Source organism: Streptosporangium sp. NPDC000563 (assembly GCF_040299985.1).
Taxonomy (GTDB): domain Bacteria; phylum Actinomycetota; class Actinomycetes; order Streptosporangiales; family Streptosporangiaceae; genus Streptosporangium.
Map to the genome: position 1 here is coordinate 1 of NZ_JBEPDA010000032.1, position 57,671 is coordinate 57,671.

The 57,671-nt window shown below is 68.9% G+C and carries 51 protein-coding genes and 1 pseudogene (1 of these 52 running past the window's edge); 28 read left to right on the forward strand and 24 right to left on the reverse strand.

Annotated elements, in window-relative coordinates:
• The 4 genes from ABT352_RS37210 to ABT352_RS37225 all read right to left on the reverse strand — a co-directional run.
• The coding region (locus ABT352_RS37210; protein WP_350949741.1) for an ATP-binding cassette domain-containing protein at positions 1 to 348 on the reverse strand (348 nt) is incomplete at its 3' end.
• A 14-nt stretch (positions 349 to 362) separates the two neighbouring features.
• Complete coding sequence (locus tag ABT352_RS37215) at positions 363 to 1,547, reverse strand: ROK family protein (protein WP_350949742.1); 1,185 nt, start codon at positions 1,545 to 1,547, stop codon at positions 363 to 365.
• A 130-nt stretch (positions 1,548 to 1,677) separates the two neighbouring features.
• Positions 1,678 to 5,205, reverse strand: a complete 3,528-nt coding sequence (locus ABT352_RS37220) for a ThuA domain-containing protein (RefSeq protein ID WP_350949743.1) — start codon at positions 5,203 to 5,205, stop codon at positions 1,678 to 1,680.
• A 443-nt stretch (positions 5,206 to 5,648) separates the two neighbouring features.
• Positions 5,649 to 6,545, reverse strand: coding sequence for an SDR family oxidoreductase (locus ABT352_RS37225; RefSeq protein WP_350949744.1), 897 nt, complete (start codon positions 6,543 to 6,545; stop codon positions 5,649 to 5,651).
• A 354-nt stretch (positions 6,546 to 6,899) separates the two neighbouring features.
• Between ABT352_RS37225 and ABT352_RS37230 the strand changes: the two genes are divergently transcribed.
• On the forward strand, positions 6,900 to 8,003 hold the full coding sequence (locus ABT352_RS37230) for an NAD(P)H-dependent amine dehydrogenase family protein (RefSeq protein WP_350949745.1): 1,104 nt from the start codon (positions 6,900 to 6,902) through the stop codon (positions 8,001 to 8,003).
• 174 nt (positions 8,004 to 8,177) lie between these two features.
• Here ABT352_RS37230 and ABT352_RS37235 read toward each other — a convergent pair whose 3' ends face one another.
• The 3 genes from ABT352_RS37235 to ABT352_RS37245 all read right to left on the reverse strand — a co-directional run bounded on the left by ABT352_RS37235 (position 8,178) and on the right by ABT352_RS37245 (position 10,110).
• Positions 8,178 to 8,684, reverse strand: coding sequence for a flavin reductase family protein (locus ABT352_RS37235; protein ID WP_350949746.1), 507 nt, complete (start codon positions 8,682 to 8,684; stop codon positions 8,178 to 8,180).
• Positions 8,685 to 8,803: 119 nt separating this feature from the next.
• On the reverse strand, positions 8,804 to 9,325 hold the full coding sequence (locus tag ABT352_RS37240; protein ID WP_350949747.1) for an NADPH-dependent FMN reductase: 522 nt from the start codon (positions 9,323 to 9,325) through the stop codon (positions 8,804 to 8,806).
• Positions 9,322 to 10,110, reverse strand: coding sequence for an ABC transporter ATP-binding protein (locus tag ABT352_RS37245; protein WP_350949748.1), 789 nt, complete (start codon positions 10,108 to 10,110; stop codon positions 9,322 to 9,324). The genes ABT352_RS37240 and ABT352_RS37245 overlap by 4 nt, the downstream gene beginning before the upstream one ends.
• Before the next feature lie 297 nt (positions 10,111 to 10,407).
• Between ABT352_RS37245 and ABT352_RS37250 the strand changes: the two genes are divergently transcribed.
• The 8 genes from ABT352_RS37250 (at position 10,408) to ABT352_RS37285 (ending at position 20,996) form a co-directional block, all read left to right on the forward strand.
• A complete protein-coding gene (locus ABT352_RS37250; RefSeq protein WP_350949749.1) occupies positions 10,408 to 11,298 on the forward strand; it encodes a glutathione S-transferase family protein in 891 nt (296 codons plus the stop codon).
• Between the two features lie 216 nt (positions 11,299 to 11,514).
• Entirely contained in the window at positions 11,515 to 14,046 is a 2,532-nt protein-coding gene (locus tag ABT352_RS37255; protein WP_502992934.1) for a glycoside hydrolase family 9 protein, read from the forward strand.
• Positions 14,047 to 14,203: 157 nt separating this feature from the next.
• Positions 14,204 to 14,494: a helix-turn-helix domain-containing protein gene (locus tag ABT352_RS37260; RefSeq protein WP_350949750.1), complete on the forward strand. Its 291-nt coding sequence runs from the start codon at positions 14,204 to 14,206 to the stop codon at positions 14,492 to 14,494.
• A gap of 39 nt (positions 14,495 to 14,533) precedes the next feature.
• Positions 14,534 to 15,199 carry a B3/B4 domain-containing protein gene (locus tag ABT352_RS37265; RefSeq protein WP_350949751.1) on the forward strand — a complete coding sequence of 222 codons (666 nt, stop codon included), beginning with the start codon at positions 14,534 to 14,536 and terminating at the stop codon, positions 15,197 to 15,199.
• Between the two features lie 193 nt (positions 15,200 to 15,392).
• A complete protein-coding gene (locus ABT352_RS37270) occupies positions 15,393 to 19,124 on the forward strand; it encodes a multifunctional oxoglutarate decarboxylase/oxoglutarate dehydrogenase thiamine pyrophosphate-binding subunit/dihydrolipoyllysine-residue succinyltransferase subunit (protein ID WP_350949752.1) in 3,732 nt (1,243 codons plus the stop codon).
• 141 nt (positions 19,125 to 19,265) lie between these two features.
• Positions 19,266 to 19,442 carry a DUF6104 family protein gene (locus ABT352_RS37275; RefSeq protein WP_329094229.1) on the forward strand — a complete coding sequence of 59 codons (177 nt, stop codon included), beginning with the start codon at positions 19,266 to 19,268 and terminating at the stop codon, positions 19,440 to 19,442.
• A 70-nt stretch (positions 19,443 to 19,512) separates the two neighbouring features.
• Positions 19,513 to 20,310, forward strand: a complete 798-nt coding sequence (locus tag ABT352_RS37280; RefSeq protein ID WP_350949753.1) for a DUF4097 family beta strand repeat-containing protein — start codon at positions 19,513 to 19,515, stop codon at positions 20,308 to 20,310.
• A complete protein-coding gene (locus ABT352_RS37285; protein ID WP_350949754.1) occupies positions 20,307 to 20,996 on the forward strand; it encodes a PadR family transcriptional regulator in 690 nt (229 codons plus the stop codon). The genes ABT352_RS37280 and ABT352_RS37285 overlap by 4 nt, the downstream gene beginning before the upstream one ends.
• 220 nt (positions 20,997 to 21,216) lie before the next feature.
• On the opposite strand, the gene ABT352_RS37290 is transcribed toward ABT352_RS37285, so the two are convergent.
• On the reverse strand, positions 21,217 to 22,179 hold the full coding sequence (locus ABT352_RS37290; RefSeq protein WP_350949755.1) for a zinc-binding dehydrogenase: 963 nt from the start codon (positions 22,177 to 22,179) through the stop codon (positions 21,217 to 21,219).
• A gap of 142 nt (positions 22,180 to 22,321) precedes the next feature.
• Complete coding sequence (locus tag ABT352_RS37295; RefSeq protein WP_350949756.1) at positions 22,322 to 23,203, reverse strand: hypothetical protein; 882 nt, start codon at positions 23,201 to 23,203, stop codon at positions 22,322 to 22,324.
• Between the two features lie 477 nt (positions 23,204 to 23,680).
• Between ABT352_RS37295 and ABT352_RS37300 the strand changes: the two genes are divergently transcribed.
• Positions 23,681 to 24,796 (forward strand): trypsin-like serine peptidase, encoded by a 1,116-nt coding sequence (locus ABT352_RS37300; protein ID WP_350949757.1) that lies wholly within the window; start codon positions 23,681 to 23,683, stop codon positions 24,794 to 24,796.
• 140 nt (positions 24,797 to 24,936) lie between these two features.
• Here ABT352_RS37300 and ABT352_RS37305 read toward each other — a convergent pair whose 3' ends face one another.
• Entirely contained in the window at positions 24,937 to 25,290 is a 354-nt protein-coding gene (locus tag ABT352_RS37305) for an SSI family serine proteinase inhibitor (RefSeq protein WP_350949758.1), read from the reverse strand.
• A gap of 564 nt (positions 25,291 to 25,854) precedes the next feature.
• Between ABT352_RS37305 and ABT352_RS37310 the strand changes: the two genes are divergently transcribed.
• The 4 genes from ABT352_RS37310 (at position 25,855) to ABT352_RS37325 (ending at position 32,145) form a co-directional block, all read left to right on the forward strand.
• On the forward strand, positions 25,855 to 27,414 hold the full coding sequence (locus tag ABT352_RS37310) for a trypsin-like serine peptidase (RefSeq protein ID WP_350949759.1): 1,560 nt from the start codon (positions 25,855 to 25,857) through the stop codon (positions 27,412 to 27,414).
• 216 nt (positions 27,415 to 27,630) lie between these two features.
• Positions 27,631 to 28,821, forward strand: a complete 1,191-nt coding sequence (locus ABT352_RS37315; RefSeq protein ID WP_350949760.1) for a trypsin-like serine peptidase — start codon at positions 27,631 to 27,633, stop codon at positions 28,819 to 28,821.
• A 125-nt stretch (positions 28,822 to 28,946) separates the two neighbouring features.
• Positions 28,947 to 30,107 (forward strand): trypsin-like serine peptidase, encoded by a 1,161-nt coding sequence (locus ABT352_RS37320; protein WP_350949761.1) that lies wholly within the window; start codon positions 28,947 to 28,949, stop codon positions 30,105 to 30,107.
• A 490-nt stretch (positions 30,108 to 30,597) separates the two neighbouring features.
• Positions 30,598 to 32,145, forward strand: a complete 1,548-nt coding sequence (locus ABT352_RS37325; protein WP_350949762.1) for a trypsin-like serine peptidase — start codon at positions 30,598 to 30,600, stop codon at positions 32,143 to 32,145.
• Between the two features lie 261 nt (positions 32,146 to 32,406).
• On the opposite strand, the gene ABT352_RS37330 is transcribed toward ABT352_RS37325, so the two are convergent.
• Together ABT352_RS37330 and ABT352_RS37335 are read right to left on the reverse strand one after the other, a co-directional pair.
• A complete protein-coding gene (locus ABT352_RS37330; protein WP_350949763.1) occupies positions 32,407 to 33,765 on the reverse strand; it encodes an NsdA family TPR-like regulatory protein in 1,359 nt (452 codons plus the stop codon).
• 316 nt (positions 33,766 to 34,081) lie between these two features.
• Positions 34,082 to 35,284: an NAD(P)-dependent malic enzyme gene (locus tag ABT352_RS37335; RefSeq protein ID WP_350949764.1), complete on the reverse strand. Its 1,203-nt coding sequence runs from the start codon at positions 35,282 to 35,284 to the stop codon at positions 34,082 to 34,084.
• A 269-nt stretch (positions 35,285 to 35,553) separates the two neighbouring features.
• On the opposite strand from ABT352_RS37335, the gene ABT352_RS37340 reads away from it, so the two are divergent.
• Positions 35,554 to 36,084, forward strand: a complete 531-nt coding sequence (locus ABT352_RS37340) for a CGNR zinc finger domain-containing protein (protein WP_350949765.1) — start codon at positions 35,554 to 35,556, stop codon at positions 36,082 to 36,084.
• Between the two features lie 106 nt (positions 36,085 to 36,190).
• On the opposite strand, the gene ABT352_RS37345 is transcribed toward ABT352_RS37340, so the two are convergent.
• Entirely contained in the window at positions 36,191 to 36,493 is a 303-nt protein-coding gene (locus ABT352_RS37345; RefSeq protein ID WP_350949766.1) for a S24 family peptidase, read from the reverse strand.
• Positions 36,494 to 36,583: 90 nt separating this feature from the next.
• Between ABT352_RS37345 and sodN the strand changes: the two genes are divergently transcribed.
• From sodN to ABT352_RS37360, 3 genes are all read left to right on the forward strand, one after another.
• Positions 36,584 to 36,985: a superoxide dismutase, Ni gene (gene sodN, locus ABT352_RS37350; protein ID WP_350949767.1), complete on the forward strand. Its 402-nt coding sequence runs from the start codon at positions 36,584 to 36,586 to the stop codon at positions 36,983 to 36,985.
• 337 nt (positions 36,986 to 37,322) lie between these two features.
• Positions 37,323 to 37,748, forward strand: a complete 426-nt coding sequence (locus tag ABT352_RS37355) for an ATP-binding protein (protein WP_350949768.1) — start codon at positions 37,323 to 37,325, stop codon at positions 37,746 to 37,748.
• Between the two features lie 17 nt (positions 37,749 to 37,765).
• Entirely contained in the window at positions 37,766 to 38,545 is a 780-nt protein-coding gene (locus ABT352_RS37360) for an RNA polymerase sigma factor SigF (RefSeq protein WP_344893659.1), read from the forward strand.
• Here the strand turns inward: ABT352_RS37360 and ABT352_RS37365 are convergent.
• On the reverse strand, positions 38,542 to 38,937 hold the full coding sequence (locus ABT352_RS37365; RefSeq protein ID WP_350949769.1) for a hypothetical protein: 396 nt from the start codon (positions 38,935 to 38,937) through the stop codon (positions 38,542 to 38,544). The genes ABT352_RS37360 and ABT352_RS37365 overlap by 4 nt on opposite strands.
• A 178-nt stretch (positions 38,938 to 39,115) precedes the next feature.
• Between ABT352_RS37365 and ABT352_RS37370 the strand changes: the two genes are divergently transcribed.
• Together ABT352_RS37370 and ABT352_RS37375 are read left to right on the forward strand one after the other, a co-directional pair.
• Positions 39,116 to 40,075: a diacylglycerol/lipid kinase family protein gene (locus ABT352_RS37370; RefSeq protein ID WP_350949770.1), complete on the forward strand. Its 960-nt coding sequence runs from the start codon at positions 39,116 to 39,118 to the stop codon at positions 40,073 to 40,075.
• A 280-nt stretch (positions 40,076 to 40,355) separates the two neighbouring features.
• Positions 40,356 to 40,610 (forward strand): WhiB family transcriptional regulator, encoded by a 255-nt coding sequence (locus ABT352_RS37375; protein ID WP_350949771.1) that lies wholly within the window; start codon positions 40,356 to 40,358, stop codon positions 40,608 to 40,610.
• Between the two features lie 135 nt (positions 40,611 to 40,745).
• Here ABT352_RS37375 and ABT352_RS37380 read toward each other — a convergent pair whose 3' ends face one another.
• A complete protein-coding gene (locus ABT352_RS37380; RefSeq protein WP_350949772.1) occupies positions 40,746 to 42,209 on the reverse strand; it encodes a sensor histidine kinase in 1,464 nt (487 codons plus the stop codon).
• A 68-nt stretch (positions 42,210 to 42,277) separates the two neighbouring features.
• Between ABT352_RS37380 and ABT352_RS37385 the strand changes: the two genes are divergently transcribed.
• The 6 genes and pseudogenes from ABT352_RS37385 to ABT352_RS37410 all read left to right on the forward strand — a co-directional run.
• Positions 42,278 to 43,438, forward strand: a complete 1,161-nt coding sequence (locus ABT352_RS37385) for an 8-amino-7-oxononanoate synthase (RefSeq protein ID WP_350949773.1) — start codon at positions 42,278 to 42,280, stop codon at positions 43,436 to 43,438.
• Positions 43,435 to 44,154: a GntR family transcriptional regulator gene (locus ABT352_RS37390; RefSeq protein WP_350949774.1), complete on the forward strand. Its 720-nt coding sequence runs from the start codon at positions 43,435 to 43,437 to the stop codon at positions 44,152 to 44,154. Before ABT352_RS37385 ends, ABT352_RS37390 begins: the two co-directional genes overlap by 4 nt.
• Positions 44,155 to 44,186: 32 nt before the next feature.
• On the forward strand, positions 44,187 to 44,909 hold the full coding sequence (gene bioD, locus ABT352_RS37395; protein ID WP_350949775.1) for a dethiobiotin synthase: 723 nt from the start codon (positions 44,187 to 44,189) through the stop codon (positions 44,907 to 44,909).
• A gap of 37 nt (positions 44,910 to 44,946) precedes the next feature.
• Positions 44,947 to 45,942, forward strand: coding sequence for a biotin synthase BioB (bioB, locus tag ABT352_RS37400; RefSeq protein WP_350949776.1), 996 nt, complete (start codon positions 44,947 to 44,949; stop codon positions 45,940 to 45,942).
• 426 nt (positions 45,943 to 46,368) lie between these two features.
• Positions 46,369 to 48,021: an acetolactate synthase gene (locus ABT352_RS37405; RefSeq protein ID WP_350949777.1), complete on the forward strand. Its 1,653-nt coding sequence runs from the start codon at positions 46,369 to 46,371 to the stop codon at positions 48,019 to 48,021.
• A gap of 124 nt (positions 48,022 to 48,145) precedes the next feature.
• Positions 48,146 to 48,352, forward strand: a pseudogene (locus ABT352_RS37410) (IS481 family transposase); the annotation flags it as partial.
• Here ABT352_RS37410 and ABT352_RS37415 read toward each other — a convergent pair.
• Positions 48,349 to 50,049, reverse strand: a complete 1,701-nt coding sequence (locus tag ABT352_RS37415; RefSeq protein WP_350949778.1) for a serine/threonine protein kinase — start codon at positions 50,047 to 50,049, stop codon at positions 48,349 to 48,351. The pseudogene ABT352_RS37410 and the gene ABT352_RS37415 overlap by 4 nt on opposite strands.
• Positions 50,050 to 50,374: 325 nt before the next feature.
• Complete coding sequence (bsaP, locus tag ABT352_RS37420; protein WP_350949779.1) at positions 50,375 to 50,584, reverse strand: biotin synthase auxiliary protein BsaP; 210 nt, start codon at positions 50,582 to 50,584, stop codon at positions 50,375 to 50,377.
• Here bsaP and ABT352_RS37425 point away from each other — a divergent pair.
• Complete coding sequence (locus ABT352_RS37425) at positions 50,583 to 50,981, forward strand: thioesterase family protein (protein ID WP_350949780.1); 399 nt, start codon at positions 50,583 to 50,585, stop codon at positions 50,979 to 50,981. The two genes, bsaP and ABT352_RS37425, sit on opposite strands and share 2 nt — an antisense overlap.
• Here ABT352_RS37425 and ABT352_RS37430 read toward each other — a convergent pair.
• The 6 genes from ABT352_RS37430 to ABT352_RS37455 form a co-directional block, all read right to left on the reverse strand.
• Positions 50,971 to 51,183 (reverse strand): biotin/lipoyl-binding carrier protein, encoded by a 213-nt coding sequence (locus tag ABT352_RS37430; protein WP_350949781.1) that lies wholly within the window; start codon positions 51,181 to 51,183, stop codon positions 50,971 to 50,973. The two genes, ABT352_RS37425 and ABT352_RS37430, sit on opposite strands and share 11 nt — an antisense overlap.
• A gap of 275 nt (positions 51,184 to 51,458) precedes the next feature.
• Positions 51,459 to 52,739 carry an HD-GYP domain-containing protein gene (locus ABT352_RS37435; RefSeq protein WP_350949782.1) on the reverse strand — a complete coding sequence of 427 codons (1,281 nt, stop codon included), beginning with the start codon at positions 52,737 to 52,739 and terminating at the stop codon, positions 51,459 to 51,461.
• A complete protein-coding gene (locus ABT352_RS37440; RefSeq protein ID WP_350949783.1) occupies positions 52,736 to 54,091 on the reverse strand; it encodes an HD-GYP domain-containing protein in 1,356 nt (451 codons plus the stop codon). Before ABT352_RS37440 ends, ABT352_RS37435 begins: the two co-directional genes overlap by 4 nt.
• Before the next feature lie 472 nt (positions 54,092 to 54,563).
• Complete coding sequence (locus tag ABT352_RS37445) at positions 54,564 to 55,508, reverse strand: NAD-dependent epimerase/dehydratase family protein (RefSeq protein ID WP_350949784.1); 945 nt, start codon at positions 55,506 to 55,508, stop codon at positions 54,564 to 54,566.
• A gap of 51 nt (positions 55,509 to 55,559) precedes the next feature.
• Positions 55,560 to 55,826: a mycothiol system anti-sigma-R factor gene (gene rsrA, locus ABT352_RS37450; protein ID WP_350949785.1), complete on the reverse strand. Its 267-nt coding sequence runs from the start codon at positions 55,824 to 55,826 to the stop codon at positions 55,560 to 55,562.
• Between the two features lie 64 nt (positions 55,827 to 55,890).
• A complete protein-coding gene (locus ABT352_RS37455) occupies positions 55,891 to 56,427 on the reverse strand; it encodes a sigma-70 family RNA polymerase sigma factor (RefSeq protein WP_386206211.1) in 537 nt (178 codons plus the stop codon).
• Between the two features lie 356 nt (positions 56,428 to 56,783).
• On the opposite strand from ABT352_RS37455, the gene ABT352_RS37460 reads away from it, so the two are divergent.
• A complete protein-coding gene (locus ABT352_RS37460; protein WP_350949787.1) occupies positions 56,784 to 57,521 on the forward strand; it encodes a class I SAM-dependent methyltransferase in 738 nt (245 codons plus the stop codon).
• Between the two features lie 28 nt (positions 57,522 to 57,549).
• On the opposite strand, the gene ABT352_RS37465 is transcribed toward ABT352_RS37460, so the two are convergent.
• Positions 57,550 to 57,671 carry the 3' end of an SOS response-associated peptidase gene (locus ABT352_RS37465; RefSeq protein ID WP_350949788.1) on the reverse strand. It continues 616 nt past the right edge of the window, so the window shows 122 of its 738 coding nt (coding positions 617-738); its start codon lies beyond the right edge, outside the window — the gene reads right to left on this strand; its stop codon occupies positions 57,550 to 57,552.

A 57,671-nucleotide genomic window follows, 5' to 3' on the forward strand; every position in this document is an offset into this window, starting at 1 on the left:
GCTCACGAACCCCAGCCGGGCCGGCTCATGCCCCAAGAACACGTTCTCGGCCACACTCAGCCCGTCCACCAGGTCGAGCTCCTGATAGATCGTGGTGATCCCGAGCCTGATCGCGGCGGTCGGGCTCGACAGCCGCACCTCCTCGCCGTTCAGCGTGATCGTCCCCTCGTCGGGCTGGTGGGCACCGGCCAGGGTCTTGATCAGGGTGGACTTCCCGGCACCGTTCTGGCCGAGCAGACAGTGCACCTCGCCGGGCAGCACTTCCAGGTCGACGCCGTCCAGGGCGCGCACTCCGGGGAACTGCTTGACGATCCCTCGCATGAGGAGAAGGGGCGTGACTTCCGACATGGGGCCTCGCTGGTTCATCGTGGGGCCGAGAAGACGTGGTCGCTGCTGAGCCTGGCCGCACCGACCACGCCGGCGTCGGGTCCCAGCTCGGAGAGCACGATGGGCAGGTTGCCGGTCGCCAGGGGCAGCGACCGCCGGTAGACGACGCTCCTGATCTCCGCCAGGAGGAGGTGGCCCAGCTGGGCCACCCCTCCCGCGATGATCACGAGGCCGGGGTTGAAGAAGCTGACGAGCCCGGCCAGCACCGTGCCGACCCTGCGCCCGCCGTCGCGGATGAGCCGTACCGCGTGGGCGTCGCCCATCTCGGCGGCCGTGGCGACGTCCTCGGCGGTGAGGGTGCCCGTCTCGTCGAGACGGCGGCCCAGATAGACCGAGCGTCCGGCGATGGCCGTGGCCTCCCTGGCGAGGGCGGTCCCGCCGAAGTATGCCTCCAGGCAGCCGACGTTGCCGCAGGCGCAGACGGGTCCCTGGTCGTCGACGCGGATGTGGCCGATGTCGCCCGCGCTGCCGGAGACCCCCCGGTAGATCTTGCCGTCCACCACGATCCCGCAGCCGATGCCGGTGCCGATCTTGACGAGCAGGAAGTCGTCCACCTGCCTGGCCAGCCCGGCGTGGAGTTCGCCGAGGGCCATGATGTTGACGTCGTTGTCGACCACGGCGGGGCAGCCGAGAGCCTGGCCGACCGCCTCCCTGACGGGGTAGCGGTCCCAGCCGGGCATGATCGGGGGGGCGACCGGGACCCCTTCCCGGAAGCTGACCGGCCCGGGAAGGCCGACCCCCGCGCCGTGCAGCTGGATGAACAGTCCCTGTTCACCCAGCTTGGCGATCATCTCCATCGCCTGGTCGAGCACGGCCACGGGGCCGTCGCGCACGTCACACCGCTCGCTCAGGTGGCCGAGGATCTCCAGTTCGCCGTCGGTGACGACCACGTCGATCGAGGTGGCGCCGATGTCGACACCGGCGAAGCGAAGGTCTCCGGAGAGCCGTACCAGGCCGGACCTGCGCCCGCCGCGCGAGGCCGCGAGCCCCGCCTGCTCGGCCAGGCGCAGCTCGATGAGCCGGTCGAGTTCCAGGTTGAGCCGGGAGCGCGACAGGGCGGTCACGTCGCCGAGTTCGGCGCGCGACCGCGCCCTCTCGCGCAACAGCCGGAGAAGCGCGGCTTGGTACGCGTTCTCCGGCCGAGCGACGGTCCGCTTCACAACACCCTCCCTGTTCCGAGCAGGTGTGCAGAAGCTAACCCTCTTTAGACGGATTTGTGAATCACTTTTACCTAACGGTTCGCCGACTTTTGCAGCTATCAGCAAAAGTCGGCGAACTTGACCGCTCCCGTCAGCTCACCCGGGTGAGCCTCCACTGCTGGTTGTTACCGCTTCCGCAGGTGGCCTGGGTGAGTTGCGTGCCGTCCGCGGTCGAGGCGCCAGGCACCTCGAGACACAGGTTGCTCGCGGCCGAGGTGATCTTCCAGGCGCCGTTGGTCCCGGCGGCGAACTTCCACTGCTGGTTGGCGGCATTGTGGCAGGTCCACTGGATGATCGTCGCTCCCGACGCCGTGGAGGCGCCGTTCACGTCCAGGCACTTGCCACTCTGGACACCGGTGAGGGTGAAGGCGCCGCCCGTCGCGGCGGTGAACCTCCACTGCTGGTTCGTGCCGCTGCCGGCCGTCCACTGCAGCACCCTGGCTCCGTCGGCCGTGGACTGGCCCTCCACATCGGCCGCCTTGGAGCTGTGCACGGCGGTCAGCCTGTAGACGCCGCCTGCCACGGGTCCTTCTCCGGTCGAACCCCCCGTCGCGTTCAGGGTGAAGGAGTCGAGGTCGAACTGGTTCGCCGTCGGATGCTTGAACACCAGGTACAGCGTCTGGCTGCCTGTCAGCGCCGTCACCGAGGTGGCGGCCGTCTGCTGGTAGTTGTTCCAGCCGCCGGTGTTCGGCACGGACGTGGTGGCGAGCAGCTGCCCCGTGGGCGAGCCCGCGCGCAGCTCGATGGAGCCACCGGCCGAGGCGGAGGAGAGCCGGTAGCTCACCGACGCCACCCCCTGGACGCTCATCGGCGAGAAGGAGATCCAGTCGTTGTTGGAGATGTCACCGACACGCTTGCCGTTCTGCGCGCCGGCCTGGTCGACGATCCTCACCCCGGACGAGCCGGTGAAGTACTCGGCCTGCTTCTGCCTGGGCTGCAGGATCAGGTTCGCGGTGCTGGACAGGCCGCCCTTGTCGGTGTAGGTCGCGGTGAGGACGTAGAAGGTGTTGGCGTCCGCGTCGTGACCCGAGTTCGTGGTCACCACGGTCCCCGAGCAGCCGGTGAACTGGCCGGTGTCGTGGCTGTGGGTGTCGTGGCCGAGTGCCGTGACCACCGTGACCTTGGAACAGTCGATCGTGCCGTCCTCGGGGTCGGTGACGGTCACCGTGTACTGGACCGAGTCACCGAAGTTGATGGCCGTGCCGTCGGGCGGCGAGCCGAACCTCACCACCGGCGCGGTGTTGCCGACCGTGATCGGCACCGTCGCCGAGCCCTTCTTGCCCGACGGATCGGTGATCGTGAGCTTGGCGGTGTAGTTGCCGTTGGCGGTGTAGGTGAACGAGGGGTTCGCCGCGGTGGAGTCGGTCGTACCGTCGCTGGTGAAGTCCCACGCGTAGGTGAACGCGTCCCCGTCCGGGTCGGCCGAGCCCGCCGAGGAGAACTGGACGGTGAGCGGCGCCTGGCCGGAGGTGGGCGTCCCGCTCGCCTTCGCGACCGGGGCGCGAGAGCCGCCGTTGATGTAGTCGATGCGGTAGACGCCGTCGTCGGGGTTGGTGCCGCCGTAGCCGACCCCCCACTCGATGAGGTACATCGCGCCGTCGGGGCCGAACTTCATGTCGAGCGGCGACCTGAACCCGAGGTTGGACAGGAAGCGGTTGGTCTTCAGCATGTTGCCGCTGCCGTCCAGCCGCATCTCCATCAGGTAGTTGCGGCTCCACTCGTAGAAGAACGGGGTGTCGTCGAAGTAGGCGGGGAACTTCGTCTCCGAGGGGTTCGCCGCGTCGTAGTGGTAGAACGGCCCGCCCATCGGGGCCGCGCCGCCGCCGTTGCCCATCTCCGGCCACTCGGGCACGAGGTGGTAGTTGTACCAGACGGTGGCGGGCTTGACCGCGGGCAGGTTCGTCATACCCGTGTTGTTGGGCGAGGTGTTCACCGGCGCCGAGCAGTTGAACTTCGCCCCCGAGGTGGAGGTGGCGAAGTTGTAGTCGTTGAACGGGATGTTGTTGCCCACGCAGTACGGCCAGCCGTAGAAGCCGGGCGACTTGATCAGGTTCCACTCCACGGTGCCCTCGGGCCCGCGGTTGGCGTTGGCCGACCCCGCGTCGGGGCCGTAGTCGGCCGCCGAGATCCAGCCGGTCTCGGAGTCCACCGAGAACCTGAACGGGTTACGGAAGCCCATCGCGTAGATCTCCGGGCGGGTCTGCGCGGTGCCCGGCGCGAACATGTTGCCCGAAGGGATCGTGTAGGTGCCGTTGCTCTCCGGGTGGATCCGCAGGATCTTGCCGCGCAGGTCGTTGGTGTTGGCGCTGGTCTTCTGCGCGTCGAAGTTGGAGCGGCCGGAACGCTCGTCGATCGGCGCGTACCCGTCGGAGGAGAAGGGGTTGATGTCGTCGCCGACGCCGATGTAGAGGTTCCCGCCCGGCCCGAAGGTGAGATACCCGCCGGTGTGCCCCGGCTCGTCGACCCTGGTCGCGGGGATGGAGAGGAGCTTCTTCTCGCTGGACATGTCCAGGGTGTCGCCGTTCAGGGTGAACCGGGAGACCTGGTTGATCGCCGCGGAACCGGTCGGCGAGTAGTTGAGGTAGACCCAGCGGTTCGTCGCGAAGTTCGGGTCCAGGGCCAGGCCGATCAGCCCGTCCTCACCGCCGGTGTAGACGCTCAGCGTGCCGACGGTCACGATCTGGCCGTTGCTCTTGCGGATGAGCATGAGCTTGCCGGAACGGGCGATGTAGTAGACGTCCCCGTTGGGAGCGATGTCCAGGCCCATCGGCTGGTCGGGCGCGCTGTCGAGCGTCACCTTCTGGTACCGGTTCCACACGGTGCCGCCGCAGTCGCCCGCGGCGTTGCCCGCCGCCCACTTGACACCGCCGAGCACGTGCTGACGGAAGTTGGCCTCGTTGTAGGAGGCACTCTCGTGCCCCATCGCGGTCGCCCACACGCGGCCGCCCTCGGCGTTACGGCACCAGGAGATCGGGTGGTCGGGGCCCATCTTGTTTCCGCCGGCGTCGTAGGTGCTCTCGTCGGCGGCGACCAGGACGTGGACGTCGCCCCGCATGTTCTTGCTGAAGTTGTACCACTCCTCGGTACGCGTCCAGCGGTCGGGCAGGCCCACGGTGGAGGGGTGCTTCTTGTCGAGGACCTTCGCGGTGCCCTGCAGGATGTTGGAGTGCGCGGTCATGTGCGCGCCACCCATGATGAGCTGGTCCCACCAGGGGAACTGCGCCTCGATGTTCATGTCCGTGGTGTTGTGGATCGCGACGATCCCGCCGCCGTTGTTGACGTACCTCTGCATGGCCTGACGCTGGGCGTCGTTGTCCCAGACCATGCCGGAGTTCTGCAACATGATGATCGCGTTGAAGCCCGCCAGGCCCGCGTCGCTGAACACGCTCGAGTTCGCGGACTGGACGACCTCGAAGTCGTTGGCGGCGGCGAGTTGCTGAACCATCGTGACGCCGGACGGGATCGACGCGTGCACGTAGTCGGCGGTCTCGGTGAACAGCAGCACCCGGAAGGCGGCCGCCTTCGCGGCTCCCGCGTTCGCCGAGGCCATCGAGACCCCGGAGACCACGGATAACAGGAGCAGGATGGGGACCATTAAGGCGGTGAGCTGGCGGCGCATGGAATCTCCTGGGGGGTTAAGAAGGACATGCGAAACGAACCGGGCGGCCCTGACGGGCCGAACGGCGCGACGATGCCGGGAGAGAGCGGCAAAAAGTCGAAAAGCCTGGTGGTTTCTGGCTTATTTCCTCTCCATTTCAGGATGGTAAGGATGGGTTCTGACGACAGTCAAGCAAAAGATTGTCCAGTCAAGGCAGAAAGGCGCGCCCCGTACGGCGAAAGCGGCTCCGTCCAGGCAGTCCCTTCAGGCCCCATCGAACGACTCATTTGAATCCCGCATCGCCCGACCCTTTTTTGGTCATCCCAAACCAAACCCGCAACCACCCCGAAAACGTCCTGGGCAACAAAAAGGGCGCCCTCCCGCGGAGAGCGCCCTTCGGCGAACGTCGGCCGGCCACCCTGTACCCGCCCGGCCGTCCCGGTCAGGCGGTCAGCGTGCGGCGCTCAGAGCATCGCCTTCATCGAGGCGGTCGCCTGCTCGCCGAGCGTCGTCGGGGTGAGGTACGGCTGCTCGGCGAGGATCGCCTGCCAGTTGTCCCGGATGTCCTCCACGGTGTGGTCGTCCTGCCGCCAGCCGGGCCCCTCGGCCACGAACACCCGCGCGATCCGGCCGCCACCGACGCTGAAGACCTCGCCGCTGGTCTCGCAGGCCTCGTGCGCCAGGAAGGTCACCAGCGCGCTGACCCGCTCCGCGGTGAACTTGGCCTCGAACTCCGCGGGCAGGAGCTCCTCGGTCATCCGGGTCCAGGCGATCGGCGCGATCGCGTTGGCCTTGATCCCGGCCCTGGCACCCTCGATGCCGAGTGTCTTGGTGAGGCCGACCAGCCCCATCTTCGCGGTGGAGTAGTTGGCCTGGCCGAAGTTTCCGAACAGCCCGGCCGGCGAGCTGGTGTTGACGATGCGGCCGTATCCCCGCTCCTTGAGGTGCGGGAAGGCCGCCCGGCTGACCAGGAAGGAGCCCCGGACGTGGACGGCGAGGACCTGGTCGAACTCCTCGACGCTCATCTTGCCGAAGGACCTGTCCCGCAGGATGCCCGCGTTGTTGACGACGATGTCCAGCCGCCCGTAGGTGTCGATCGCGGTCCGCACGATCGCCTGGGCCCCCTCGGGGGTCGCGACGTTGTCGGTGCTGGCGGTCGCCTCCCCGCCGGCCTTCCTGATCAGCTCGACCACCTCGGCGGCCGGGCCCTCGGAGGCGCCGGTGCCGTCCAGCGCCCCGCCCAGGTCGTTGACGACCACCTTCGCGCCGCGCTCGGCGAGCGACAGCGCGTGCGAGCGGCCGAGTCCGTGCCCCGCGCCGGTGATGACCGCGACCCTGCCGTCAAACCGCAGCTCTGACATCCGCAATCCTCCCACGAGAACATAATTCTAGTCGTCTGAACAATAGCCCGCCCGACCCTCGCGATGCCATGGGTACCCCCGGGAGGTCACCTCACGACGGAGTCCGCGAAACCTTCCCGGACACCGCTCGCGAAACCGGGGCGAGCCGTCGGCGACCCCCTCGACACCGTCGCGGGGACCATTACCGAGAAAGGCGCGCGGCGGTAACCGAGAATGCCGGAGATCATTGCGCACAGTAAGCACCCGTGTTAATTTCTGCTAAAGTTTTTGCCTCACACGGGCGAGGGTCAACGACGACACCCCTCACTTTTTCCCAGTAAGGCCCCGCCCAATATTTTGGGCTGGAGGCCCTGTATGTCCTTATCGCCGCCCCTGCGCGTGGTCCAGTGGGCCACGGGCGCCGTCGGCAGATACTCCCTGCGCAGCCTGATCACCCGGCCGGAATTCGAACTCGCCGGGGTTCTGGTCTACGACCCGGACAAGGTGGGACAGGACGCGGGCACCCTCGTGGGGCTCCCCGAGGCCGGTGTCGTCTGCACCGACGACGTCGAGGAGATCCTCGCCGCGAAGGCCGACTGCGTGCTGCACATGCCCCTGCCGGCGTCCTACTTCGGCGGGGAGCATCCGAGCGACGTGGAGACCATCTGCGCGCTGCTCGCCACCGGCAAGAACGTCATCACCACCACCGGGTTCGTGTATCCCAAGTGCTACGGCCCCGGAGTGGTGGAGCGGCTGGAGGCCGCCTGCCGCACGGGGGGATCGTCCCTGCACGGCACCGGCGTCAACCCGGGCTTCATGAGCGACGTGCTGCCGCTCACGCTGACCGGCCTGTCCAGCCGCGTCGACCACATCTACGTCCGGGAGTCGTCCGACTTCCGGGGCCACCCGTCCCGGCAGATCGTGGTGGATCTGTTCGGCTTCACCCGTTCGGCCAAGGACTACGTCGCCGCGGTGCGCCCCTTCCGCGCCTTCCAGCGCTCGCTGTTCGCCGAGAGTGTCCAGTTCGTGGCCGACAACCTCGGCGTGGCCCTCGACGAGGTCGAGGAGAGCGACGAGTTCGAACTCGCCGCGGAGGAGTTCGAGATCGCCGCGGGACCGGTCAGGGCGGGCACCGTGTGCGCGTCCCGCTGGATGTTCAGCGGGCTGGTCCGCGGCCGTCCCTTCATGACCGTGGAGTGCGTCTACAAGGCCGACGCCACCCGGGTGCGACGCTGGGCCGACCCCGGCTTCAGCGTCCACATCGAGGGCGTTCCCCAGCTGATGCTCACGGTCGACGAGATCTCCCACGGCCTGGCCGGCGCCGCCGCCCACGCCGTCAACTCCGTCGCCGCCCTCTGCGCCGCCCCGCCGGGCATCCACACCGCGCTGGATCTCCCCCTCGCCACCGCCGGGGCACCGTCCGCCTCGCCTGAGGATCCTCCTCGGCCCCCTCCGAGGCGTCCCCAGAGCGACACTTAGCGCCTTTACCGAATAAGCGGATATAAGCGGATTTATGGATGCGTCGACCTGCTGATCACCGGCTCCGCACCGCGTTTTTCCCGTTCTGCCGTTCCCGGTTCCCCTGTCTCACCGCCCTCTCCGGCCAGACCCGTGAGACGTTCCCGCGAGCCCGGCCGGAGAATTCCCAAAAAATCAGGGGTGCGGGATGAAACGCCCGAAACGGCCCTGGTGATACAGGAGCGGGCGCCCGCCGGGTTCGAGGCCGGTCTCGATGACGAGCCCGACGACGAGGACGTGGTCGCCGATGTCGACGGTGGAGTGGGGGGCGCAGACCAGGTGGGCCGAGACACCGCCCAGCAGTGGGGTGCCCAGGTGCCCGGGGGTCCAGGAGGTGGGAGCGGCGAAGCGGTCGACGCCCTTCCTGGCGAAACGTGAGGCGACCTCGGCCTGGTCGCTGGCCAGGACGTTCACCGCGAAGTGATCGGCCTGCCTGAGCCGGGGCCAGGTCGTGGAGGATCGGTCCACGTAGAAGGAGACCAGCGGGGGTGTGAGGCTCACGGACGAGAACGAGGTGGCGGTGAGCCCGACCGGTACGCCGTTCACCTGCGCGGTGACGACGACGACCCCCGCCGCGTGGACGGCGAGCGCCCGCCGGAAGCTCTCCGCGTCGACCGCGCGGCCCGACAGTGTCTCGGTCATGAAACCTCGCTCATGACGATGTGGGGTACCACCAAGATGCTCCACTTGGTCACTTTTCCCCCTCCGAGGAACAAAGGACACCTTTCAAAACCCATTACGTCCGTCATCTCTTCCCGGTGTCACGTACGGACCCTTTCCCCGAACGCCGCGGCCACCTGCGGGCCGACCCGGTCGGCCCACGGCCCGAGGACGGCGTCGAGGTCGGGAATCCGCGACTCCAGCACCGCGAGGCCCGGTGTGGGAACGGTCGCACCGAGCTCCACCAGCAGCGGCCGGAGGTGGACCTCCACCGCGAGCGAGTGTTTGGCGTCACCCATCACCAGGAGCGGAAGTGCGACGGCGGAGGCGAGCGCGCCGCCCGGCAGCCGGTCGAGAAAGACCTTGAGCAGGCCGGTGTAGGTGGCCTTGTAGGTCGGGCTCGCCACCACCAGCACGTCGGCCCCGGCGACCAGCTCCAGCGCGGCCTTCACCTCCGGCGCCGTCTCGGGGGCGAACAGCAGCGGGGCGAGGACCGCGAGGTCGACGACCTCCGGAGCCTCCCCGTCCCCGATCCGCAGGGCGACGGCCTCCGCCGCCCGTACGGCCACCGCGAGGGTGCGCGATCCCGGTCGGGGGTTTCCCACCACGGTCACGATGCTCATGAGGCCACCGGTGCTTTCTGGTCATGGTCGATGTCGGAACGGAGAAGTCTCCACACCTCGTGGCGGTGCTCGCCGAAGCGGGAACCACCCCTCGGGTCACCTTCGCGGGCGCCGAGATCCACCTCGACGACCCCCCGGATCCGGCCGGGCCTGGCGGTCATCACCGCGACCCGCCGGCCGAGACAGACGGCCTCGTCGAGGCTCCGGGTGGCGAACAGGAGCGTCGTGCCGGTCTTCTGCCAGATTCGCAGCAGCTCCTCCTGGAGCGACTCCCGGGTCCCGGCGTCCAGCGCGGCGAACGGCTCGTCGAGCAGCAGCAGGGCCGGATCCGTCGCGAGGCTCCTGGCGATGGCGACACGCTGGGGCATGCCGTGGGCGAGCTCGTGGGGGTAGCGGTCGCCGAGCCCACCCAGCCCCACCAGGTCCAGATACTCCCTGGCCAGGTCGGCGCGCTCCCGCCTCGTGGCGGCCCTGCCCTCCAGCGCGAACTCGATGTTGGACAGCGCGGTGCGCCAGGGGAACAGCGCGTACTGCCGCAGGACGACCCCCCGGTCGAGGCCGGGCCCTTCGAGGGGGATCCCGTCCAGCAGGATCCGGCCGGCGGTCGGGGCGGCGAGCCCCGCGATCAGGTCGAGGAGGGTGGACTTACCGCAGCCGCTCGGCCCGACGAGGGTGAGCAGCTCCCCCTCCCGTACGTCGAGGTCGACGCCGGCGAGGGCGGCGAAGGAACGCCGGGTGTCACGGCCGGCGAACTCCTTGCCGACCCCCTGGATTCTGAGCTTCATCGGGCACCCCCGAGACGGGTGCCGCCGAGGGCGGGAACATGTCCGATCTTGAGCACGATATGCGTCCTGTGAGATATGGGAGGAGACTGCGGGTCGATTCGTGATCACGGACACTGCGCGCTGAACACGCGGCAGAGATCGACGTGCGTGCACCGAGTCAGATAGACGCCCATAACAGAGAAACTACGCACCACCCGGCGGCAAGTCAATATTTCCTACTGGTTGTACATGAAATACCTCACGGGGAACGTACGACCGGCCGGATCACGCCCCCCGAAGGTCACGTACCGTCGAAGGATGAAACTGGAAAAGGAGATCTCCGGCGGCCGCTTCGAGAGGCAGCCGAACCGGTTCACGGCGCGGATCGAGGAGGGCGGCGAGCACCCGCCCGAGCCGGGCCGCTACCAGATCTACGCCTCCTACGCCTGCCCCTGGGCGCACCGCTCGCTCATCGTCCGCGAGCTGCTGGGCCTGCGGGAGGTGGTCGGGGTGACGATCGTCGACCCGATCAGGGACGAGAAGGGCTGGCGGATCCCCGGGGGCGACCCGGTGACCGGGGTGGAGTACCTCTCCGAGCTCTATCTGGCGACCGACCCCGGCTACGAGGGCCGCTACACGGTGCCCTGCGTCTGGGACATCACCGCCGGACGCATGGTCACCAACGACTACCCGCAGATCACCCTCACCCTGGAGACGGCCTTCGCGCCCTGGCACGCCGAGGGTGCGCCCGACCTCTACCCGCGGGAGCTGCGCGAGGAGATCGACGCGCTCAACGAGGTGATCTTCCAGGGGCTCAACAACGGCGTCTACCGCGCCGGGTTCGCCCGCTCGCAGGAGGCGTACGACGAGGCGGTCACCGATGTGTTCGCCACGCTCGACCTGCTTGAGGAGCGGCTGTCCACCCGCCGCCGCCTGCACGGCGACGCGCTCACCGAAAGCGACGTGCGGCTCTACCCGACGCTCGCCAGGTTCGACGCCGTCTACAACTCGCACTTCAAGTGCTCGGTTCGGCGGCTGAGCGACTATCCGGTCCTGTGGGCCTACGCCCGCGAGCTGTACGCCATCCCCGCGTTCCGCGACACGACCGACTTCGATCAGATCAAGCGGCACTACTTCGTGACCCAGACGAACGTCAACCCCAGCGGGATCGTGCCACGGGGGCCGGAGATCGACTGGACCGCTCCCTGAGGGAATGCCCGGTGACGTGAAAGTTTCATCCGACAAATCGGTCATTCCCCGGGTCGGCGGGCGGGTCGGGAGGGGTAACGGTTGACGATCGGCGAAACGCGCTGGAAACATCGGGCACCCAGGTTGTGGGAGCGCTCCCACTTGGATCTCTCCGACCGGGATCCTCGGACCCGTGCTCCCACAACCTGGAACCTCCCCCCGCCCAAAGGATCCTCCGTGCGCAGACCTCCCGCCTGGCTCGCCCTCGCCACGGCCGTGACCATGATGACCCTGACCCCCCTGCCCGCAGTGGCCGACGGCCCAGAACAGATCGTCAACGGCACCTTCGACAGCGGCACCGCCCCCTGGTGGAGCACCGGCAACACCACGCTGGAGGTCGAAGACGGCCGCCTGTGCGCCGACGTCCCCGGCAACACCGTCAACCCGTGGGACGTCATCGTCGGCCAGAACGACATCCCCCTGGTCAAGGACGAGACGTACGAGTTCTCCTTCTTCGGGATCGCGACGCCCGGCCGGGTGGTCAAGGCCCTCGTCCAGCTGCCGGTGGACCCCTACACGCAGTACCTGGCGGCCAATCCCGAGCTGAGCGTGTCCGGTAACGACTACCGCTACACCTTCACCTCGCCCGTGGACCTGCCGAACGGGCAGGTGGCGTTCCAAATCGGGGGCAGCGCCACCCCCTGGAGGTTCTGCGTGGACAACGTCTCACTGAAGGGCGGTGCCGAGCCCGAGGTCTACGAGCCGGACACCGGACCCCGCGTCCGGGTGAACATGGTCGGCTACCTGCCCTCCGGGCCGAAGAACGCCACCCTCGTCACCGAGAAGACGGAATCGACCGGCTGGAAGCTCAAGCGCGGCGGGGAGACCGTCGCCGAGGGTGACACCCTCCCGCGCGGTGTCGACGAGAGCTCGGGCCAGAACGTGCACTCGATCGACTTCGGCACGGTCACCACGCCCGGCACCGGCTACACCCTGGAGGCAGACGGCGAGACCAGCCGGCCCTTCGACATCGGCGCGGACGTCTACAGCGACCTCAGGACCGACGCGCTGAAGTTCTACTACACCCAGCGCAGCGGCATCCCGATCCTCGACGAGCTCCGCCCCGGCTACGGAAGGCCCGCCGGGCACATCGGGGTCGCCCCCAACAAGGGTGACATCGAGGTGCCCTGCCAGCCGGGCGTCTGCGACTACACGCTGAACGTCAAGGGCGGCTGGTACGACGCGGGTGACCACGGCAAGTACGTCGTCAACGGCGGCGTCTCCGTCCACCAGCTGATGTCCGCCTTCGAGCGCGCCAAGACCGACGGCGTCCACAAGGACGGCGACCTCGACATCCCCGAGAGCGGCAACGGGGTGCCCGACATCCTCGACGAGGCCCGCTGGGAGCAGGAGTTCCTGCTCAGCATGCAGGTCCCCGACGGGAAGCCGTACGCGGGAATGGCCCACCACAAGATCCACGACGCCGCGTGGACCGGCCTGCCCCTCATGCCCCACCTGGACCCCCAGCCGCGCGAGCTGCACCCGGTCTCCACGGCCGCCACCCTCAACCTGGCCGCCACGGCGGCCCAGGCCGCCCGTCTCTTCGCCCCCTACGACGCCGCGTTCGCCGCGCGCAACCTCGCCGCGGCGAGGAAGGCGTGGGCGGCGGCGAAGGCGAACCCCACCCGGTACGCGGACCCCGCCGACGGGATAGGCGGCGGCGCCTACAACGACGACAACGTGACCGACGAGTTCTACTGGGCCGCCGCCGAGCTCTACATCGCCACCGGCGAGAAGGAGTTCAAGGACTACGTGCTCGCCTCGCCGCACCACACCGGCGACATCTGGCGTGACCGGGGCTTCGACTGGGGCAACACCGCCCAGCTCGGCCGCCTGCAGCTGGCGACCGTGCCCAACGCGCTCCCCGACCGGGCGCGGGTGCGCGAGTCGATCCTGGAAGGCGCGGACAAGTATCTCGCCGTCCAGAAGGCCCACCCGTACGGCGTTCCCTACAACCCGGCGGAGTACGACTGGGGTTCCAGCCACCAGGTGATCAACAACATGGTCGTGATGGCCGTCGCCCACGACCTGAGCGGCGAGGCGAAGTACCACGAGGGGGTGCTTGAGGGGCTGGACTACATCTTCGGCCGCAACGCGCTCAACCAGTCGTACGTGACCGGCTACGGCGAGGTCGCCTCCAAGAACCAGCACAGCCGCTGGTACGCCCACCAGCTCGACCCGTCCCTGCCCAACCCGCCGCGCGGCACCCTGGCCGGAGGCCCGAACTCCTCCATCCAGGACCCGGTCGCCCAGGCCAAGCTGCAGGGCTGCAAGCCCCAGTTCTGCTACATCGACGACATCGAGTCGTGGTCCACCAACGAGCTGACGATCAACTGGAACTCCCCGCTCGCCTGGATCGCCTCCTACCTCGAGACCCCCGCCGCCGCCCCCGGTACGTGCAAGGTCACCTACACCAACCACGGCCAGTGGCCCGACGGGTTCAACACCCAGGTCACCCTCACCAACAACGGGACCGAGACGATCGACGGCTGGACCCTCAGCTGGTCCTTCCTGGGCGGCCAGAGCGTACGGCAGCACTGGAGCACCGCGATCACCCAGGACGGCTCGACCGTGACCGCGAAGAACCTCGCCTGGAACAAGACCATCAAGCCCGGCGGATCGATCACCTTCGGCTTCCTCGGCGCCGACGCCCCCGGCCCCAACCCCCGACCGGACCGCTTCCTCCTCAACGGCAACCTCTGCACGTGACCCAGGTGATGTGAGCCCATACGTCCACAATCAGAAGCTCAAGCCCGTGACCTGCGCTTATCAATGTTGAGGTATCACGGATCATATGGTCGATGACATATAGCCTCACGGACCGTGAGGCTATATGTCATCGAGATCGAGCAGGACTGAGTGGGGCATGGCTCACAACACAGCTCACAACACGTGGGAGCGGACGGGCGCCGAGCGCCGAGCCGACGTCTACCAGGAGGCCCGTGAGGCGTTGCTTCTGGGTCAGCAGGTCTACAACCGCCGGACGGAGCTCGGCCTTTCCCAGGCCGAACTGGCCGAGCGGGCCGGAATGACCCAACCGCAGGTGGCCCGTCTGGAAACAGGGGGGGGCACCCCGACTTTGGCGCTGCTCCGGCGCCTCGCGAGAGCACTGGACGCCGAGTTGAACGTCACCTTCACCCCCCACGCGGCCGCCTGACGCCACTTCAAGGTGGCGGGGGCGCCCTAAACTGGGGCCGTGATCGAGGACATCCGGGTGGATCCCGCCGTCAGCGCGCTCAGGCCCGACTTCGGGGTGCTGGTGATGGGGGTGTACGGGCTGCGCAACGGGCCCACCGACGACAGGTCGCGGGCCTGGCTGGCGGAGGCGGCGGAGAAGGCCGTGGCGACCGACGACCCGAGGATCGAGTCGTGGCGGGAGGCCTACCGGGGGTTCGGGGCGAAGCCGCAGCGGACCAGGCCGTCGGTGGACGCCCTGGTCAGGCGGATGCCGCCGCCGGAGATCAACAAGGTGGTCGACGCCTACAACGCGATCAGCGTCAGGCACGGCCTGCCGATCGGCGGGGAGGACCTCGCCCGCTACGAGGGAACGGCGAGGCTGGTGCGCGCGAGCGGCGACGAGCCGTTCGAGGTCGTCGAGAAGGGCGAGCCCGCGATCGACCGTCCGGAGGCCGGCGAGGTCGTCTGGCGCGACGACAGGGGCGTCACCTGCCGCCGCTGGAACTGGCGGCAGTGCGTCCGCACCCGGATCACCGAGGAGACGACGGACGCGCTGTTCCTGCTGGAGCGGCTCGCGCCCCTGTCGGCGGAGGAGCTTCGCGCGGCCGGGGACGAGCTGGCCGGGCTTCTCGAAGATGTCACTCCGGGGATACGGGTGGAGTCCCGGCTGATCTGGCCGAGCTGATCATGCCCGCCGTACCGGGCTGACCAGCGGCTCAGCGAGTAAACGGTTACCCGGTGAGTGACCGTTTTAACCCGTACTGAGAGGATCGGCAAGGAAGCTGTCGTCAGACTGGCGCAGGTCCGAGCCAAGGCGAGTAGCCTTGGACAGGTTCTCTATCATCAACGCCGATCTGCGGAAGAGGGCGATTTCCGCCGTGTCGTCTGAGTCGTCGCGGACAAACCCGCTGGCAGCCTTTGGTCAGAACGAATGGCTTGTCGACGAGCTGTACCAGAAGTACCTCCAGGACCCCGAGTCGGTCGACCGGGCCTGGTGGAACTTCTTTGCCGACTACAGCCCTGATTCGGGGTCCGGCCGTGCCGCCGCGCCCCGTTCGGGGTCCGGCGATGCAGCCGCATCCCAGGGGGCGGCCGCCGCCGCGTCCGCTCCACCGACACCAGCTGCGCCCTCGGCCCCTCCGGCCGCGGCTCGGGCCACCCCGGCCCCCGCGGCGACGACCCCGGCACCGGCGGCGGCCAAGCCCGCCCCGGCCGCCCGACCCAAGCAGGAGACGCAGTTGCCCGCCCCCGCCGGTGCCGAGGAAGTCCGACTGCGCGGCGCCGCCGCGAGGACCGCGGCCAACATGGAGGCCAGTCTCGTTGTCCCGACGGCGACCAGCGTGCGCGCGGTCCCGGCGAAGCTCCTCATCGACAACCGGATTGTGATCAACAACCACCTGTCCCGCGGCCGCGGCGGCAAGGTGTCGTTCACGCACATCATCGGCTACGCGGTGATCAAGGCCCTCAAGGTCCTGCCGGAGATGAACCACTCCTACTCCGAGGTCGACGGCAAGCCGGTGCTGGTCAAGCCCGAGCACGTCAACCTGGGCCTCGCCATCGACGTCGCCAAGAGCGACGGCACCCGCCAGCTCCTGGTGCCGTCGATCAAGGCGACCGAGGGGATGGACTTCCGCCAGTTCTGGGTCGCCTACGAAGAGGTCGTGCGCAAGGCGAGGGCGGGCAAGCTGGGGGTCGACGACTTCAGTGGCACGACGATCTCGCTGACCAACCCGGGCACCATCGGCACCGTGCACTCGGTGCCGCGCCTGATGCCGGGGCAGGGCACGATCATCGGCGTCGGCGCGATGGAATACCCCGCCGAGTACCAGGGGGCCTCCCCCGACACGCTCTCCCGCCTCGCGGTGAGCAAGGTCATGACGATCACCAGCACGTACGACCACCGCATCATCCAGGGCGCCCAGTCGGGCGACTTCCTGCGGCAGGTCCACCGGCTGCTGCTCGGCGAGGACGGCTTCTACGACGAGATCTTCGAAGCCCTCCGGATCCCGTACGAGCCGATCCGCTGGGTGCAGGACATCTCGACCACCCACGACGACGACGTGGCGAAGTCGGCCCGGGTCATCGAGCTCATCCACGCCTTCCGGGTCCGCGGCCACCTCATGGCCGACACCGACCCGCTGGAGTACAAGCAGCGCAAGCACCCCGACCTCGACATCAAGTCGCACGGCCTGACCCTGTGGGACCTGGAGCGCGAGTTCGCCACCGGCGGCTTCGGCGGCCGGCCCCTGATGAAGCTGCGCGAGATCCTCGGCGTGCTGCGTGACTCCTACTGCCGCACCATCGGCGTCGAGTACATGCACATGCAGAACCCCGAGGAGCGTGCCTGGATCCAGGCCCGCATCGAGCGCCCGCACGCCAAGCCCGACCGCACCGAGCAGCTGCGCGTCCTGGAGCGGCTGAACACCGCCGAGGCGTTCGAGACGTTCCTGCAGACGAAGTTCGTCGGGCAGAAGCGCTTCTCGCTGGAGGGCGGCGAGTCGCTGATCCCGCTGCTCGACTCGGTGCTGAGCTCCGCGGCCGAGGAGCGGCTCGACGAGGCCGTGATCGGCATGGCCCACCGCGGGCGCCTCAACGTGCTCGCCAACATCGTCGGCAAGTCGTACGGGCAGATCTTCGGCGAGTTCGAGGGCAACATCGACCCGCGCAGCGCCCACGGCTCCGGTGACGTGAAGTACCACCTGGGCGCCGGCGGCGACTTCGTCTCGCCCGACGGCTCCAAGCTCAAGACCTCGGTCGTGGCCAACCCCTCCCACCTGGAGACGGTCGACCCGGTCCTGGAGGGCGTGGTCCGCGCCAAGCAGGACCTCCTGGAGCGCGGCGAGGAGGGCTTCACCGTCCTGCCGGTGCTCGTCCACGGCGACGCGGCCTTCGCGGGCCAGGGCGTGGTGGCCGAGACGCTCAACCTGTCGCAGCTGCGGGGCTACCGCACCGGCGGCACCGTGCACATCGTGGTCAACAACCAGGTCGGCTTCACCACCAGCCCGGCCAGCTCGCGTTCCAGCGTGTACGCCACCGACGTGGCCCGGATGATCCAGGCCCCGATCTTCCACGTCAACGGCGACGACCCCGAGGCCGTGGTCAGGGTCGGCAGGCTCGCGTTCGAGTACCGCCAGGCGTTCCGCAAGGACGTGGTGATCGACCTCATCTGCTACCGGCGCCGCGGCCACAACGAGTCCGACAACCCGGGCTTCACCCAGCCGCTGATGTACGACCTGATCGACGCCAAGCGCTCCACCCGCAAGCTCTACACCGAGGCGCTGATCGGCCGGGGCGACATCACGGTGGAGGAGGCCGAGGGCGCGCTCCGCGACTACCAGGCCAAGCTGGAGAACGCCTTCGCCGAGACCCGCGCGGCGGCCAAGGATCCGACGGGCGAGTTCTCCCGTCCGGTCGACATGGAGACCGTCCCCTGGTCGCACGAGGACGTCAAGACGGCCGTCTCCGAAGAGGTCGTCAAGCGGATCGTGGAGACCCAGCTCAACATGCCCGAGGGCTTCACCGTCCACCCGCGCCTGCTGCCGGTGCTGCAGCGTCGCGGGCAGATGGTCGCCGAGGACCGCATCGACTGGGGCATGGGCGAGACCCTCGCCTTCGGCTCGCTGCTGATCGACGGCCACCCGGTCCGCCTCGTCGGCCAGGACTCGCGGCGCGGCACGTTCACCCAGCGGCACGCCGTGCTGGTCGACCGTGTCACGGGCGAGGAGCACACCCCGCTCAAGACGTTCAACCAGGGCACCACGAAGTTCTACGTCTACGACTCCCTGCTGAGCGAGTACGCCGCGCTCGGCTTCGAGTACGGCTACAGCGTGGAGCGGCCCGAGGCGCTGGTCGCCTGGGAGGCGCAGTTCGGCGACTTCGTCAACGGCGCCCAGTCGATCATCGACGAGTACATCACCTCGGGTGAGCAGAAGTGGGGCCAGCGCTCCGGCGTCGTCCTGCTGCTGCCGCACGGCTACGAGGGTCAGGGCCCCGACCACTCCTCGGCCCGCATCGAGCGCTTCCTGCAGATGTGCGCCCAGGACAACATGACCGTGGCCCAGCCCACGCTCCCGGCCAACTACTTCCACCTGCTGCGCTGGCAGACGCTGTCGAACCGGCACCGCCCGCTGGTGGTGTTCACGCCCAAGTCGCTGCTGCGGCACAAGGCGGCGATCTCGGCGGTGAGCGACTTCACCTCGGGGTCGTTCCGGCCGGTGCTCGGCGACACCACGGCTCCCCCGGCCGAGGTGCGCAAGGTCGTGCTGGTCTCCGGCAAGCTCTACTACGACCTCGCGGCGGCCCGCGACAAGCAGGGCCGCAACGACGTGGCGATCGTCCGCCTTGAGCGGCTCTACCCGTTCCCCGGCGACCCGCTGGAGGCCGAGCTGAGCCGCTACTCCGCCGACATCGAGCTGGTGTGGGCGCAGGACGAGCCGCTCAACATGGGTCCGTGGCCGTTCCTGGGGCTGAAGATGGCCGAGAATCCGGGTGTCTTCGGCGGGCGTTCGATCAAGCGGGTCTCCCGCAAGGCCAACTCCTCCCCGGCGACCGGCTCGCACTCCACCCACGAGGTCGAGCTGCAGCAGATGCTCGGCGAGATCTTCGGCTAGGCGACCGGCAGGTCCAAGACAGGCGTCACCACGGAAGTCCCCCGCAGGAGCCCTTGCGGGGGACTTCCCCGTTGTCGCGGGCGTCACCGCGAGATCGCGACGATGACCACGGCGTCATCAGCGTCACTGAAGGAGAACGTGATGTATTTCACCGATCGGGGCATCGAGGAGCTGGTCGCGCGCCGGGGCGAGGAGGAGGTCACCGTGGTGTGGCTCGCCGAGCGCCTGCGCGAGTTCGTGGATCTGAACCCCGACTTCGAGACGCCGGTGGAACGGCTCGCCACCTGGCTGGCGCGGCTGGACGACGAGGACGACTGACAAAAACACGATATATCTTGACCTTCCGGTGGACGCGACATATCGTGTTCACCAGAAGGAGGTCACGCACATGCGGCAGTGGACGATCGAGAAACCAGAGCAGCTCACCTTCGACTCCGTGAGAAAACTCAACGTGCGGATCGTGGCGGGAAAGCTGGCGGTGCTGGCCAGCGACGGCCCTCCCACACTTGAGGTCACCGAGGTCGACAGCCCGCCGTTGCTCGTCACCCACGACGACGACGGCACGCTCACCGTCACCTACAAGGACCTCACCTGGGACGGTCTGCTGGGCTGGCTTCGCCCCGGACGCCGCAGGGCCACGCTGACCCTGACCGTGCCGAAGAACTGCCCGGTCAACGTGGGCGTGGTCTCCGCGTCCGCGGTCGTCGCCGGGTTCGAGGACCGCACCTCGGTCAAAAGCGTCTCCGGCGAGATCGTGCTCGACGGGGTGAGCGGCGAGATCAACGCCGACACCGTCTCCGGCGCCGTGGAGAGCCGCGGCCTGGTCGGAGACCTCTCGTTCAAGAGCGTCTCCGGCGAGCTGACCGTCGCCCAGGGCACACCCCGGCGGCTGAGCGTCACCACCATCTCCGGCAAAATCACCGCCGATCTGGAGCTCCCGCCGACCGGCCACGTCACGATGAACAGCGTCTCCGGCGACATCGTGCTCCGGCTCCCGTACACGGTCGAGACCGACGTCAAGCTCCGTTCCACCTCGGGCAGACTCGACACCGGCTTCACCGAGCTCGACCACTCCGTCCAGCCCGGCGCGAAGACACTGGGCGGCCGGATCGGCGGCGGCATGGCCTCGCTCACGGCCAACACCGTCTCCGCCGACGTCACCCTCCTGAAGGGATCACAGGCATGAGCCCGGTCTTCGGCCACGGAAGGCTCCGGCTCTACCTCCTGAAGCTGCTGGAGGAGAGCCCGCGTCACGGCTACGAGGTGATCCGGCTCCTCCAGGACCGCTTCCTCGGCGTCTACTCACCCTCCCCCGGCACGATCTACCCGCGCCTCGCCCGTCTGGAGGAGGAGGGCCTCGTCACCCACGAGGTCGTGGACGGCAAGAAGGTCTTCACCATCAGCGACCGGGGCCGCGCCGAGCTCAACGGGCGGCTCGACGAGCTCGCCGACCTGGAGCAGGAGATCTCCGACTCCGTCCGCGACATCGCCCGCGAGGTGAAGGAGGACGTGCGCGACACGGTCAAGTCGCTGCGCGAGGAGCTCACCCAGATGGCGCGCGACGTCCGCCAGGGCTCCGAGCAGGACTCGCGCAGGGTCTGGCGCGAGCAGAAGACGGAATGGCAGCGCCAGAAACAGGAGTGGCAGCGCCAGACCGACGCGTGGAAGGACGAGTGGAAGCGCGTCTGGGCCGACGGCTTCACCGGCGAGGGGTCGCGCGCGGGAGACGCCCGGCTCGGGCAGATGCTCGCCGAGTTCGTCGAGGAGATCCGCAGGGACGCGGCGTCCGCGCAGGTCAGCGAGGAGACCCTCGCGACCGCCCAGGACGCCCTGTACGACGCGGCCCGCCGCATCCGCGAAACGCTCCGATGATCTGCGGCGGTGCCCCGTACGGCACCCGCCGGTCGTGACGTACCGCGCCCGACGGTCTCCGTGAGATGGCGGCCCCGGAGCCGGTGAGCCTCCGGCCGCCTGACCCGCCGGCCCGTGGCCCGGCCGGCCAGGGGACAGGCCGCGCCCAGGGTTCCACTGGTCGCCCCACGGGGCCGGGCGACCCGTGCGCCGCCCGGACGACCCACGGGATCGGCCGGGCTCATCCCGGCAGGGTGAAGACGACCTTTCCGAAGAGTTCGCCCTCGTACATCGCCGCGAAGCCCTCGCGCGCCTCGGTCATCGGCAGGACGCGGTCGATCAGCGGGCGAGTGCCGGTCTGCTCCAGGAAGCGGGCCAGCCTGCCCAGCTGGTCGCGGGTGCCCATGGTGGAGCCGATCACGGAGAGCTGCAGGAAGAAGACGCGGTTCAGGTCGGCCGGCGGGACCGCGCCGCTGGTCGCGCCGGAGACCACGATCCGGCCGCCGGGACGCAACGCCTTCAGCGAGTGCCCCCAGGTGGCCTGGCCGACGGTCTCCATCACCGCGTCGACCCGCTCGGGCAGCCGGGCACCGCTCTCGAACGCCTGGTCGGCGCCCAACTCCAGAGCCCGCGCCCGCTTGCTCTCCGAACGGCTGGTCACCCAGACCCGGTATCCCCCGGCCCGGCCCAGCAGGATCAGCGCGGTGGCCACTCCGCCGCCCGCGCCCTGGACCAGCACGGTCGAGCCCGGCTCAAGGCCCGCCTTGTCGAACAGCATGCGGAAGGCGGTCAGCCAGGCGGTCGGCAGGCAGGCGGCCTCCTCGAAGCTGAGCCTGGCGGGCTTGGGCACGAGGTTGCGCCGGGGCACGGTGACCCGCTCGGCGAAGGTGCCGTCGTATTTCTCCGAGAGCAGGGAGCGTTTCGGGTCGAGTGTCTCGTCGGCCCCGCTGCCGATCACCGAGTGCACGATGACCTCGTTGCCGTCCTCGTCCAGCCCGGCGGCGTCGGCGCCGAGCACCATCGGGAGTTGCTCCTCGCGAAGCCCCACCCCCCGCAGACTGAACAGGTCGTGATGGTTGAGCGAGGCGGCTCTCACCGTGACGGTGGCCCACCCGTCGGGAACCTTGGGTTCCGGGCGCTCACCGAGCGTGAGGCCGTCGAGAGGATTGTCGGGATCGATCCGCGTGGCGGTTACAGCGAACATGGCCGCACCCTACGCCGTCCGCGTCGGGTCCACCGCGAACGGGGTGTCCCCCGCGCCGGTCACACGACGACACGCGATCCGCGAGCCCGTCCCCGCACGCCCGCGACGGCCACCGCGAACGCGGCCCGTGCGATCGGCCCCCCTACGTCGTCCGCCTGACGGTTATGCCCGCCATCGTCCGCTCGACGTGTCCTTGCTCCCCCGAGGCCGCGACGTACACGTCGTCCTGGCAGCTCTCGGCGGAGAAGCGGCGCCGCCGCTCGACGACGGAGAGTTCGATCGACGCGACGTCGCAGCCGGGGATCGGAGCCAGCACCAGCAGCGTCTCCCTGGCCCCGCCGAACCACAGCTGCGGCCCCAGCGGCTCACCGCGCAGGGTCTCTCCCCGCGCGGCCAGCCGCAGCGGGGGCCTGGCGTCGAGCACGAGGTAGCCGCCCTTGGTCACCCTGCCGCGCAGGTTGCGCGCCCAGAGCATCCGCTGCTCGAAGGGCATGCCGTTCTTGAGGTCGCGTAGCGCCACGAACCACGGGTCGAACGCGAACAGCAGCACCTCCCCCTCGGCCGCGCTCATGGGAGGCCAGAGCGTGACCCCCTTGACCAGTTGCCGGATCATCGGCCGTCCCTGGGAGACCCCCGCCGGGCCTCCCGACGGCACGTTCAGTTGCCGGTAAGGACCGGGGTCGCCGTCGAGCCGGCCCGACATCGCGGGCCGCACCCCCAGCTTGGCGAGTCCCACCTCCGCCGGATAGCTCACCTCCGCCGCCGAGCCGTCGGGGAAGACCACGTCGATGATCTCCCTGCCGCCCTCCTGGCGAAACCGCGGGTGAAGCACGTTCGGGACCTGCTCCGCGACGACGCCCGCCCGGGTGGGCACCGGCTGCGGCGGGGGCGGCGGAACCACGTCCGGCTCCCGGCCCGTCAGCAGGTTCCACGCCACGAGTGCGACCAGCGCCGCGCCGGCGATCCAGCGCCACGGTCCCCCCTGGGACCTCGCCTCGATGATGTCGTGCTGCCCACCGGCCACGTCTTCGGCCGCCTCCTGCGGAAGGTACGGTTCTCGGCCCCATCTTCGGGGCTCGGCGGTCTCGGCACCCGTGTCAGTACCGTCACGAATCAGATTCGATGCCCACGGTGAACCCCGCGACAACCCGGTACCGTCTTCTGGAAAATGACCATGAGAGGCCGAGACACAGCATCAAGAACGTCACTTCGCCCCACGGCCGGAAGGTGTCGGAGTTACTTGAGAAACTCTGGATAATCGCTGTTACCGATGGTGCCGGCGATGCCTCGGAGCTCGCCACGCAGCTATGGTGAGCTGCTGAAATGCCTATTCGTTAAGCTATAACAAATAGCTATTTAAATAACGAGACAGCATCGGATGGAACCGGCCGAGACTTTTTCCCGTCAATTCCCGCCGAGTGCTCGATCCAGTCAGTAACGTTCCGATCGTTTTCCCGGCGAGGAGAAGTCCCGTCTCCCCGCTGAGAACGAAAGGAGCTTCATGAATTCCCGAGCACGGCGCCTCACGATCCCCCTCACCGGCGTTCTCGTGATCGCCGGAGTGATCGGCGCCACCACCGGTGCCAACGCCGGTACGGCCCCCAAGGACGTGGTCAGTTCCGCCGCCTCCGAGACGGCAGGCGAGGCCACCGCCTTCTGGTCGCCCGAGCGCATGCGCAAGGCCACCGACGCCACCGGCGACGTCGACCTGAGCGTCAAGGGCGGCAAGTCCTCCAACGCCGCGGGCCCCGACGGCCCCGGCGGGTCGGTCCCGCCGATCGGCGCGGAGGGCACCAAGTCCGCCAAGAGCAAGCAGGTGAACCTGCCCAACACCGTCGGGCGCATCTTCTTCACCCTGCCCGGCGCCAACCCGGCGGACCCGAAGAGCTGGAAGTACTGCTCAGGCAGTTCGGTCCAGGGCAAGTACCGCAACGTGGTCGCCACCTCCGCGCACTGCGTCTACGACGTGAAGACCAACCAGTTCTACGACAACTGGATCTTCATCCCGTCCTACTGGGACGGCAACCAGGCGTGGGACGGCAAGAACCCCTACGGCATCTACGCGGCCAAGTGGTTCAACGCGCACGACGACTTCGTGGTGAAGGAGGACTACGACTACGACTACGCCTTCGTCAACGTCCACTCCGGGTTCAAGGTGAACTGGGAGAAGGACAAGGACGGCAAGTGGCAGCCGATCATCAAGAACGTCGGCCGTCTCGGCGACAACGTCGGCGGGCAGGGCTTCGCCTGGAACCAGAAGGTGAAGAACTCCGTCTTCTCCTTCGGCTACCCGGCCGGCCTGCACCCCGACGGCGACAAGCCCTTCTCCGGCCGCACGATGAAGTGGTGCTACGGCACGACCGGCGCCATGCCGGCCGCGCCGAAGTACAACGTCCAGGAGCACGTCGGCTTCAAGTGCGCCTTCACCTCGGGCGCGAGCGGCGGCCCCTGGATCTACAAGTACAAGAACTCCAGCCGGACCGGCTACCTGATCGGCGTGAACAGCATCGCCTGGGACACCGACAAGAACGACCGGTACGACAAGATCTCCTCGCCGTACTTCAACGGCGACACCTACAAGGTCTACAAGACCGCGGCCAACCGCTGGACCAGCTGACTCGCGCGCTCCGGCCGGCTGTAAGGCCATTCGGCCGGCCGGAGTGAACGAGGAGGACCCGCCCCGTACGGGTGGCGGCCGACCACGAACCCGGTCTCCGGATCGCTTCGGGGAAGGCCGCCACTTCGCCCGGGAACGTTCTATGCACCCACCGACCTCCCAAGGTCGTCCGTGAAGGCGAAGAGGGGGCCGGTGGCGACCCGCATCGAGCAGAGGCTGCCGTAGGTGCGTTCGAACCGGATGAAGCGACCGTTCCAGATCCCGGTGGCGGTCACCGTGACCGGGTCGTACTCCAATGTGCAGGCCACCCCCGGCCTCGGCTTGAGCTTGCCGGGATCGCCCAGCATGTTGGCGAGCACCGCGCACGCGTGGACCGCGTCGGGGTGGGTGCCGCCGGGCCGATCGCACAGCAGCAGGGCGTGGCCAAGCGCGGGCAGAGGTTTCTCTCCCCGCGCGAGGCTCAGCACGAGCACCTTGCCGCTACGCGAGGGCATTTCCCCGGGAAACGGTCTCACCGGTGCGGGCATGATCTGGGCGGGCTCGCCCGGATGGAGCGGGAACGGTCTCGTCACCTGCGGTCCCCGGTCATCGGGACGCGGAAACGGCCATGTCTCCCGCGGTCCGGGAACGGGGTCGCGGGGCGGCATGGACACTGCGGACACTGCGGACGCTGTGGCCGTGCCCGAGAACTGGAGGAGGCCGGCGAGAGCCAGGCAGAGAAGACGACGCCGCATGAGATCCCCCGATGACGTGTGACGCGGATGCCGCGACTCAGCCTGCCCTCTCCCGCACTCGTGAGACGGCTACCAGCCCCGGCGTTTCCCCAGTTCATACGGTCACATGACCTGCGGCGGAGGACCCGATCAAGGTGAAGTAGATCAGACGGTCCCTGAGGGTTCCCGGTTCCATGGATTCTGTAACAAAAACATAACGGTCCAACTGACTGCCCGTTTTATAGCTTTTTAACCCATCTTTACCGAGTACGGTCACCTCTTGTCTCTTTACGCATGCGTGGGTTGCCGTCCCGAGCGACGACCCATGACAAAGAAGGAGCTTCATTGAACTCCCGAGCCAAGCGCCTCATCCTCCCCGTGGGCGGTGCCCTCGCCGCCGCCACGATGATCGGCGCCACCCTCCCCGCCACCGCACAGGCGAGCACGGCCGACCCCGACATCAAGTCGTCGGCCCTCACCCCCTCCGGTAACGCGAAGGCCATCGCGGGCTACTGGACGGCATCGAAGCTCAAGTCGGCGTCGACCTACACCGCCGACTCCACCGTCTCCGCCAAGCTGACCAAGACGGGCGCCGCCAAGGCCGCCGCGGACGGCAAGCCCGGCGTCGTCGCCCCGACCGGTGAGGGCGGCAAGAGCGCCGGCAAGTCGCGGAACGTGAACCTCCCCATCACCGTCGGCAAGGTCTTCTTCGTCGACGACAAGGGCAAGGAGCGTTGGTGCTCCGGTAGCGCCGTGCAGTCGAAGTTCCGCAACCTGGTCGCCACCGCGGCCCACTGCGTCTACGACACCGACACGAACAAGCCGTACGGCAACTTCGTGTTCATCCCCGGCTACTACCAGGGCAAGGCTCCCTGGGGCATCTACGTCGGCGCCAAGGTCAACACCCACGACGACTTCACAGTCTACGAGGACTACGACTACGACTACGCCTTCGTCAACGTCTACAACGGCATCAAGCAGCAGCCGGAGAAGGAGGTCGACTACAAGACCTTCAAGGCGCACATGGACAAGGGCGGCGTCGGCCGTGAGTCGGCCACCACGGTCGACTTCGAGACCTACGACAGGTGGACCCAGAAGGGCGGCCTGGGCAAGGTCGAGGACGTCTCCTCCGAGGACGAGGTCGGCCCCCAGTACAAGGGCGCCCTCGCCGTCGCCACCGAGACGGACAAGTGGACCTGGGAGAAGGTCACCGGCGAGGTCTACGGCCTGAAGAACGACAAGGTCACCCTCAAGGGCAGGGACCTGCCGCAGTCCGACTGGCCCAAGTCCGGCTCCAAGCTCGAGACCCGCGTCGACTACGTCACCAAGACCGAGTACGACGCCTACAAGGGTCTTGGCTATCGGAAGGTCGACTCCAAGGGCAACTACACCATCACGTACTACTTCGTGGTGAAGTACATCAAGAAGACCGCGTCCGTGAAGTACGTGATCTACCGTCACTACATCTCGACGGTGGCCGACGCGGGCCGTCTCGGCGACAACGTCGGCGGCCAGGGCTTCAGCTGGAACCAGAAGCTGGGCAAGAAGGTCTTCACGTTCGGCTACCCGACCTCGGCCCACCTCGACGGCAACAAGCCGTACTCCGGTCACACCCAGAAGTGGTGCTACGGCACGACCACCGCCGCGCCCGTCGTGGCGGCCTACAAGGCCGAGGAGCACCAGGCGATCAAGTGCGCCTTCACCCCTGGCGCGAGCGGCGGACCCTTCCTGCTGCAGTACAAGAACGCCAAGCGGACCGGCTACCTCAACGGTGTCGTGAGCCTCACGATCGACAGCGACGGCAACAAGCGCTACGACCGCGTCACCACCCCGTACTTCAACGGTGAGACGTACGGCATCTACAAGCACGCCGCCAACCTCTGGACCGGGAAGCTTCCCGCCTAGGCACAGGCTTCGTGAACGAGAGGGGGCCCGGTGCACACCGGGCCCCTTTTTCCACCTTCACGGGGTGCTTATACACCGTCAGGCACACTGATCAGGTAACAGAGTAAGAGCGGATCGGTCCAACGAACTGCCCAAAACCAAGTTGATCTGGAAAAATCACCCCTTACGCCCCTGGTAGCCACCAGAAACTCCCCGATCCCCGGAAAGGATCCCCCGATGTCCTCCCGCGCTCGGCGGCTCACAGCCACACTCGGCGGGCTGGTCGCCGCCTGTGTGACCGTGACGTTCGCGTTCGCCGGGAGCGCGGCGGCCGCCCCGATGTACGGGGCTCCCAACGGGATCACCTCGATCACGCTGACCAAGAGCAGCGCCGACATGAAACGGATCGCGGAGTACTGGAGCCCGGCCAGGCTCAAGCAGGCGATGGACAACGTGCCGGCCACGCCCGGCAATCCCCCCTCCTCCGCGTCGCCCCCTTCCGCGTCCCCCTCCTCCAGTGGCCCCTCGGGGAGCGCCACACCGGGAAGCGCCACGGCCGCCGCGGCGTCCGGGAATGGGGAGAGCAGCGCGACCACCGGCGGGAAGAACTCCACCACGTCCGGGAAGGCCGCACCGGTCGTCAAGCCCACTCTCCCGAAGAAGCGGGTCCCGTCCTCCGGCGGCTCACCGGTGACCGTGGGCAAGGTGTTCTTCCGGATCGGCGCCAAGGACTACTGGTGCTCCGCCTCCTCCGTGGCGGCGGCCAACCGCAATCTGGTCGCGACGGCCGGGCACTGCGCCTACGACGCCAAGTCGGGCAGCCAGGCCGAATACTGGATCTTCATCCCCGGCTACGACAAGGGCAACACCCCGTACGGGATCTACGTCGGTCACTCGCTCAACCTGCACGAGGACTTCGTCGGCCAGGGCGACTACGACTACGACTACGCGTTCGTCACCGTGCACGACGGCTTCAGGTGGAAGGCCGGCAAGACCTCCGGCAGCTACGAGATGGAGAGCGTCGGGAGCCTGGAGGACAACGTCGGCGGGCAGGGCCTGGTGACCAACCGCGGCACCGGCCTGTCCACGGTCGCCTTCGGCTACCCCGCCGCCCCGCACCCCGACGGCTACCGGCCCTACGACGGTCAGCGGCTGAAGTGGTGCGACGGGCGCACCATCAAGGTGAAGGCCCCCACCCGCCTGGTCGAGCAGGGCATCGCGCTGACCTGCGGTTTCACCAACGGCGCGAGCGGTGGTCCCTGGCTGATCTCCTACAGCAACGGCCTCGGCTATCTCAACGGCGTCAACAGCTTCGCCTGGGACGTCAACACCGACCGCAGGTTCGACAGGATCTCCTCGCCGTACTTCATCGCGTCGACCTACGTCGTCTACCACTGGGCCGCGACCCAGCAGGCACCCCGAACATAACTCCGCCTTAAGAGAGACTTAAGAGACCCTTATCCGGGGTTTGCTCCGCCGATCGCTGCATAGGTTGCTTGTCGTCCCGCAGTTCCCGGATGTCCGGGAACGTTGCAGCGCAAGGAGCTCGTCTTTTGAAGCACTCTCTTCTCCCCCTCGGTGGCGTCGCAGCCGCCACCGCCCTGCTGAGCACCACCCTGGTCGGCACCGCCCAGGCGGCCCCCGACTGGGCGACCGACCCGATGGCGAGGAACAACGCCTCGGCGATCTCGGTCATCAACTTCTGGGCGGCCTCGAACTTCGCCGCCCTCAAGAGGGCGACGGTCTACAACCCCGATCCCGGGGCACCGAAGATGAAGGTCGGCGGCGGCTTCTCCCCCGACGGCAGGCCCGGCAGCGTCGGCCCGACCGGCTCGCAGAAGGGCACCCCGTCGACCGCCAAGAACGTCAACCTGCCCAGGACCATCGGCAAGGTGTTCTTCGTCGTCAACGGTCAGTACCGGTGGTGCTCGGCCACCTCCATCCAGGGCAGGTACCGCAACCTCGTCGCCACGGCCGGCCACTGCGTCTACGACCCGGGCAGCAACAGCGACACCCTCGACAAGTGGGTCTTCGTCCCCGGCTACTACCAGGGCAAGACCCCGTGGGGCATCTACGTCGGCAAGTCGGCGTGGACGCACTACGACTTCGCCAACTACGAGGACTACGACAAGGACTACGCCTTCGTCACGGTCTACAACGGCGTCGCCTTCAACGGGGTCAAGCAGGTCACCAAGCGTGAGTACAACGGGTTCAGCGGCCCCAAGTGGTCACGTGGCTCGCGCTACCACATCCTGCTGTCGAAGGACGTCGGCCGTCTCGGCGACAACGTCGGAGGCCAGGGCTTCACCTGGAACCAGAGGACCGGCAAGACCGTCTACGCCTTCGGCTACCCCACCGCCCCGCACCCCGACGGCAACAAGCCCTACACCGGCGTGACGCCCAAGTACGTGTACGGCAAGACGTCGGGCAAGGAGTACGTCTCCGCGGCGCACAAGGTCGAGGAGCACGTCGGCCTCAAGGGCGCCCTCACCCCGGGCGCCGACGGCGGACCGTGGATCTCGCAGTACAGCAGTTCCACCCGCCTGGGGCTCGTCAACGGCGTCACCAGCCTGTTCGGCGACCAGGACGGCAACGACCGCTACGACCTCATCACCTCGCCGTACTTCGACGGCGAGACCGCCGACATCTACAAGAAGGCCGCCAACGTGTGGTCCGGCAGGATCGTCGGCCCGAACGGCGAGCTCTACAGGTGACTCTCGTCTCCTGAGAGGCTTTCTCTCACCATTCGCGGGACCCGGCGCGCAGCGCCGGGTCCCGCACCCGTTTCCCGGGGGTGAAGAAGTGGATTTCCGGAGCCGAGAAAGCGTTTCACGGGGCGATCCGGAAGTCTCTTCGACCGGATGTGAACGCTTTAGACGTGCCCACCACGAAATCGGTGCCATCAACTCAATGTGATCTGCATCACATATCGATCATGACTCACTGTAACCAGCCGACCACACTTCATTGGCTACTTTCACCTCACACTTACCTCTAACTGCGGAAACAACCCGAGCCAACCTCAATCACAACACCAGCATCAAGGGTGCTTAAACATCACGAAACGGTCTCGGCCTGCCGGGCCCGCTTCTTCCCTCTCGAACCGGCTTCCGGTGTTCAAGATCGGCGCTGTATGTTTCTGGCAATCCCTTTACTGACGCATGGGACGCAAGAGGCGTTCCACATCAGACCAAGGAGTTTCCCTTGAAGCGCATCCTCCTCCCCGCCGGTGGCGCCGTTCTGGCCACCGGTCTGCTGGCCGCCGGTCTGGCCGGCACCGCCAACGCCGCCCCGGACTGGGCCTACGACACCCTGGCCAAGGACGCTCCGTCCGCGCTTGAGGTCGCCGAGTTCTGGACCAAGGCCAACGAGCACACGAACAACCTGGCCAAGGCCACCCCCTACACCTGGGAGACCAAGGCCACGCCGAAGCTGAACGCCAGCGGTGGTTACACCCCCGACGGCAAGCCCGGCGAGGTCAAGCCGACCGGTGAAGAGAAGAAGGCCGCCGCGAAGGTCAAGAACATCAACCTGCCGAAGTCCATCGGCAAGGTGTTCTTCGTTGACTCCAAGGGCGCGCTGAAGTGGTGCTCGGCCACCTCGATCCAGTCGCAGTACCGCAACCTGGTCGCCACGGCCGGTCACTGCGTCTACGACGACAAGGCCGACGCCAGCGTCATGGACAACTGGGTCTTCGTCCCCGGCTACTACCAGGGCAAGACCCCGTGGGGCATCTACGTCGGTAAGACGGCGTACACGCACTACGACTTCGCCAACTACGAGGACTTCGACCGCGACTACGCGTTCGTGACCGTGTACAACGGTGTCCAGATCGGTGGCGGCGCCAAGGAAGTCACCTACAAGGAGTTCCAGGCCTACGACGGCCAGAAGTACGAGAAGGCCGAGGAAGTCAAGGACTTCGAGACCTACGACAAGCTGACCCAGAAGGGTTACATCGGCAAGGTCGAGGACGTCAAGGCGTCCGACGAGGTCGGCCCGCAGTACTTCAAGGCCAAGGCCCTCCCGGTCGAGGTCGACAAGTGGGCCTACGAGAAGGCTCCGGCCCTCAAGCCGGGCGAGAACCCCCTCGCCGGTGGTTCCCCGCAGCAGGCCGCCAAGCGTCCCGCTACCGGTACCCAGTGGTACACCAAGAAGCTCGACGTGACCAAGACCGAGTACGACGCCTACAAGGGTCTTGGCTACAAGGCGACCGATGGTAAGGGCAACTACACCATCACCGAGTACTTCGTCGTGAAGTACGTCAAGGAGACCGCGTCCGTCAAGTACGTGATCTTCCGCCACTTCATCACCCCGATCACCGACGCCGGCAAGCTCGGTGACAACGTCGGCGGCCAGGGCTTCACCTGGAACCAGAAGCCCCAGCAGACGGTGTTCGTGTTCGGCTACCCGGCCGACGCGCACCCCGACGGCAACAAGGCCTACACCGGCGTTACGCCGAAGTGGACCTACGGCAAGACCAACGCCCAGAAGTACGTCCAGGCCGCCACGAAGGTTGAGGAGCACGTTGGCCTCAAGAGCTCCTTCACCCCCGGCGCCGACGGTGGCCCCTGGCTCGCCAAGTACAGCAACGCCAAGCGTCTGGGCTACGTCAACGGTGTCACCAGCCTCTTCGGTGACCAGGACAGCAACGGTCGCTACGACCTCATCACCTCGCCGTACTTCGACGGTGAGACCGCGGTCATCTACAAGAAGGCCGCCGCGGTGTGGTCGGGCTCGATCATCAAGAAGTAGTAGCTTCCTGACGATCACCCGGGCCTGAGGGTCCAAACCTCAGACCCACAGCAACACCAGCTCCACCCAAAGCATCACCCGAGGGGGGTCCGGCACCAGCCGGACCCCCCTCGGCCATTCCCCCACCGAATCCGGTCTTCTCGCAGCGGGCTCCCCGAGCGTGCAGACAGCAGCCGGCCTCTGAGAGAACGCCTCTCCCCCTTCACAAGAACCTCCTCACGAGGGCCGCGCCAACGGGACGGCGCTCAGTGAAGATCGAGCTCAGGCGGAGTCGAGCTCCCTCACCCGCTCGTTCAGCTCCACCACCGGCCGCTCGGCGGCGTAGGGCTCCAGCCTACGCCGCAGGTCGGCGACGTAGGACCGCGTCCTGGCCGACTCCAGGCCCTTCGCCAGCTCCAGCGCCTCCACCGCGACGGAACAGGCCTCCTCCAGCTCCCCCGAGGCGAGCAGTCCGGCCGAGAGCAGCGACAGGTTGAACATCCGCCCGCGTACGTAGCGCCCGTCCATCTCCAGCGAGCGTCTCGCGTGCCCCACCGTGCCCGGCCCGTCTCCCAGGTCCCGGAAGCAGTGCGCGATCTTCGCCGCCAGGTAGGCCTCGTCGAAGTAGGAGATCCAGTCGGGCTCGTGGCCGGCCCTGCGCCGGTCGAAGGAGAGCTCGGCCTCGTGGAGGGAGCTCGCGCACGCCGCGCGGTCGTCCAGTGCCGCGTGCGCGTGGGCCTCCAGCACGTGCGTCTCGGCGAGCAGCGCGAAGATCCCCGCCCGCCGGGCCGAGAGCTGGGCCGCCCTGGCCAGGTCGAGCGCGTGGGCGGGCTGTCCTATGTATACGGCCTGGTGGCTCATCCCCGCGAGGATCTCGCCGCCGAGCCCGTGGTCGCCCGCCCCGCGCGCCAGGCGCAGTGCCTGGATCAGGTAGCGCTGGGCCAGGCCGTGCTGCTCCAGGTCGTAGGCCATCCATCCGGCCAGCCGGGTCAGCTCGGCGGCGGCCGAGGCCAGCGCCTTGCCGGTGTTCTCGGCGTACGAGCCGTCGGCGAGGAGCGGCGCGACCGACGTGTCCAGATATTTCACGACAGCGGGACGGACTCTTCCGCCGCCGAACCTGTTGTCCAGCTCCCCGAAAGACCGGGTGACCTCCCGGATCGCCGCGATGTCGTCCATGCCGACGCGCCGGGTGCCCTGCCCCTCGGGGCGGCCCTCCAACGGAAGGGTGAGCCAGCGCACCGCCCCGGCGGACCCGGCCCCGATCGCGAAGGTGGAGTCGAGTAAGAACCTGCGTCTCTCCACGTCCCCGCGCCACAGTGCTGTCACGGTCGAGATTCCCTCCTGCCACGTGTGGTCGAACTCCTGCCCGAGGTCGAGCGGCGTCAGAACGGCCGACAGGCCGAGATCCTCGGGGCTCACGGCCCTGCCGAGCCGGAGCGCGAAGATCTCGGCGAGCAGTCCGGTGACCGGGTCCCTGGGCCGTTGGCCCGCGATCCAGCGCAGCACGGAACTGTGGTCGTACCTCAGACCGGACAGGCCACGAGCCGCGCCGAGATCGTTGAGCCGGCGGGCCAGCCCCTTGTGGGTGAAGCCCGCCTCGGCGATGAGCCTCTGGAGTAGTCGGTTGGGCTCGCGTTCCATAGCTCCCCTCACCGCGAGAACCGTCTGCGTGCCGACGACGCGCGCGATCCGGCCGTGCGCGCACCGGCCACCTGATGCACGCCTTACGTACATAGGTAACTGAGGGCTCTTTTTATAGCACGATCCGTGACGAACGTCGGGGTTTCCGGAAAGCACCGACGCCCCTCGCCGTTCGGGCGAGGGGCGTCGGTGATCACGCTGCCGGTGAGGTGTCCCTGGAGCCGAGCGGCCCCTCCGACGAGGTGCCCCCGGAGGCGAGCGACCTCTCCGATCCGGGAACCGTTCCGGGAACCGTCCGTGACCTGTGCGGTGTCTCCTAGAGGCGGGCGACCCCGTCGGCGCGGGCCTGCGCGGCGACCGCGGCGATGACCGCCGGGGCCACGCGCTCGTCGAACGGGCTGGGAATCACGTAGTCGGCCGAGAGGTCGTCGTCCGCGACCACCCCGGCGAGCGCCTCGGCTGCGGCGACCTTCATGTTCTCGGTGATCGTGGTGGCGCGCACGTCGAGCGCCCCGCGGAAGACGCCGGGGAAGGCGAGCACGTTGTTGATCTGGTTGGGGAAGTCGGAGCGGCCGGTCGCGACCACCCGCGCGTACTTGCGCGCGATCTCCGGCCGCACCTCGGGAGTGGGGTTGGACAGCGCGAAGACGATCGACTCCGAGGCCATCGACGCGATCGCCTCCTCCGAGACCGTCGAGCCCGACAGCCCGACGAACACGTCGGCCCCCGCGAGCGCCTGCTCGGTGGAACCGCGCAGGCCCGCCCGGTTGCTGTCGCGCGCCAGGGCCTCCTTGATCGGGTTGAGCCCGTCGCGGCCCTCGTGGATGAGCCCCTTGGAGTCGGCGACCGCGATGTCGCCGATGCCGGCGTTGAGGAGGATCCTGCTCACCGCGATCCCGGAGGCGCCGGCGCCGGCGACCACGACCCGCAGGTCTCCCAGCGAGCGGCCGGTCAGCCGTGCGGCGTTCTTCAGCGCGGCCAGCGCGACGATCGCGGTGCCGTGCTGGTCGTCGTGGAAGACGGGGATGTCGAGGATCTCGCGCAGCCGCGCCTCGACCTCGAAGCAGCGGGGCGCGCTGATGTCCTCGAGGTTGATCCCGCCGAAGGAGGGGGCGAGCCGGACGATCGTCTCGACCAGCGCGTCCACATCGGTGCAGTCGAGGCAGATGGGCACCGCGTCGACGTTCGCGAACTGCTTGAACAGCAGCGCCTTGCCCTCCATCACCGGCATGGCGGCGGCGGGCCCGATGTCTCCGAGACCGAGCACCGCGGTGCCGTCGGAGACCACGGCGACCACGTTGGAGATCCAGGTGTAGTCCTTGGCCAGCTCGGGCTCGTCGGCGATCGCGCTGCAGACCCTGGCCACACCCGGCGTGTAGGCGAGTGCCAGGTCGTCGGCGTCGCGGACCGGGACGGTGGAGCGGACCTCCAGCTTGCCGCCGCGGTGCAGGGCGAAGGCCGGATCCAGATCGAGGGCATCGAGAGATTCGAGAGAGACGGAGGATGGCGTGACGGCCACAGCGACCCCTGTAGTTCATGTCAGACAGACGGATGTTTCCTTCGGAGGCGGCCGGAGGAGCCGTCCCGGGCTTCGGTAGCCGCTCGGGGCCTGCTCACTGGGCACGGTCGCCAGGAGGGGTACGGGGGTCACCCGTTGCTCGATTGTGCCACATGTTGAGACTGCCTCCGCTGGAGGAAGTCCACTCACTTTCGCCGTCCGGGTGTTAGCCTCACCACATCGTGTAATACTCGAAATCCATGCCGCCTCTTACATCGACGGATCCCCAGATGGACCTCACCTCCTACGCGGAGCTGGCCGTACTACTGATCAACAGCCCCGACCGGCTCACCGGCCTCGAAGGGCTGCGTCTGCTTCTGGAAGAGGGCGGCCGCTACCGGCCAGGCTGCCGGATCACCAGGAGTGACCTGGAGGCCCTGCGCGACCTGCGCGAGGAGCTGATGATCGTGTTCGAGACCGCGGAGGCCGGCGACGAGGAGGCGGTGGTCGACCGGCTCAACTCGCTGCTCATCCACCACCCGGTCCAGCCGCAGATCTCCGGTCACGACGGCGAGCGCTGGCACATGCACCTCACCGAGGGGGGCCGGATGGCCGACCAGTACGCGGTGGGCGCGGTGATGGGACTCGCCACCATGATCACCGACCTCGGCGTCGACCGGCTCGGCCTCTGCCAGGCGCCGCCCTGCCGCAGGGCCTATCTCGACACCTCCTCCAACCGGTCGCGCCGCTACTGCTCCGAGCGGTGCGCCAGCCGGGCCAACGTCGCCGCCTACCGTGCCCGCCAGAAGGTCGTCGGCTAGCGGCTCCGACCGGGAAACCCCCGCGGGGAACAGCCGTCCCGACCAGCGGAAACCAGGAAAATCCGGTCAGGGTCAGGGGACCGTCCCACCAGAGCCGCCGGACGGCCTACCCGGCCCGCCACAGGCCCGGCCAGTAGCGCAGCACCACCCGGCCGACGATCGCGGACGCGGGCAGCGCCCCGAAGTCCCAGCTGTCGCGCCGCCCCGGCGCGCGCTGGTTGTCGCTCTCCAGCCACCAACCGCCGTCCGCCTCCCACGCGGCGCGCTTGACGATGAGCACGGCGGGGTCGGACGGCAGCCGGGCGACGACCAGGTCACCGGGCCGCACGACCGCGCCGCGCCGCACCCAGAGCCAGTCTCCCGGCCGCAACGCGGGCAACATCGACTCGCCCGCGACACGGACTCTCATCGAGCGTAACCCCCTCCCACGCGGGCATTCGGAGACGAGTAAGGTCGTTAACCGGACCATTCTGAACCTGGCATCAAGGAAGGATTTCCGATGCTCGCACGACTTATGCGCCCCAAGCACATCGCCTCCGCGCACTGCGACCTGCCCTGCGGTGTGTACGACCCGGCCCAGGCCCGCATCGAGGCCGAGTCCGTCAAGGCCATCATGGAGAAGTACGCGGCGAACGAGGACCCGGTCTTCCGCTCCCGCGCGCTCACCATCAAGGAGGAGCGGGCCGAGCTGGTCAAGCACCACCTGTGGGTGCTGTGGACCGACTACTTCAAGCCCCCGCACCTGGAGACCTACCCGCAGCTGCACCAGCTGTTCTGGGAGGCCACCAAGCTCGCGGGCGCGGCCGGCGGCAAGGGCACGGTCGACGTCGCCAAGGCCGACGAGCTCCTCGGCAAGATCGACGACATCTCCAAGATCTTCTGGGAGACCAAGGCCGCTTAAAACCCTCACAACGATGTCGTGAGAGGGCACCGGTGATCCGGATCGAGGAAACGTCCCCGGGACACCCCCTTGATCCGGATCGGGGCCCGCGAGGAGGGCCGCCGTCACGGCGTCCGGCCCCGACGCCGGTCGTCCGGCGGGCCGAACACCGGCACGTCGGCGCCGTACGGCCACCGCCCAGGACCGCGATGCGTCGGAGCCGTCATTAAAAACAGTGCCCTATTTGCGTATCTTCATGGGCTCTTGACGGTGGCAAATCGCCCCGATCGCGAGTCCAAGCGGGCCAACCACCGTCTCAGGGCTGTAGGTTGCAGTCAGCGACTCTGCGAGGAGGAACGTGACCGAACACACCGAGGCGCCCGCGGTCGGCGTGGGCGGGATCCGTGACGTGGTGAGCGTCCGGCTGCCGGCGACGAGCGCCTATCTGTCCGTGCTGCGTACGGCGACAGCCGCACTCGCCGTACGGCTGGACTTCACGCTGGACGAGATCGAGGATCTTCGGATCGCGGTCGACGAGGCGTGTGCGATGCTGCTGACCCAGGCTGTTCCCGGCACAGATCTGACCGCCGAGTTCGAGCTCACCGGGCAGCTGATGAAAGTGCGGGTCGAGGTCAGCACAGTGGGGAGCACCCCTCCGAAGCGCGACGACTTCGCGTGGATGGTGCTCACCGCCCTGGCTGACGATGTGGATGCCGTAACCGACTCCCCCGACCGTATGGCGATCGTCCTCCGCAAGCGCCGAGGCGCGGCGAGGCCGGCGTGACGGAAAGGACTCGTGCCATGGCCGCCAGCGACCACGCGGTGCCCGACCGGGTGCGTGCGCGCCTGCTCTTCGCGGAACTGGTGGAGTTGACCTCCGACGACCCGCGGCGTCAGCGCATTCGCGACGAGCTCGTCGAGCTCCACCTTCCCCTCGTCGAATACCTCGCCCGCCGGTTCCGCAACCGGGGTGAGTGGCTGGACGACCTCACCCAGGTCGCGACCATCGGGCTGATCAAGTCGATCGACCGCTTCGATCTCGGCCGCGGGGTGGAGTTCTCCACCTACGCGACCCCGACGATCGTGGGCGAGATCAAACGCCACTTCCGCGACAAGGGCTGGGCGGTCCGCGTGCCGCGCCGCCTGCAGGAGCTCAAACTCTCGCTCACCAAGGCGATCAGCGAGCTCTCCCAGCGGGAGGGGCGCGCGCCGACCGTGGCCGAGCTGGCCGCGTTCCTGAAGATGAGCGAGGAGGAGGTGCTCGAAGGGCTGGAGTCGGCCAACGCCTACTCCACGGTCTCCCTCGACGCGCCCGACTCCGGCGACGACGACGCGCCGGCGGTGGCCGACTCCCTCGGGATCGTGGACGACTCCCTGGAGGGCGTCGAATACCGCGAGTCGCTCAAGCCCCTGCTGGAGCGGCTGCCCCCGCGTGAGAAGCGGATCCTGCTGCTGCGTTTCTTCGGCAACATGACGCAGTCGCAGATCGCCACCGAGCTCGGCATCTCCCAGATGCACGTGTCCCGGTTGCTCGCCAGGACCCTCGCCCAGCTCCGGGAGGGCCTCACCGTCGACGACTAGCGAGGGGGCTGGTCGTGGTCTCCGTAGAGGGCGTGTGTCGTCGGCGGGGACAGCAGCGTGACCAGTCCGATCACCGCGAGGAGGATCAGCGAGACGCCGATCACCCGCTGGTCGGACTGGATCATCGTGACCGAGACCGGGATGGCGAAGATCTGCGTCAGCACCCCCGGGCTCCGCGACCATCGCTCCGAGTGGAGCATTCCCCAGCCGACCCAGAGCAGGGCCGCGCCGATGATGATCCCGAACGCGGCGACGGCGATCGAGGTCATCAGGTCGGACGGCCGGCCGATCACCGTCTCCACTCCGGCGTAGCCGCCGAGGAGCAGGACGGTCGCGCCTTCCAGTGCCATGACGGCGGCGGCGACGGTGAGGGTCATCGGACGGTTCGACACGGGGCAACCCTATCGCCGGGTATGGCCGCCCGGCTCTTCCCCCACCCCGGCCCCGTTCCCCGTCCCCCGCAGTTCTCCTGCAGTCCCCTCACAGTCTCCCCACGCCGTTCTCCGTCCCCGCGCATCGGCCTTCTCCTTCCGCCGCCTCAGCCCGGTTTCCGGCGGATACGCTGAGGTCATGCGCGCGATGCTCCTGGTGAATCCGAAGGCGACGACGACCAACCAGCGAACCAGGGACGTTCTCATCAGAGCGCTGAGCGCGACGATGAACCTCACCGTCGAGGAGACGGCCTACCGGGGGCACGCGATGCGGCTCTCCCGCAAGGCGCACGCCTCCGGCTACGACGCGGTGGCCGTGCTGGGCGGTGACGGCACCATCAACGAGGCGGTGAACGGGCTGCTCGACCCGGTGGACGGCAAGGCCGGCGACGAGGGCAGCTCGATCGACAGGCCCGCGCTGCTCGCGATCCCCGGTGGCAGCGCGAACGTCTTCGCGAGGGCCCTGGGCCTGCCGAACGACCCGGTCGAGGCGATGGGGGCGATCCTGGAGGCGATCCGCGACGACCGGAGGCGGACCGTCGGACTCGGTCAGGCGATCTGGGGTGACCACAGTAGATATTTCACGTTCTGTAGTGGTCTGGGGTACGACGCCGAGGTGATCAGGGCGGTCGAGGGGATGCGGGGCACCGGCCGCAAGGCGACACCCACCCGCTATGTGAACACCGCGTTACACCACTATCTGTCGACCGACAAACGTCACCCGCCGATGACCGTCGAGGGCCCCGAGGTGCCGCGGACCGGCGGCATCTTCATGGCCGTCGTCTCCAACACCTCCCCGTGGTCCTACATCGGCCCTCGGCCGGTCTCCCCGACCCCGTGGGCGAGCTTCGAGACCGGGCTCGACCTCCTGGGCCTGCAGCGTCTCGGCCTGCCCTTCATGCTCCAGCTGATGCCCCAGATCCTCGGTGAGCGCGACACGCTGCCGACGGGTCGCCACCTGGTGCAGCTCCACGACGAGAAGGAGTTCACCCTGAGCGCCGGGCGCCCCGTGGCGTTCCAGCTGGACGGCGACTACCTGGGAGAGGTCGAACGAATAACGTTCCGTTCTATCCCCGACGCGTTACAGGTCTTGGTCTAATCGGTTACGTGCGAGCCTGTGTGACGCATCCGACATCCATTTCAGGCAAAACGTTCCCCCAAACCTCTTGCGTGTACTAAGCGTGGCTGACAATCTCAAGATGACGTCGGAACGTAGGACCTTTGAGCGGCCACCTCGCTCCCAGGCCACCGGCGATCAAGCGGACAGTCCCCCGATCCGGACCACGGACCGGGGATCCGTTCGCGCTGATTAGTGAAACCCTTCACAAAGTGAGCCGCTGGAGCCGACGCAAGGGCTCCTCATACGAAGGAGTGGACGCATGGACTGGCGCCACCGAGCCGCCTGCCGTGACGTGGACCCCGAGCTGTTCTTCCCGATCGGCAACACCGGCCCCGCCCTGATGCAGATCGAGGAAGCCAAGCAGGTCTGCGGTACGTGCAGCATCAGCGAAGCATGCCTGAAGTGGGCCCTGGAATCCGGGCAGGACGCCGGTGTCTGGGGCGGCCTGAGCGAGGACGAGCGACGCGCGCTCAAGCGACGCACGGCTCGTGCCCGCGCCCGCGCGAGCGTCTGACCCTCCGCGCCCACCCTTCCGTCTCCCCCGGCCGGGCGACGAGCACGTCCCCGACCCGGTGAGCCCTCTTTCCGCCTCGGGCGACAAGCACGTCCCCTCGCGAGAACGCGACCCGACGTGCTCCCCCTCCCCCGCTCAGACCGCGGGGAGGGGGATGCTCAGGCTCACCTCGGTCCCGCCTCCCTGGCGTGGCTCGATGGCGAGACGCCCGGACAGCTCGCCCACCACCAGGGTACGGACGATCTGCAGGCCGAGACTGGTGGCCTGGTCGAGATCGAAGTCCTCCGGCAGCCCGCTGCCGTCGTCGGACACGATCACATCCAGCCGCTCGGCCCCGCGTGACACGATCACTTGGAGCTTGCCCTGACGGTGCGCCAGCCCGTGCTGAACCGCGTTCTGCAGCAGTTCGGTGAGGACCATCGCGAGCGGCGTCGCGATCTCCGAGCGCAACACCCCGAACGCCCCGACGCGGGACGGCACCACCTGCGCCTCAGGGGCCGCGACCTCCCCCGTCATCGCGATCACCCGGTCGGCGATGTCGTCGAAGTCGACCTGCTCCTCGGGCGTGTGCGAGAGCGTCTCGTGCACGATCGCGATCGACCCGACCCTGCGCACCGCCTCCTCCAGCGCCTCCCTGCCCTCCGGCAGCTGCATCCGCCTGGCCTGGAGTCGCAGCAGCGCGGCCACGGTCTGCAGGTTGTTCTTCACCCGGTGGTGGATCTCCTTGATGGTGGCGTCCTTGGTCATCAGCTCCCGCTCGCGGCGCCGCAGCTCGGTCACGTCCCTGATGAGCACCAGCGCGCCGATCCTCCCGCCGCCGACGACCAGCGGGATCGCCCGCAGCTGCACCACCGTGCCGCCCGACTCCACCTCCGTCTCCTTGGGCTCCCGCCCGCTCGCGACGAGCATCAGGTTCTCGTTGATGGGCTCGTCGGAGTAGCAGAGCGTCGCGGTCGTACGGCCCAGCTCCGCGCCGACCAGATCGGCGTTGAGGCCCAGCCGCCGGTAGGCCGACAGCGCGTTCGGCGAGGCGTACGTGACACGGCCCGCCCGGTCGAGCCTGAGCAGCCCGTCGCCCACCCTCGGCGAGCGGACCAGGATCGGCTCGGCGCCGGAGAACGGGAAACGGCCCTCGGCCACCATCTGGGCCAGGTCGGAGGCGCTCTGCAGGTAGGTCAGCTCCAACCGGGAGGGGGTGCGCGCGGAGGAGAGGTTCGTCGAGCGCTGGATGACGCCCAGGAAGTGGTCGGCCCTCCGCACCGGAATGGTCTCCTCGCGGACCGGCACCCCGCTCGACCAGTCGGGATCGCCCTCGCGGCAGATGCGCCGCTCGTTCCAGGCGGTCTCCAGGAGCGGCCTCTCCCCCTTGGCCGCCGTCATGCCCACGATGTCGTCGTGGTAGACCGTCGGCCCCGTGGTGGGCCTCATCTGCGCGATCGCGATCCAGCCCGTGCCCTCCTTCAGGGGGATCCACAAGATCAGGTCCGCGAAGGAAAGGTCGGCGAGGAGCTGCCAGTCGGACACCAGCGAGTGCATCCACTCAAGGTCCGCATCGTCGAGCGCGGTGTGACGAACCGCCAGGTCGCTTAGAGTCGGCACCCGTGCATCATGCGTTCTTTGCAGGCCCGAACGCGAATCGGGTGAGTCCGGCTGGAAAGATGCCGCCTATGGAGCAGACCCCCGACCCACTGGCCCGGTTCCGCACGGCGGCGGCCACGAGGGAGGCGGCGGGACTGCGTCGGGTCCTGCGCGCCCGCACACCCGACGACGACGGCCTGATCGACCTGGCCTCCAACGACTACCTCGGCCTGGCCAGGGACGAGCGGCTGGTCGAGGCGGCCGTGGAGGCCACCCGCGCCTGGGGCACGGGTTCCACGGGCTCCCGCCTGGTCACGGGCTCCACGGCCCTGCACGCGCGCCTGGAGGCGCGCCTGCGCGCCTTCACCGACGCGCGGGGCGCCCTGGTGTTCTCCTCCGGCTACCTGGCCAACCTGGCCGCCGTCGCGGCCCTGGGCAGGGACGCCCTGGTGGTCTCCGAGGCGGGCAACCACGCCTCCATCGTGGACGCCTGCCGGCTGTCGCGCTCACGGGTCGTGGTCGCTCCGCACCGGGACACGGTGGCGGTGGAGAAGGCGCTCGCCGACCGGGACGAGGAGCACGCGATCGTGGTCACCGACGCGATCTTCTCCGTGGACGGCGACCTGGCGCCGCTTGAGGAACTGCACGCGGCGACGGTGCGCCAGGGCGCGCTGTTGATCGTCGACGAGGCGCACTCGATCGGGGTCGTCGGCGCTCGTGGGCAGGGCGCGGTGCACGCCGCGGGGCTCGCGGCCGAACCGGGTGTTGTGAGAACGATCACACTGTCGAAGTCCCTGGGATCGCAGGGCGGAGCCGTGCTCGGCGCGCCCGAGGTGATCCAGACCCTCGTGGACACGGGACGCTCGTTCATCTTCGACACCGGGCTCGCGCCGGGCAGTGTGGCGGCGGCACTCGCCGCCGTCGATATCCTTCACCATCAGCCCGAACTGCCGGGACTTGTCCGGACCAGGGCGAGGGAGTTGGCCGCGATGGCCCGCGATCTCGGCCTGGAGACCGGCGATCCGGCGGGCGCGGTCGTCCCCATCGTGCTCGGCCCGCCCGAGACCGCGCTTCGGGCCGCCCTCGTCTGCGCGGAACACGGGGTGCGCGCCGGATGCTTCCGGCCGCCTTCGGTGCCGGTCGGCCGCTCTTGCCTGCGGTTGACGGCACGGGCCAATCTGAGTTCCGATGATCTAGCGGTGATCCGGGGTGCACTCACCGCCGTGGCCGAGATGAAGGTGACCATGTGAGCGACGACTCCCCGCGGATCCCGAAATACTACGACGTCAAGCGCAGCCTGCTCAGCCTCACCAAGAGCCTGCCCGCAGGCAGCGCCCTGCCACCGGAACGGGCCCTCGCGGTCCGCTTCGAGACGTCGCGCACGACCGTGCGCCAGGCCCTGTCCGAGCTCGTGGTCGAGGGCCGCCTGGTGCGCATCCAGGGCAAGGGGACGTTCGTCGCACAACCCAAGGTCGCCCAGGTCCTCCAGCTCACCTCCTACACCGGGGACCTGCGGACCGTCGGCCTCGAACCCGACACCAAGATCCTCGACATCAGCTACGTCACCGCCGACGAGGCGCTCGCCCGCCGCCTGGCGATCAACGCCGGCGGCCGCGTGCTGCGCCTGCACCGGCTGCGCCTGGCCAACGGCGAGCCGATGTCGATCGACACCACCCACCTGTCGGCCCGGCGCTTTCCCCGCCTCAGGCGGGAGCTGGAGATGCACTCCTCGCTGTACGAGACGCTGTACAACGCGTACAACGTGCGGCTGACCGACGCCGAGGAGATCATAGAGACCGTGCTCGCCACCCCGTACGACGCGCAGGTGCTCAGTGTGGACGTCGGCCTGCCGATGCTCCTGCTCACCCGGCACGCCTTCGACGCGGACGGCAACCCGGTCGAGTGGGCCCAGTCGCTGTACCGGGGAGACCGCTACAAGTTCATCACCCGCCTGCGCCGCCCCTGAGGCAAACCCGAGCCGCGCCTAAGGTGAGACAGGTGAGCATTCTCGTGGTCACCGGGACCGACACCGGGGTGGGAAAGACCGTCGTCACCGCGGCGGTGGCCTCGCTCGCCAGGGAGCGGGGCTCCTCGGTCGCGGTGGTGAAGCCCGCGCAGACCGGGGTGTCCGGCGCCGACCCCGGCGACATGGACGACGTCATCCGGCTGTCCGGGGTGGGGACGACCTTCGAGCTGGCCAGGTATCCCGCCGCGCTCTCCCCCGCGGCGGCGGCCCGCCTGTCCGGCCTGCCGCCGGTCTCCGTCGCGCGGGCCGCGGCCCGGATCGAGGAGCTGGCCTCCTCGCACCGACTGGTGATCGTCGAGGGTGCGGGCGGGCTGCTCGTCCGCTTCGACGAGGAGGGGGCGACCCTCGCCGACCTCGCCCGCGCGCTCTCGGCACCGGTCCTCCTGGTGGTCAGGGCCGGCCTCGGCACCCTCAACCACACCGCGCTGACGCTGGAGGCGATGGCCCACCGAGGGCTGGAGCCCGCCGGGGTGGTGATCGGCTCCTGGCCGGCCGAGCCCGGCCTCGCCGAGCGGAGCAACGTGGCGGACCTGGAGATGCTGGCCGCCCGGCCGCTGGCGGGCGCCCTCCCCGAGCGAGCCGGGCTGCTGGAGCGCGACGCCTTCGCCCGCGCGGCCCGCGCGGGACTGGGCCCCACGCTGGGTGGGGGCTTCGACCCCGCCTCCTTCCGGGCCACCCTTAGGCTTTCCCCGTAGCCGTAGCCGCGGCCCATCTCCCCGCTGGAGGTATCAGATGAGCGACATCCTCGAGATCGCCCGGACGCAGGTGCTTGAGGAGGGCCGCGGGCTCGACGCGGCGCAGGCGCTCCGTTGCCTGGAGCTGCCCGACGACCGTCTCGACGAGTTGCTCGCCCTCGCCCACGAGGTGCGGATGAAGTGGTGCGGCCCGGAGGTGGAGGTCGAGGGCATCGTCTCCCTCAAGACCGGCGGCTGCCCGGAGGACTGCCACTTCTGCTCGCAGTCCGGGCAGTTCTCCTCCCCGGTCCGCGCCGTCTGGCTCGACATCCCCTCGCTGGTCGAGGCCGCGAGGGAGACCGCGGCGACCGGTGCCACCGAGTTCTGCATCGTGGCCGCCGTACGGGGTCCCGACCGGCGCCTGATGGACCAGGTCCGCGAGGGGGTGAAGGCGATCCGCGAGGCGGTCGACATCAACGTGGCGTGCTCGCTCGGCATGCTCACCCAGGAGCAGGTCGACGAACTGGCCGAGATGGGCGTGCACCGCTACAACCACAACCTGGAGACCGCGAGGTCGCACTTCGAGAAGGTCGTCACCACCCACACCTGGGAGGAGCGCTGGGACACCTGCCTGATGGTGCGCGAGGCCGGGATGGAACTGTGCTGCGGCGGCATCGTCGGCATGGGCGAGACCCGGGAGCAGCGGGCCGAGTTCGCCGGCCAGCTCGGCGAGCTGGCGCCCGACGAGGTCCCGCTGAACTTCCTCAACCCGCGCCCCGGCACCCCCTTCGAGTCCTTCCCGCTGCTGGAGGGGCCGGAGGCGCTCCGGACGATCGCCACCTTCAGGCTCGCGCTGCCCCGCACGATCCTGCGCTACGCGGGCGGCCGCGAGCTGACCCTGGGCGACCTGGGCACCCGTGAGGGCATGCTCGGCGGCATCAACGCGATCATCGTCGGCAACTACCTGACCACCCTCGGCCGTACGGCCGAAGCCGACCTCGGCCTGCTGGTGGACCTCAAGATGCCCATCAAGGCGCTCTCCGACACCCTCTGACCTCGCGCGGGCTCGCGGATGACGGGCTCGCGGACGAGGGCTGGTCCGCCTCGCGGACCCGGCTGCCCCCTGAGCTTCGCGCGGACTCGCGGAGACGCGAAGGTCCCCGCGAGCCGGATCTCACCCGGCCCGCGCGGGACTCCCGCCGGGTCTCACCCCACCCCGCCGGGTCTCACCCATCCCGGCGGGTGCGCCCTCCGCCCGTACCGGACTCCCCGTCGATCTCCGTCCCACCCCGGTGAGTCCGCGCTCCGGCCGGTACCGAACCCCCGTCGATCCCGTACGGCCCGTAAGGCGCCCGCCACCAGGCGTTGGGCGGTTCGATTCCCGACAGACGCGATATGTGCCGGCCGCATTAGGCGATGGGATCGGGGCAGGGAGAACAATCCCTGTCCGGCTAAGTGACTGACTGGTAGGTTGCGCGATATGGAGTCTCCCAAGCACGCAGGTGACATAGCGGTCGCCGTCTCCAAGGCATACGGCATCGAGACCATGTTCACCCTGTCCGGCGGGCATATCTTCCCGCTTTACGACGGTGCGGTCCACGAGGGCATGCCCATCCTGGATGTCCGCCACGAGCAGAGCGCCGTCTTCGCCGCGGAGGCGACCGCACGGCTGACGCGCAAACCCGGGCTGGCCGTACTCACCGCGGGCCCCGGCATCACCAACGGCGTCAGCGGGGTGGCCACCGCGCACTTCAACGGCTCCCCCGTCGTGGTCATGGGAGGCCGTGCCCCGCAGTCGCGCTGGGGGTCGGGCGCGCTGCAGGAGATCGACCACCCGCCGCTGTTCGCCCCCATCACCAAGCTGGCCTTCACCGGCTCCGGCGCCGACTCCATCGCCCAGGACGTGGAGATGGCCTTCCGTACCGCCCTCGCCCCGCACCGCGGCCCCGTCTTCCTCGACTTCCACATGGATCACCTCTTCTCGGCCGCGCCTCCGCTCGAGGAGGCCCCCGAGACGCTGACCCCGTCCCCGCTGGAGCCCGACCCCGACGCGCTCGCCTCGATCGCCCAGCTGATCGCCGAGGCCCGGCACCCGGTGCTGGTGCTCGGCTCCGACGTGTGGATGGACCGCGCCGAGGAGGTCGCGAGGAGCTTCGTCGAGGAGTACCGCCTGCCGGTCGTCCCCAACGGCCAGGGCCGCGGCATCCTGCCCGCCGGTCACGAGCTGCTGGTCACCCGGGCGAGAGGAATGGCGTTCTCGCAGGCCGACCTGGTGATCGTGGCGGGTGCCCCGATCGACTTCCGCCTCGGCTACGGCTGGTTCGGCGGCAAGGACGGCGCCCCGCTCGCCAAGGTCGTGCACCTGGCCGACGCGCCGTCACAGCTGACCACGCACATGGATCCCGCCGCCGTCGCCGCCGGCGACCTCTCGCTGCTCTTCTGGAGCCTCGGCGCGGCCTGCGCCAACGCGGGCGTCTCTCCCAAGACCTACACGCCCTGGGTCGCGCAGCTGTCCGAGGCCGCCTCGGCCGCCATCGCCGCCGACGTCGACCTGCTGGAGTCCGCGTCCGACCCGATCCACCCGATGCGCATCTACGGGGAGCTGGGCAAGGTCCTCGCCGACGACGCCGTGGTGATCGGCGACGGCGGCGACTTCGTCTCGTACGCGGGCAAGTACGTCGAGCCCCGGCAGCCGGGCAACTGGCTCGACCCGGGCCCGTACGGCTGCCTGGGCACGGGCCTGGGCTACGCCATCGCCGCCAGGATCGCCCGTCCCTCCTCGCAGGTGGTGCTGCTGCTCGGCGACGGCGCGGCCGGCTTCTCGCTGATGGACGTCGACACGCTCGTGCGGCACCGCCTGCCCGTCGTGATGATCTGCGGCAACAACGGCATGTGGGGCCTGGAGAAGCACCCCATGCAGATGCTCTACGGCTACGACGTGGCCGCCGAGTTGCAGCCGCAGTGCCGCTACGACCAGGTGGTGACCGCCCTCGGCGGCGGTGGCGAGCTCGTCACCGACCCGTCGGAGATCGGCCCGGCCCTGCGCCGCGCGTTCGACTCCGGTATCCCCTACATGGTCAACATCGCCACCGACCCCTCGGTGGCCTACCCCCGGCAGACCACGGGCATCTGAAGGAGCGCCACCGGGCTCGCGCACGCAGGACCGAAGAGGTCTTCTCCGGTGCGCGAGCCTGTCGGCACACCACCCGAAATCGAGGCTCGCCCGTCGTCGTCGCGCCTCGGAGGAGTGCTCCGACACACGCCCCTGCCGTCCGCAGACCAACGGCAATAACGCTTCGCTGGACGAACGGGCCTTACCTGCACGGCCCTACGCCGGCAACGACGAGCGCACAGCGGCTCTGAAGGAGTTTCCGCACACCGGCAACCACCATCGATGCCACACCGCACTCGGAGACCGGCCACCGATCACCCACGTCGACAACCCCGCGGGTCGATACGGCTAGGGCTTGCCCGTCGCCGTCGGGGTGGGCGTCGGCGGACAGTGCACGGGGGCGATGATGATCTCCACCGGCTTGGACGGGTCCCACATCGTGTCCGCGGCCGGAAGGGACTCGACCACCTCGGTGCAGTGCTCGGGTTTGACGTCGGCGCTGTAGGTGCGCTTCACCTTGAAGCCCGCCTGCTTGAGCGCCGCCTCCGCCGCCTCCGGCTTCATGCCGACGGTGCCGGGGACCCTCTTCTTCGGCAGCGGCGTCGGAGTCGGGGTCGGGGTCGGGGTCGGAGTCGGTTTCGGCGGCTTCGTTACCGTCGGGGTGGGCGTCGGCGGCTCGTCCTCCTCGGCGGGCTTCGGGGTGGGGGTGCGTCTGGTCGGCCGCGTCACCGTCGGGGTGGGCGTGAGCGTCCTGCGGGTGTGCCTCACCGTCGGCGGCTTCGTCTCGTCGACGGTGGGTGTGGCCACCGGCGGCTCCACGGAACTCGCTGTCTCCTTGGAGGCCGCCATCCCGTTGATCGCCACCGCGACGAGACCCGCGCACATCACGGCCGCGACCGCCGACGACGCGACCAGCACACTCCTGCGCCGCGGCTTCTGCGCGCCGCGGCGCCCGCGGCCCTGCGCGACCGCCTCGGATCCCACCGTCGGCGAGGCGGAATGCTGCGCGCCTCCCTGCCAACCACCGGTCGGAGGCTGGGCGCCCTGCCAGTTTCCCGCCGGACTCTGGGCTCCCTGCCAGCCCGTCTGCGGAACGGCCGATCCCTGCCCCTGCCAGCCGGTCTGTTCCTGCGGACCGCCCTGGGGGGCCTGCGTCTGCCAGCCGGTCTCCGGCGGCCCCGCCTGCCGCGCGGACGCCGACAGCGTGTCGCCGCCCTCCGTGCCGAAGGCGGCCTGCCTGGCGGCGGCGCTCATCGCCGCGGCGCTGGGGAAGCGCCGGGCCGGATCCTTGGCGAGGGAGCGCTCCACAAGTGCCCTCACCGCGGGCGGAACGTCCGGCGGCAGCGGCGGCGGCGTCTCGCGGATGTGCTTGAGCGCGATCGTGACGGGCGTGTCGCCGTCGAACGGGCGCTGCCCGGCCAGGCACTCGTACGCCACCACGCCCAGCGCGTAGATGTCGACGGCCGGTGTCACGGGCGCGCCCTCGGCCTGCTCGGGCGCGCAGTAGGCGGCGGTGCCGAGCACCATGCCCGCGTCCGTCAGCCGGCTGGCGGAGTCGGATCTGGCGATGCCGAAGTCGGTGAGCACGAGGGTGCCGTCCGACCGCACCAGCAGGTTGCCCGGCTTGATGTCCCGGTGGACGATGCCCTGGTCGTGGACCGCCTGCAGCGCCGAGGCGGCCTGGGCGATGAGGTCCATCGCGGCCCCGGGGGCGATGCGCCGCAGCCGCCCGAGCAGGCGGTCGAGCGGCTCGCCGTCGACGAACTTCATCACCAGGTATGCCGTCGCCCCCGCGCCGGGCACCTCGTGAACCCCGTAGTCGTACACGTCGACGACCCCGGGGTGGTTGATCGTCGCCATCGCCCTGGCCTCGCCCTGGAAGCGAACCAGGAAGCCCGGGTCGTCGGTACGGCCGGGAAGCAGCACCTTCACGGCGACGGTGCGAGCCAGGACGATGTCCTCGCCCTTCCACACCTCGCCCATACCGCCGGCCCCAATGCGGGTGCTCAGGCGATACCGCCCCGCCAGCGTCGTGCCCTGGGCCACCATGGCTCCCCCGTAACCCTCTTCACTCCTACCTCAGAGCTCTCCAACAAAGCGGATCCGCGTCGCGGCACCATCACGGCGCTGTAACGAAACCCTGCATGCCGCATGGCTCACAAACGAGATGCGTGCCGTAGCATCGCACAAAACCCAGCACTTTTAGGCGTACTTATCCACCTTGCAGGCTCTTGCGCCCAAAGCCGCCCGAAAATCACAGAGGAAACAATCAACGCGGGCGCCACGGCGTCACCCCAAGACATCCGGGACGAACTCCGCAAAATCCTACAAGGCTCGGCAAAGAACGTGTGAGTCGGGGTGAAAGCGGGCGGCGTCAGCCGCTCGTGGTGCCGTGTTCGGCGCAGCGCGCGGACCAGCCGCCGGGGGTCACCTGCACCACCATCCGGCGGCGGCAGCGAGAACAGTAGCGGGGTGGCTCCATCGCGCGGGCCGACAGACACGCGGTGTGGTCTGCCTCACCCTCCGGGCGCCCGCAGTGGTCGCAGTACGAGGTCACGAGACCAGACCCTATGCTGACGCGCATGACGCTCGCTCCCGGTCTGCAGGCACGGCTGCTCATCATGGTGGAAACAGAGGACACCGCGACGAAGGTCGGCAGCGGTGACGTCCCCGTGCTCGCCACCCCCCGCCTGCTCGCCCTCGCCGAGCGGGCCACCGTCCAGGCGGTCGCGGGTGCCCTGACTCCGGGCCAGACCTCCGTCGGCACCCGCGTCTTTCTGGAGCACCTGGAGGCCAGCCCGGTCGGCACGCATGTCGAGATCGCCGTCGAGCTCACCGAGGTCGACGGGCGCCGCCTGGTCTTCGGCTTCACCGCCCGCGACCGGACATCCGTCGTCGCCTCGGGAACGATCGAGCGCGTGGTCGTCGACCGTGAGCGCTTCCTCGCCCGGCTCGCCCGCGACGGTGGGACTACTCGATAACGGCGATCAGGTCGCCCTCCTGGATGACGTCGCCCTCGGCGACCTTCAGCTGGGAGATCACGCCGGCGTCCTCCGTGAGGACCGGGATCTCCATCTTCATCGACTCAAGGATGACCAGGGTGTCGCCGTCCTCGACGGGGTCACCCTCGGACACGAGGACCTTCCAGACACTCGCCACCATCTCAGCGCGGATCTCGACCACCGGAAACTCCCATCGTTCAACGTCTCTCAACTGTGTCAGAAAAAGCTGATCACGCCCGCCTAGGAGGGCACCAGTCCCGAGTCGTAGTTTCCGCCGCCGAACTCCTGTCACTCCTGCCGTTCCAGCGCCGCTCCAGTGCCGCTCCAGTGCCGTTCCGGCGGCTCGGCGGGTTCACGGAAACCCGGCACGGTCTCGCGGGCGCCCGCGTCGGCGTGGCCCCGCGCGAGCGCCTCGTCGGTCTCCGTGGCGAACGGCGGGCCGATCCGGCGAGAGGTCTAGAGCCGGTGGATCGGAGCCAGCCTGTCGATCACCCGGGCCATCGCCTCGACGACCGTCGGGTCGTACTCCTGACCCACCCCCAGCCGGAGCCGTTCGAGGGCGGCGCCCGCCCGGTCGCGGTCGCTGGAACCGCCGACGAGGTCGTCGTAGGCGTTGGCCGCCTTGATGATACGGCTCGCCATCGGAGGCGCCTCCGCGCAGGTGTCGCACTGGCGGCGGACGATCTCGGCCACCCGGTCGAGCACCCCGGTCTGCCTGATCACCTCCGCCCCCAGTTCGGCGATGCGCCGCGCCTGCTCGGGGTCGGTGAGGACCGTCGCACCGCCGGGAATGGGATCGCGCAGCGACAACTGGCCGATGTCGTGCATGAGCGCGGCGTACTCGAGCTCCAGCAGCTCGGGCTCCGCCATGCCCAGCTCCCGCCCCACCGCCACCGCCAGGCGGCTCACCCGGCGGGAGTGCCCCGGCTCGACGTACCCGCCGACCTCGGTGACCCGGGACAGCGCCCGTACCGTCTGCAGGTAGGTGGCCCTGATCCCGGCGTACTTACGGAAGGCGACCTGGGTGACGAGCAGCGGCGCCGCGAAGACCAGCAGCGAGGTCATGCCCATGCTGTGCGAGGCGAGCGCGAGCAGGATGCCGGAGGCGGCCACGGCCGCTCCCAGCGGCGCGGCCATCCGCAACTCGTCGCGGACGGCCACCTTGAGGGCGGCACGCACCTGCTCGGCCCGCAGCACGGCGGCGAGCAGCACGTCGACCATCACCATGATCAGGATGAGCAGGGCCATCACGCCGAGCGCGGGCCACCAGCCGCTCTCCCCTCCCCCCGCGAGGTCGGACAGCGGCCCCGCCAGCGGCCGGTAGGCCAGCGCCAGCAGGGCACCGGTGAAGAGCCTGCGCGCCATCCCGTCCAGCTGGGGCGGGCGACCCACCGCGAGGTGCGGCAGCGCCCCCGCCACCATGCCGACCGACAGCACCGCGACGACCTGCAACGCCGAATGCCGGGTGGGGACACCCCCCATGTCCAGCAGGAGCGTGTAACCGAGCGCGGCCGCCGCGCCGATCGGGGCCACCTCCCTGTTGCCGGGCATGGTGAGCCTGACCAGCTCGCCGATCGCGATCAGCGCACCGAAGGCGACGGCGATCTGAGGGTCGAGCAGGCCGGTCGCGGCCGTGTGGGCCACCCCGGCCACCGCCACGAGTCCCGCCGCGCAGATCAGCAGGAGCTGTCCCGAGTCGAGCGTCCGGAGAACGCGGCCGGTGCCGGAGCCGTTCAACGTTCGGACACCACCTGGATGGGCATGGTCGGGTCGTCGTGGTCCTTCGCGGTCGTCTCCGTCACGTCGGCCGGGGGCGTGACGACCGTGCGCGGCGGCTCCCAGCCGTGCCGGTCGACGGCCTTGACGAACGCCACCACCATCACCGGGTCGAACTGGGTGCCGGCGCCCTTGCGCAGCTCGGTCATCGCCACCTCGCGCGAGCGGGCGTTGCGATAGGAGCGGTCGGAGGTCATCGAGTCGAAGGCGTCGGCCACCGCGATGATCCTGGCGAACTCCGGGATCTCGTCGCCCGCCAGCCCCATCGGGTAACCCTTGCCGTCCTGCCGCTCGTGGTGGTGCATGATCCCGGCGAACGCCTCGTCCAGGAAGTCGATGCCGCGCACGATCTCCAGCCCGCGCATCGGATGGAGCTGGATGGCCGCGAACTCCTCCTCGCTGAGCGGGCCGTCCTTCTGCAGCACCTTGGTCGGCACGCCCAGCTTGCCCACGTCGTGGAGCATCCCCGCGTAACGGATCGCGCGCAACCGCTCCGATCCCATGCCGATCTCCTCGGCGATCATGCCCGCGGCCTTGGAGACGCGGGTGCAGTGGCCACGCGTGTAGTAGTCCTTGGTCTCCACGGCCTGGCAGAGCGCGGCGATCGTCGCGTCGTAGGAGCGCTGCTGCGCGAGATACTGGCCGAAGGCCCAGCGGGCCACGAAGAGCGGGAGCAGCACGAGCACCGCGGAGATCGAATTGACCGTGGCCCACAATCCGGCGATCAGCAGGCCGAAGGTGGCGTAGCCGAAGTAGGAGACCATGAACTGGGCCACGCCCCGCAGCGGCACCTGGTCGGCCTGACCGGTGAGCTTCAGCACGAGCGCGATCAGCACGAAGTTGAGGGGCACGAAGACGGCCGCCGCGCCCGCGAACGGCACGATGATGTCGTCGAACCCGGCGACGGTCGGCACCCCCGGCCTGCCGCCGAGCCACACGTAGACCCGGCCGGCGACGTAGCCGCAGATGGCGAACTGGGCGCTGTTGAACAGCCGCTTCACCAGTGGCAGGCCGGGCCGCACGCTGAACATCGCCGTCATGCCGACCAGCGCCGCCCCCTCCGGGCCGAGCAGCACCACCGCGGCGAGCACGGCGGAGAAGCTGACCGACACCGCGGCCTGCCGGACGTGCAGCAGGGTGGGCACCGACTCGCACACCAGGAACAGCAGGGCCAGGACCATGAGGTTGGACCAGTCGAGCAGATCCAGCCCGCCGCCCGAGACCACGTTGTATCCGAGCAGCGCGAACGCGGCTCCGATGACAAGGATCAGATAGACCTTGGCAAACCACGGCAGTCCACGCAAAGCGGCCACCTTAGGGTTCCTAAAGGGCGCGTGCTCAGGTCCAGGAAATCCCAGGAAAGACTGAGGTGACCGTTTCCTTCAACATGCGCTGCCTCCACGTTGATTTCGCACCCAGGCTATCGAAGCGAACCTGCTCAGGAGGGCGAGACGGCCAATCGCAAGCAAAGCGTAATCAAGCAATCACTGTGAGCCATGAATATCCGGAGTATCGGGTTTCGGAGCCGCGCCAATGATCGCGCCGGCCACCCGAGCGGGCGCGCGGGATCCTTCGTCTCGGCTCACGCCGGAGTGATCGCCACTCGCCGCGCGGACGGGCCTGTGATCGGCCCCTGCCGCGCGGACGGATCTGTGATCGGCACCTGACAGGCTGACGGGCACGCGGGATCCTTCGCGTCGGATCGCGCCGGAGTGATCGCCACCTGTCACGCGGACGGGTCTGTGATCGGCGCTCACGCCGACGGTCTCCCGGAGGCCTTTCGCGTCACAGGCTCGCGAGCCTGCTCCTCGCCCAGTCGACGGTGCTCTTCAGCCCCACGGCCAGCTCCGTCTGGGGACGCCAGCCGAGCCCTTCCAACGCGGGGGCCGGGTCGACGGCCATCGCGGGGAGGTCACCCAGGCGCGCCGGGGCCTCGCCCGGCTCGTCGGCGACACCCGCCGCCTCCGCGATCAGGGAGTGCAGCCTCCGGTCGGTGGTCTGGACGCCGGTGCCCAGGTTGAACCGGCCACCGCCGCCCTCGGTGCCGCAGGCGCGGACGAGACCGTCCACCACGTCGTCGACGAAGATGTAGTCGCGGGTCTGGGTGCCGTCGCCGTACACCACCGTGGGGGTGCCGTTGAGCAGCGCGTCGGTGAAGATGGCGACCACCCCCGCCTCGCCGTCGGGCGACTGGCGCGGGCCGTAGACGTTGGAGAGCACCAGGGTGGTGTAGTCGATGCCGTGGAGCGCCTTGAACGTGGCCAGGTAGGTCTCCGCGCTCAGCTTGGAGGCCGCGTACGGGGAACGCGGGTCGGTCGCCGCGCCGCCGGGGACCGGGATGACCGCCGGCCTGCCGTAGACCGCGACCGAGGAGGCGAAGACGACCTTGCGGGTGCCTCCGCGGTGGGCGGCCGTCAGGACCGACGCGGTGCCCTCGACGTTGAGCCGCGCGTCATGGACCGGGTCGGCGACGCTCTTGCGCACGCTGATCTGCGCGGCGAGGTGGCAGACGACCTCGGGCCTCCACTCGGCGGCGAGGCCGATCAGGGCCGGGTCACGGATGTCCATCACGTGCAGGGCGAACAGGGGGTTCCTCGCGGCGCCGACCAGGTTGCCGCGATCGCCGCCCGACAGGTCGTCCACGGCCGCCACCTCGTGCCCGTCGGCCAGCAGCCGGTCGACGAGGGTGGATCCGATGAATCCCGCCCCGCCGGTCACGAGTATGCGCATGGTGAACCCCCATCGTCGTACGCCCAAGGCCGTACGACAGATCCTAGGAGGTCAGCGAGCCAGCTCGGAGCGCACCTGGTCGATACGGCTGAGCACCTTCGCCCTCAGGTCGGCCGAGACCTGGTCGCAGCCGCAGTGTTTGGCGACGAGCTGCTTGACGACCTGCTCCAGGCCGTACTCCTCCAGGCAGGGGTGACACTCGTCCAGATGCACGCGGATCTCGGCGCAGTTGCTCTCGTCGAGTTCACCGTCGAGGTAGGTGTAGACCTTGTCCAGGACCTCGCGGCAGTCGGTGTCGTGGTGGTCGCCGCAGCTCACGCGATCACCCCGCCCCTGGCCGAGAGGCCCGTGCCGACGGGTTCGTCGTTCCTGTCTCGCGCACTCACTTCGCACCCTCCGCGGGAACCAGGCCACGCTCGCGGGCGTAGTCCTCAAGTTGGGTCCGCAACTGGCGGCGGCCACGGTGCAGCCGCGACATCACGGTCCCGATGGGGGTCCCCATGATGTCGGCGATCTCCTTGTACGGGAAGCCCTCGACGTCGGCGAGGTAGACCGCGATGCGGAACTCCTCGGGAAGCGCGGCCAGCGCCTGCTTCACGTCGGTGTCGGGGAGATGCTCGAGCGCCTCGATCTCCGCCGACTTCAGCCCCGCCGAGGTGTGCGACTCGGCCCTGGCGAGCTGCCAGTCCTCGATCTCCTCGGCGCCCGACTGCTTGGGCTCCCGCTGCTTCTTGCGGTAATTGTTGATGAAAGTGTTCGTCAGGATCCGGTAAAGCCACGCCTTGAGGTTCGTGCCTTGCTGGAACTGGTGAAAAGACGCGAAGGCCTTCGCGAAGGTCTCCTGAAGAAGGTCCTCGGCGTCCGCGGGGTTCCGGGTCATCCGAAGCGCGGCGGAGTAAAGCTGGTCGAGATAGGGCATGACATCCCGCTCGAACCGTGTGCTCCGCTGCTCCAGAGTCTCCTCGTCTGTCGCAGGGACCTGACCCACCCCCTTAAGATCGCCGGAGTCCTGCTGACGCGGGACACCGTACTGAGCGGAGAATACCCGCTCGACGGGGATAGGCCGATCACCGGGGCGGGTGACTGGTTCGATCAAGGCGAGCATCTGCTTGCCAACCTCCGAAAGGATCGTGCGTTGTCCGCTTGCAACACACCCGCACTGTCATCTGTTCCCGCAAGATAGAAGGTGACGAACGACCCGGTACGGGGAAAAGAAGATACGTACCGGCAGGTAGTTGAAAGACCACCGGATCCTCCCGACGCCAGGAGCTGCTTGTGCTGCCCATCCCGGCCGAAGAGCTGAACGGCTCAGGTGCGCTCGGGCCGTACTGGACCTTTTACCACGCGGTCGTGGCCGAGCAACTGAGCCGATGGCTGCCGGAAAAACCGTCCACCGTCCTCGACATGTCCTGCGGGGACGGCCGCTGGGGTGTCCAGGCGGCGAAGTCGGGACACCGGGTGGTCGAGGTGGTCGACTTCCGCAGGCCCACGGACGGCCAGCCGCCGCACGACATCTCCAGGGTGAGCCAGGTGCGCGCCGACGACCTGCGCTTCCTGCCCGACAGCAGCGTGGACGCCGTGCTCGCCGAGGAGCGCGCGATGTCGGTGGAGCTCATGGCCGAGTCCGCGATCGACGACGTCGCCCGGGTCCTGCGCCCCGGCGGCCGTGCCCTGGTCTGCGTCGACTCCCTGGTGCTGGGGATGGCGATCCTCGCCGAGCAGAACTACTGGGCCCATCTGCGCCAGACCGGCGAGGTCATGCTCGTGCCCTGGCCCGACGGCAGCATCACCCGCTGCTTCAGCAGCGCCCAGCTCCGCGAGCTGCTCACCGACGCCGGGCTGGAGGTCGAGTGGATACGGCCCCGCACGGTGCTGTCCCCCTCGACGGTCGACCACGTGCTCGCCTCCGACTCCCGCGCGCTCACCTGGCTGGTCAACACCGAGCTGGACACCCATCCGGACGACGACGACACGGTGGGCATCCACCTGGTGGCCAGCGCCCGGCGCCCCTAGGCCGGTCGGATCCGGTCAGGGGATCCGTCTATCCCTCCTTCAAGGGCTCGACGAGCTCGGGGCTGTTGTTCCGCACCGAGTTCACGGCGGTGGAGACCGGGTGGATCTCCAGGCCCGTGGAGCCGGCCGGGATCAGGAACCCCTTCGCGT

Excerpts from the sequence above, each read along its gene's own strand:
- ABT352_RS37220 (WP_350949743.1), bottom strand. The coding sequence starts at position 5,205 with ATGCGCCGCCAGCTCACCGCCTTAATGGTCCCCATCCTGCTCCTGTTA.
- ABT352_RS37225 (WP_350949744.1), bottom strand. The coding sequence starts at position 6,545 with ATGTCAGAGCTGCGGTTTGACGGCAGGGTCGCGGTCATCACCGGCGCG.
- ABT352_RS37230 (WP_350949745.1), top strand. The coding sequence starts at position 6,900 with ATGTCCTTATCGCCGCCCCTGCGCGTGGTCCAGTGGGCCACGGGCGCC.
- ABT352_RS37235 (WP_350949746.1), bottom strand. The coding sequence starts at position 8,684 with ATGACCGAGACACTGTCGGGCCGCGCGGTCGACGCGGAGAGCTTCCGG.
- ABT352_RS37240 (WP_350949747.1), bottom strand. The coding sequence starts at position 9,325 with ATGAGCATCGTGACCGTGGTGGGAAACCCCCGACCGGGATCGCGCACC.
- ABT352_RS37245 (WP_350949748.1), bottom strand. The coding sequence starts at position 10,110 with ATGAAGCTCAGAATCCAGGGGGTCGGCAAGGAGTTCGCCGGCCGTGAC.
- ABT352_RS37250 (WP_350949749.1), top strand. The coding sequence starts at position 10,408 with ATGAAACTGGAAAAGGAGATCTCCGGCGGCCGCTTCGAGAGGCAGCCG.
- ABT352_RS37260 (WP_350949750.1), top strand. The coding sequence starts at position 14,204 with ATGGCTCACAACACAGCTCACAACACGTGGGAGCGGACGGGCGCCGAG.
- ABT352_RS37275 (WP_329094229.1), top strand. The coding sequence starts at position 19,266 with ATGTATTTCACCGATCGGGGCATCGAGGAGCTGGTCGCGCGCCGGGGC.
- ABT352_RS37280 (WP_350949753.1), top strand. The coding sequence starts at position 19,513 with ATGCGGCAGTGGACGATCGAGAAACCAGAGCAGCTCACCTTCGACTCC.
- ABT352_RS37285 (WP_350949754.1), top strand. The coding sequence starts at position 20,307 with ATGAGCCCGGTCTTCGGCCACGGAAGGCTCCGGCTCTACCTCCTGAAG.
- ABT352_RS37290 (WP_350949755.1), bottom strand. The coding sequence starts at position 22,179 with ATGTTCGCTGTAACCGCCACGCGGATCGATCCCGACAATCCTCTCGAC.
- ABT352_RS37300 (WP_350949757.1), top strand. The coding sequence starts at position 23,681 with ATGAATTCCCGAGCACGGCGCCTCACGATCCCCCTCACCGGCGTTCTC.
- ABT352_RS37305 (WP_350949758.1), bottom strand. The coding sequence starts at position 25,290 with ATGCCCTCGCGTAGCGGCAAGGTGCTCGTGCTGAGCCTCGCGCGGGGA.
- ABT352_RS37315 (WP_350949760.1), top strand. The coding sequence starts at position 27,631 with ATGTCCTCCCGCGCTCGGCGGCTCACAGCCACACTCGGCGGGCTGGTC.
- ABT352_RS37330 (WP_350949763.1), bottom strand. The coding sequence starts at position 33,765 with ATGGAACGCGAGCCCAACCGACTACTCCAGAGGCTCATCGCCGAGGCG.
- ABT352_RS37340 (WP_350949765.1), top strand. The coding sequence starts at position 35,554 with ATGGACCTCACCTCCTACGCGGAGCTGGCCGTACTACTGATCAACAGC.
- ABT352_RS37345 (WP_350949766.1), bottom strand. The coding sequence starts at position 36,493 with ATGAGAGTCCGTGTCGCGGGCGAGTCGATGTTGCCCGCGTTGCGGCCG.
- sodN (WP_350949767.1), top strand. The coding sequence starts at position 36,584 with ATGCTCGCACGACTTATGCGCCCCAAGCACATCGCCTCCGCGCACTGC.
- ABT352_RS37360 (WP_344893659.1), top strand. The coding sequence starts at position 37,766 with ATGGCCGCCAGCGACCACGCGGTGCCCGACCGGGTGCGTGCGCGCCTG.
- ABT352_RS37370 (WP_350949770.1), top strand. The coding sequence starts at position 39,116 with ATGCGCGCGATGCTCCTGGTGAATCCGAAGGCGACGACGACCAACCAG.
- ABT352_RS37375 (WP_350949771.1), top strand. The coding sequence starts at position 40,356 with ATGGACTGGCGCCACCGAGCCGCCTGCCGTGACGTGGACCCCGAGCTG.
- ABT352_RS37385 (WP_350949773.1), top strand. The coding sequence starts at position 42,278 with ATGGAGCAGACCCCCGACCCACTGGCCCGGTTCCGCACGGCGGCGGCC.
- bioB (WP_350949776.1), top strand. The coding sequence starts at position 44,947 with ATGAGCGACATCCTCGAGATCGCCCGGACGCAGGTGCTTGAGGAGGGC.
- ABT352_RS37405 (WP_350949777.1), top strand. The coding sequence starts at position 46,369 with ATGGAGTCTCCCAAGCACGCAGGTGACATAGCGGTCGCCGTCTCCAAG.
- ABT352_RS37415 (WP_350949778.1), bottom strand. The coding sequence starts at position 50,049 with ATGGTGGCCCAGGGCACGACGCTGGCGGGGCGGTATCGCCTGAGCACC.
- ABT352_RS37425 (WP_350949780.1), top strand. The coding sequence starts at position 50,583 with ATGACGCTCGCTCCCGGTCTGCAGGCACGGCTGCTCATCATGGTGGAA.
- bsaP (WP_350949779.1), bottom strand. The coding sequence starts at position 50,584 with ATGCGCGTCAGCATAGGGTCTGGTCTCGTGACCTCGTACTGCGACCAC.
- ABT352_RS37445 (WP_350949784.1), bottom strand. The coding sequence starts at position 55,508 with ATGCGCATACTCGTGACCGGCGGGGCGGGATTCATCGGATCCACCCTC.
- ABT352_RS37455 (WP_386206211.1), bottom strand. The coding sequence starts at position 56,427 with ATGCCCTATCTCGACCAGCTTTACTCCGCCGCGCTTCGGATGACCCGG.